Origin of the sequence: Brevibacillus ginsengisoli, from assembly GCF_050113715.1 — a bacterium.
GTDB lineage: Bacteria > Bacillota > Bacilli > Brevibacillales > Brevibacillaceae > Brevibacillus_H > Brevibacillus_H ginsengisoli.
The window spans coordinates 634,388-692,058 of sequence record NZ_JBNJQR010000002.1; the positions used below are offsets into that span (position 1 = coordinate 634,388).

Here is a 57,671-nt window from a genome sequence, read left to right on the forward strand (position 1 = left end):
TTTTCCATTTAACGCGGCGGAAATATACGTGACATTGCGTTCGGGCTGTTCTGCCACCAATGTATTCAGCATACTCATAAGTGGCGTTAAACCAACTCCTCCGCATAGTAATACCACTGGAGATGTTGACTTCAGATCCAAATAAAAATCTCCGGCAGGCGCTGTAATTTGAACGGTGTCGCCTTCTTTTACATGCTTGTGCAGCATGTTTGATACTACTCCCGCAGGATATCCCTCTTCCAACGCATCCTCTCGTTTCACGCTGATTCGATAATAATCCAAACCCGGACGATCTGATAAACTATATTGTCTTAGCTGTGTGTAAGGCTCTGATTCCATTTTAATGGTGATAAATTGGCCGGGTGTAAAACTAGCGATTTTTCCATCGGCAGGTTTTAAATAGAATGACGTGATAACCTCGCTTTCTTTCACTTTACGATCTACGATAAATGGTTTATAACCTGCCCAGCCCCCCGGTTGTGTTTCGGCTGTTTGGTACTTGAGATCTTCTAGCCGAATGAATACATCGGCGATGACAGCGTAAGCGTCTGCCCAAGCGTCGATAATCTCATCTGTGGCGGCGTCCCCTAGCACTTCTTTAATCGCTTGCAATAAATTTTGGCCAACAATGGGGTAATGCTCTGGTTTGACCTGAAGACTTCGATGTTTCTCGGCGATACGTTCCAAGACCGGCATGATTTTACTCATGTCTTCAATGTTAGCCGCTGCTCCATATACCGCGTCGGCTAGAGCTTTGGGTTGATGTCCGGTGATTTGATGTGTCATGTTGAAAATATTTTTTAATTCAGGATGAGATTCAAACATCCGACGATAAAATTGTTTCGTAATCGCCTCACCATGCTCCGCAACTACAGGTAATGTGGCTTTGATGACCGCTAATTTCTTTGGATCCAGTTTTTTTACTGTTTGCAGGACGTCTTGGTAAGCGTTAGTTGATTGGGTTGTCTGTGCGTTAGTCATGATGGACACCTCGTTATTTCGTATTCGTCAGGATTCAAGTATTTCCAATTGGTTATTTTTCTATGTTTTGGTTGAGTTAAAGCAAAGAACCTTGCTCTCATACAGCGGAGCAAGGTTTTCCTGTTAACCCAAGACTCATTCATAACAAAACACAAGCCTAAGACGTAAGTACAACAGCCTGATTACTTTCCCAGCTTAAAAACACGTCTTCCCCCGGTTGAAAAACGCTGCTTGAAGCGGCTGATTGCACAACGACTACCTCTGAACCTCTTGAGAGTTTTACTATCATTTTGTACGCCGCTCCGACGAACACCAGCTCAGAAACCCTGCCTTGCAATCCGGCTTTTCCTTCTGCCATCGTCTTACCTACGGAGATCAGTTCCGGTCGAATGGAGAGTACGATTTCCTTGTTATTCCCCTCTTCCTTGATCTCTTGCGGAATATGAAACAGAATCCCTTCAATCTCCACTTGGCTGCCAGACTCCCTGCTTGACTTAATGGTACCCTTGAGCAGGTTGGTTTCACCGATAAAATCCGCTACGAATCTAGTTTGTGGTCGATTGTAAATCTCGGTAGGCGGGGCAATTTGTTCGATGAAGCCGTTGTTCATGACCGCTACCCGATCTGACATCGTGAGTGCTTCCTCTTGATCATGCGTGACATAAATAAAGGTAATGCCAAGTCTTTGCTGCAGATGCTTTAGCTCAAGCTGCATTTGCTTGCGCAGCTTCAAATCAAGCGCGCCCAAAGGTTCGTCGAGCAACAGAACCTTCGGATTATTCACAATCGCTCTTGCGACGGCGATCCGTTGCTGTTGTCCGCCTGATAGCTCGCGAGGTTTACGGCTTGCGTAAGCTTCCATTTGCACGATACGAAGCGCATCTTGGACCCGCTCGTTGATTTCAGATTTAGATACGCCTTTCATCTTGAGTCCATACCCGATATTCTCCTTTAATGTCATATGAGGAAAAAGAGCATAGTTTTGAAACACGGTATTAATATCCCGTTTGTTCGGTGGCAGGTTGGCTACATTTTTCCCATCCAACAGGATCTCCCCTGATGTCGGATGCTCGAAACCGGCAATCATGCGTAAAGTCGTGGTTTTGCCGCAGCCGCTCGGTCCTAACAAGGTGAGAAATTCGCCTTGATAGATGTCCACATCCAGTCCCTTCACAATCTGCTGTTCACCAAATTGCTTTTTCACTCCCACTAAACGAACCGCTACCTCTTTCATAGTGTTCTTCCTCCTATTCCTCTCGACGTGTCAGTTTGGTTGAGATGACGATGAGAATGATCGAACTGACGAACACCAGTGTTGAGATGGCGTTCACTTCCGGAGTTATTCCGTTGCGAGTCATTCCCCAAATCTGAATCGGCAAAGTGCTGTAGACTCCGTTTAAGAAAAAGGTCACAGGAATCTCATCCAATGACAACGTAAAAGCGAGAAGCGCCGATCCGATCAGTGCTGTCCGAATATTGGGCAGAATCACATGCCAGAATGTCTGAATCCTGGATGCTCCCAGATCAAGAGATGCTTCTTCAATGGAACGGTCCAACCGTTTTAACCTGGCTAGAACCTGTGTCATGACAATTGCCACAAGGAAGGTCGAGTGTCCAATCACGACAGCGAGCATCGACTGCTTGATCCCCACTTCCTGAAAAAAGCTAAGCATGGCCACACCCGTAAGAATTCCTGGCAGGATTAACGGCAAGAGTACGATCCTCTCAAAAATCTTTTTACCGATAAATTGAAATCGATCCAACGCGAACGCTCCAGGTACCCCCAATAGGATAGCGACACAGGTACTAATAGAGGCGACAGTCAAGGAATGCTCTAATGATTCGATCAACGCCTTGTTCTGTGCCATGACGTGATACCATTTGAATGAGAATCCAGTAATCGGAAAGCTGTTCACGCTATCAGCATTGAAGGAGTAAAGAACCACTACAAACAAGGGCAAATAAATAAACCCGAGCACCAGGACGGAGAAGAGCCACAGCAGCTTCGTGATCCAATCCCAACCGCGAATTGCCATCCTTCTCACCTACCTTTTCCCAGTGAAGTATCCAAAGCGGCAAATCTTTTTTCAGAGCGACCCGTTATTTCCAGAATCGCGAGAACCAAAAGGAGAATTATGATGCCGATCGCTGAACCATACGGCCAGTTATTGGAGGTGCCAAACTGCTGCTGCACCACATTAGCGATCATGGTACTGCTTCCGGGGCCACCCAGCAAAGACGGAGCTAAAAAGTCTCCCATGGAGAGCACAAACGCAAATGTTGATCCTGCGATTACCCCGGGAAGTGATAAAGGAAAGACAATGTGTCGGAAGGTTCGCATGCGATTGGCGCCCAAATCTCTGGAAGCCTCCATCAGGTTGCGAGGAATTTGTTCAAGGGATGTATAAATCGGCATCAGGACAAATGGCGCGTAGATGTGAACCATTCCAATGATGACCGAGATTTTACTGTATAGAAAAATTTCCAGAGGTTTGTCCGTCAGACCAAGAAAGATTAACGCGGAATTCAGTAAACCGTTCGTGCCCAGTACGATTTTCCATGCGTATGCCCTTACAATATAACTGACCCAAAGCGGGATGATCACCAGCATATAGATCGTTTGCTTCAGGTTTTTTACTTTGAAATTGATGTAATAAGCCAGTGGATAGCTGATCAACACCGTCATAATCGTGACAATCAAAGCCAATTGCAGCGTGTCAATCAAGACTGAATAAGGCGCATTCCCCCCGGTGGTAGCCGTGAAAAATTTCAAGTAGTTATTCAGATTAAACTCCTTGACCACCTCGATAAAAGGACCTGGCTTCCAAAAGCTGTAGGTAAACAGATTGAGATAAGGCATGAACAAAAAAGCAAAAAGCCAGGTTGCCGGCGGTAGCAGCAACGGAAACAAAAATTTGCGTTTGGCTAAAAAATTCATTGCTGTCTACTCTCTCCTCTCGTCATCCACAGTTTGAATTTCAAGAACATGTATTCATCCAAGATATGGAGAGGGATGAGCGTCCAGATTCTCATCCCCAACCTTCACTTGCGAATCTGATTTAAAAATAGGGCAATGACCTCTTCGTTGCCGGTTAACGCTTAGTTGGTTTTAACTTCCGTCCAAATCTCGTTGTAACGAGACCGATCTTTGACATATTGCCAGAAGTTGAGCCGCGTGAACATCTTATCCATGTCCTTGATGTAGGTGATCTCCTGGAGAGCTGGGCTCATGAATTCTGCGGATTTAGGGTTGGCTACACTGTAATTGGTCACTTCAGCGACAAGCGCCTGTTGTTTGGGCTGACTGATGTAATCGAGGTACAAATCCGCCAGTTCACGATGCTGTGTTCCTTTGACAATCATCAAACGGTCAATCCAGCCGGTTGCCCCTTCTTCCGGGATTGTCCATTTTAGGTGCCGGCCTTTGTCGTTCACCTCTTTAACGGTTAATGGCCAACCTACAGCAACTACGACTTCTTTATTGGCAAACAAGTCGTTTAATTCTCCACCAGTCGCCCAGTATTTGCGGATTTGCGGTTTGAGTTCAATCAGCTTTTGTTTAGCGTTCTGCAGTTGTTCCTCGGTCATGTTGTATATCCCTGACTGATCGGTTTTGTCCAAGCCCTCCATTTGCCCAATGAGATAAATGTTGGAGATGTCATCCCAGATTGATACCTTCCCTTTGTACTGCGGTTCCCAAAATACCTTCCATGATTTCGGTTCTTCCTTGATCACATCGGAATCATAAATCAGGTAGTCGGGTCCCCAGGTAAACGGCAATCCATACAGTTTGCCATCCTTCTGCACATCGGAGAGACTGCGCAGTTTTTCGTTTAGATCGTTAAATACGGAAATCTTGGTCGGATCAATCGGCTCGATCATGTCGGATTGAATCAGCATCCAGGCAACATCGGAGGATGGTGAGATGATGTCGTACGTATTCCCTCCGCCTGCCTTCAGCTTCGCAACCAACTCGTCACTGGATCCAAAATAGGTGGGATTTACTTTTATCCCGTACTTCTCTTCAAAGCCCTTGGTAAACTTGGGATCAGCGTACCCTTCCCAGGTGAGGAGATTTAAGGTTTGTCCGCTGAATTTTGCCTTCAGATCGGCATCAGATGGTTGTGTTGACTGCGTATTGGAAGGTGTAGACGATGAGGTTGGCGCAACTTGTTGGCCTCCTCCGCCGCAAGCGGTTGCAAGAATTGCCGTCACTGCCAGACTGGACAGGATGCTAAGCCATTTTCTTGCTTGTTTCATGAAATCTTCCCCCTTTGTTTTAGTCGTTGTCATACCAGCCCCATAGCGCTTCGTACTTCTCCTTCACCGGCCTCCACTCATTCTCCAGCGAAATACATCTTCCATACGTGATTGGTTTGTGTGTTCAAGCGAATAGTCCCCCTTAAAACTGAATTAGGCTTGTTCCTCAGGTAATCAAGCCTCTGCCAACCGCTTGTGGATCGAGCTTAATTCTTACCCGTGAGAAACCTTGCTATCATGTATATTCAGCCGTATCTTTTCTCATTTCACATATTTCACGAAAATTCAGACTATGTTTTGGTTTTGAAGCGACAAAAGTGAGAATAGACTGAATACCAACAATCCTAATTTGGTGAACAAAAACATGAATGAGATTATCAGTCTGAACAACGGAGGTGGAGGATGAGCGTATTGCAAGGGATTCAGGATACTGTCCAACAAGTTGCCGAGGCGATCTCAGCCGCGTTGCAAATCGAATGCGAGATTGTCGATGATACGATGACAATTATTGCTGGCACTGGCGCTTACAAGGAACGGATCAATACGAAAGAAGAGAATGGACAAGTCGATGCCGGTTATTTATACGGTCGCGTCATCAGCAATAATCAAGCCTATTTCATCGAGGACGCAAGAAGCGATCCATCCTATGATCCATCCGTGCTAGTCGGTCAGACAGAAGAACTGGCGGAATTGTGCGCACCGATTAATTATGAGGGAAAAGTGATTGGAGTCATTGGGCTTATCGCTTTTGACGAGGTTCAGCATCAATTCTTGCTCAAAAACAAGCTCCCCTTGTTCACCTTTTTACAGCGGATGAGCGATTTAATGACCGAGAAATTAACGGCAGCGGATGCCTTTCATAATTGGAAGCGCTCGATGCGACAGCTAGAAGTACTGATTGAATCCATTCATGAGGGAATCATTGCCATCGATGAGCAGGGGGTCATCACGACTTGCAATCAGGCAGCCCAAGAGCTGATTCAACAAGATAAATCGGAGTTAATCGGGAAAAAAATGAAGGACGTCTGGCCCAACTCCCCTATGCTGAATGTTCTTCATTCTCACCAAGGGTATCTCGAACAAGAAGAGATTTACACAGTCGGCGGACATCAGATGCACTTGATGATTACAGCGCGCCCTATTCTCATTGACAAGAAGACAGCTGGAGTCGTCGCGACATTTCGTCGAATGGCTGATATGCGCCGACTCGCTTATTCGATAACAGGTGAAACCAAGGACTTGTTGTTTACAGAGTTAAAAGGAAACAGCCGCTCCTTGTCGCTTGTTCTTAAACAAGCCCAGCAAGTTGCCAGAGGTACTTCTAATATTCTTATCACGGGAGAAAGCGGAACAGGCAAAGGCATGATGGCCGCCGCCATTCATTCCGCCAGTAATCGACGGGATGGGCCGTTTATCATCGTCAATTGTGGGGCGATTCCTGAAACATTGTTGGAGAGTGAGCTTTTCGGGTATGCGGGAGGGGCTTTTACCGGGGCCAAAAAAGAAGGCAAAGCAGGCAAATTTGAATTAGCGGACGGCGGAACGATCTTCCTCGATGAGATTGGAGACCTTCCGTTGCACCTCCAAGTGAAGCTGTTGCATGTTCTGCAATCCAAGCAGGTAGAACGAGTCGGATCGAATCAGCTGATCTCCGTGAATGTTCGCGTCATCTCTGCTACGAATAAAAGTTTGGAAGAGATGGTTGAAATGAAGGAATTTCGCGCTGATTTATACTTCCGTCTGAACGTTATTCCACTCCATATGCCTCCATTGCGCGAACGAGCTGAGGACATCCTCCTGTTGATGGATTACTTCTTGGCGAAATACAAGGAGAATACCAACCCGCAAATCAGTTGCTTCACGCATGAAGTCAAACAGCTTTTCCTTCACTATGAGTGGCCAGGCAATGTACGGGAGCTTGAGAACGCGATCGAGTACGCGGTTAATATGGAGACTTCCTCCATCATCGGACTTGATGCGATTCCTTTGCGAATCAAACAATACCTTCACTCCTCTTCAGTTAGCACCTCAAACGAGAAAGGATCGATCCTTGAGCTCTCTTTAAAAGATCAACTTAAACAGCAAGAAGTGCAGATCATTCTGCGCATGCTGGAACGATATGGGACCACACTTGAAGCTAAGCGCACCATTGCGGAGAAACTGGAAATTGGTCTTGCTACCCTTTATCGCAAGCTGGAATCCTACAGTATTTCTTAGTGAGAAATAATTTTAAGGAGGAGGTTTTAATGACATTGCCTATGGTAGAGTTAAACAACATTTTTAAAACATTCAACCAACATACAGTCGTTCAAAATCTTTCATTGCAGATTCAGCCAGGAGAATTTATCACGCTGCTTGGGCCCAGTGGCTGCGGGAAAACCACCACTTTGCGAATGATTGCTGGGTTCGAGCAACCTACCTCGGGAGAAATCGTCCTGAATGGGACGCGTGTGGATGGTCAACCAGCCTATGAGCGTAATGTCAACACGGTGTTCCAAAGCTACGCGTTATTCCCCCATTTAACGGCCTATGAGAATATTGCCTTTGGCTTGCGGCTGAAAAAAGTAGCCAAAGCGGAGGTCGATCGCCGCGTTCGGGAAGCGCTTCGACTCGTCCAGCTGGAATCCTATGCTTCACGGAAGCCGGATCAGCTAAGCGGTGGTCAGAAGCAACGCATTGCCATTGCGCGAGCACTTGTAAATAACCCGAAAGTTCTTTTGCTTGACGAACCACTAGGCGCACTCGACCAAAAATTGCGCAAACAGATGCAGGTAGAATTGAAGCACTTGCAGCGTCAACTGGGAATTACGTTTATTTTTGTCACGCATGATCAGGAAGAGGCATTGACGATGTCTGATCGGATCGCCGTGATGAATCAGGGCTTTTTGGAACAGGTAGGAACTCCAGACGAAATCTATGATCAGCCGCACACTACGTTCGTGGCCGAATTTATTGGCGAAATGAACTTTTTACCAGGTACGATTGAGTCTGTCGAAGCCACTTCTTATCACATCAACTGCAATAGCACTTCCTTGCGTTCAGCCAAACAAAGAGCCTTTACCATCGGAGACTCTGTTACGGTAGCTATTCGTCCGGAGCGAACCACTCTCTCCACGGAACCGCTCGCTGATGCGGATAACCATCTCGCCGTCCGTCTGATCGAGCGCATTTACTGTGGGCTGATGACCAAAACCATCCTGCAGACCCAATCAGGTCACTCCATTACCACACACGAGAAAACAGACCGAATTGTTCAAGCGAATCCCTCCGATCAATTGTTCATCAACTGGAACGCCTCACATTCGGTGGTGTTGCAGCCATGAAACCGCCTGATACACTTCCTTCCACCAAGCGGATTCGTCGAGATTTTGGGGTCTATTGGACAGTATCGCCTGTGGTCATCTGGATGGTCGTGCTTTTCCTGATTCCTCTCGCATTCGTGTTTCTGGTCAGCTTTTTTACCCGGAGCACCTTTGGCGGGATCATTTATACGTTTACCGTGGAGAATTATACCCGCTTCGTCGACCCGCTTTATTTACGAATCTTCTGGATATCCTGCTTAATCGCTCTGGTCACGACACTCCTCTGTCTGATTGTTGGCTATCCATTCGCTTACATCATCGCCAAATCACCGGAGCGCATGCGCAATATCCTGTTAATGCTGGTCATTGTTCCATTTTGGACGAACTCGCTGATTCGGACGTACGCCTGGATTGTCCTCTTGCGAACGGAAGGTGTCATCAACACGTTCTTGCTAAACTTGGGACTGATACGGCAGCCTCTTGAGCTTATGTATAACGAATTTGCTGTATTGATCGGGCTTGTTTACACCATGCTACCGTTTATGATTCTCCCGCTCTATGCCTCTATCGAAAAACTGGAACGTACCCACCTGGAAGCGGCAGCGGATCTAGGCGCCAAGCCTTGGCAAACCTTTCTCAAAGTATCACTGCCCCTTACTACACCCGGGATCGTAGCAGGCTCTCTACTTGTATTCATCCCATCGCTTGGCTTATTCTTCATTCCTGATCTAATGGGGGGAAGCAAGACGGTTCTCATTGGCAATCTCATCAAGAATCAATTCCTGACGGCCCGGGATTGGCCCTTTGGCTCCGCTACTTCGATCATCTTGATGGGTGTGACTATGCTGTTTATTCTATTGTATCTTCGTTTCTCAGGGGATAGAGCCGGAAAGGAGCTGGTCTAGTTGAATCTCTCCTTCGGCAAAAAGACAGCGGCACTCTATGCTTCGCTTATCTATTTGTTTCTCTATGTTCCCATCGCTATTCTCATGATCTACTCGTTCAATCAGTCGAAGCTGAATGCGGTTTGGACGGGGTTTACACTGGATTGGTATGTAAAGCTCATGCATAACCAAGAGGTACTCGAAGCGATGTACACAAGCCTAATGGTCGCTCTGATCAGCACGATCGCCTCGACGATGATTGGAACCTTGGCTGCTGTGGGGATGTACCGCTATCATTTTCGGGGGAAGACAGCATTGGACGCTTTGCTGTACCTTCCGATCGTTATCCCCGAGATTGTCATGGGAATCTCGCTGCTCATCCTGTTTACACAATTGCATGTTTCACTTGGTCTGTTTACGTTAATCGCAGCCCATATCACGTTCTCCGTCCCCTTTGTTGTGGTGGTCGTCAAGGCACGACTGGAGGGATTTGATCGAAGCATGGAGGAAGCCGCAATGGATTTAGGCGCTACCCCTTGGCAAACCTTTCTCAAAGTGACGCTTCCTATCATTGCTCCTGGAGTCGTGGCCAGCGCGCTCTTGGCCTTTACGCTTTCCATTGATGATGTGATTATCAGCTTTTTCGTTGCGGGGCCTGGAAGCGCGACACTACCGTTAAAGATATTTTCCATGGTCAAATTTGGGGTAACTCCTGAAATTAATGCCCTCTCGACTCTGATGCTGCTCGTTACCCTGTTCATAGTCGTCATCGCCGAACGTATGCGGTTGAAAAGCAAGTAACGAACTAAAGGAGGTTTTCATATGAATCCCAAGTGGCGCAAGGTAGCTTCTCTCTTAAGTATCACCGCACTCTCCAGTTCTCTTCTGTTGGCTGGCTGCAGCTCGCAGCCGTCTTCTACACCCGGAACAGATGCGCAGACAGGCTCTGGACTCGACAAGGAATTGAATGTCTTCAACTGGTCCGAGTACCTTCCAGATTCCGTCATCCAGAAGTTTGAGCAAAAATACGGCGTCAAAGTGAATTACAGCACCTTCTCGTCGAATGAAGAAATGCTCGCCAAGGTCTCGGCCGGCGGCGGCATCTATGATCTGACTGTTGCCAGTGATTACATCGTTCAGCCGATGGTACAGCAAGGCTTGATCGAGCCGCTTGATTTGAACAACGTGCCGAACTTCAAGAACTTGTCTTCTGATTTCATCAACAAGGAATTTGACCCTGGAAATAAATACTGCATCCCGTACATGGGAAATACACAATCGCTTGGCATTAATCCGGATAAGGTAAAAGTAGAAATCAACAGCTATGAGGATTTATGGAAGCCTGAATTGAAGGGACAGATCGTGCTTTTGGATGACCAGCGTTTCGTTCTCGGAATGGTGTTGAAGACACTAGGTTACTCCGGCAATGACACGGATCCTGCCCATCTGGAAGAAGCCAAACAAAAAATGCTAAAACTGATGCCCAATGTCAAAGCGTTCGACAGTGATAGTCCCAAAACCCTCTTGATTAACGGTGAAGTCTCGATCGCTCTCTCTTGGGGTCCTGAAATCGCTTTGGCTCAACGGGAAAAACCACAGATCAAAACCATTCTACCCAAAGAAGGATTATTGATCGCTTTCGACAACTTTGTCATTCCCAAGGGCGCCAAGCATAAAAAGACTGCCGAAGCCTTCATCAACTTCCTGCTTGAACCAGAAATCAGCGCGGAAATCTCCAAAACCTTCCCGTACATTAACCCGAACTCTGAAGCGCGCAAACTGATCGACAAAGCGACTTTGGACAATATCGCCATTTATCCGCCACCAGAAGAAATGAAGCGCACGGAAGGGATCAAGGACATTGGCGATTCCGTGAAGCTTTACGACCGCATCTGGTCCGAGGTAAAAAGCTCCCAGTAAATCATAAAACCACTTGAATCATTCCTTTCTCCATTCTCTTGACGTTTCACTTACTTCAAGAAGAATGAAAGGAGGCTCAAGTGGTTTTTTTCATCTCAAGTTTCACATAAATTACAGCTAACTATCATTTACCAATTCATGATCATAGAGTATTCTTGTTCATAGCTCATCCTCAAAAGATTTGAACACCGAAGATTACAAGGATTTCGAAAGGTTTAACAAGTTTTACGCAATGCTTTTGTTGTAAAGGAGAGAAAGTCGTGAAAATCGTAAAAATTGCCTTACTAGCCCTGTTTTTCTGTTTGAGTAGCGTATCGGGATATTCGATGCCAATTGCACACGCTTCAACTAACAGTGCAACTATCCTGCTTGACGGATACCCCCTTACCTTCCCCACACCGCCCGTCATCATTAACGGTTATACGATGGTTCCCTTTCGAGCCATCTCTGAAGCGATGGGAGTAAGTGTTCAGTGGGTTCCAGAAACTGAAACGATACTCGCTCACAAAACAACCGCGAATGGTGAAATAAATGTCCAACTTCAGCTTGGCAATCCGTCAATCACAGTCAACGGTCAGATATCCAGTCTGCCTGTCGCACCAGTGGAAAAGAACGGACACACCTTAATTCCCTTAAGCTTCTTCAGTAAGCAGTTTGGCGCTAGCGTCAGCTGGAATGCCCAGACCAGAACCGTATCCATTACCTCACCGAGGGAGCATCTCTATACAACGGCATTTTACGCCATCTCATCTTTTGGACAGAAGCAACTGATCCACTCTTTTGATTCTGTCGCTTTCGGCTGGAGTCGGATTGATGGCAATGGAAATGTGACGCTTGCGGGAAAAGACTTCTACTGGCCGCAAGCCGCCGGTGATATTACGCCTGAATCGATCATCGACGATTCCAAAGCTTCTGGCACTTCACCCTATTTGATGGTTTTTGCCGGAGATGCCAAAGGTGAATTAACGAAACTGTTGGACAATCAACAACTGCGTGACAAAGCCGTTGATCAAATCCTCTCTATCGCGCGCGATAAGCACTTTGAAGGAATCGTTCTTGATTTTGAAGGGCTCGGGTTACAGGGTGATCCTAGCAATAGCAAAGCGAAATACAATCAGTTCGTAAGTCAACTCGCCAAAAAAGCTCATGAACAAAACACAAAGCTCACGTTGGTGCTGCACCCTCTAAATGGGGCTTACCAAGGATATGATTATGCCATTCTCAAGACACTTGCCGATGATCTGATTATCATGGCCTATGGATACGAATCGGAAAAATCTCCCGAACCGCTCAATAAAGTAAACGAAGCAATTCAACTAGCGCTCAAGCAAGTGCCGAAAGATCAACTGATTCTGGGTATTTCAATGGGCAGTGAAAATGAACAGAGTATCAACGCCAAAATCGGCTTGGCCAAACGGTATGGATTGAAGGGAATCGCGTTATGGAGACTCGGATTAATTAATCAGGCTACTATGGCGCAAATGAACCAGACAATCGAGCTAAAATAAACGGCTTTTCACAGAGAGCACCTAATAACCGGCCGTGAAGTATGGCCGGTTTCACTTATGAATGGGATGGTGCTGCATTAAATTGTCTTCATGAGTGTCACTAACTACCATGGGAATGATCTGTTAGGTTCGATAGACTCGAAGTCTTTTGATTGGTTAGATAGTACGCTGTTTTTTGGCAAATCTGATCACAGTATGCCTTTTGCTCCGGGGATGGTCTGCCCCCCACTCGTTTGGTAATGGTTGAACAATCGTGCGAACCGAATGTTTCCATGAACCATTTTTGGAAATCCGCCGTTTTTTTATCTGCCTGATCCATTGTCCCAAGTACCAGTGTCCCTCCAGCCAACGCCGAGCAGACCTGCCCACATACTCCCCCCTTCCAAGTAGCAGTCATCTCTACAAGCGTAGGCATATCGGGAATAATTTGGGCATCCATCATAGCCTTGAGAACAGACTGAGCCCCATTCAAACCTGACTGATGATGCTTTTGGGCTCTTTCTTCAGCCCATTCGGGTAGGGACTTGTCAACTACATCCTGCAATGATCTCATGCTTCCAACACCTCATCTGTACAATTTGTTTTATTAGGTTTCTTTCATCCCATTACACCAAGCAAAACAATTTAACTAAATTAGACATAAATAAATATAACTAATTATAACTAAGTATAATTAAACAACAAACGCTATAGAGCTAATTTTCATCAAAACTTAACAACATTTTGTAAGTTCCAGGAACTTATACATGCTAAATCATGGTTTTCCCTGCTCAAATTCGTTAGACTGATCCTGCTTTGCGACAAGTTGTATGATCATTCAAATTCATACGAAAAGGACACCGAAATAGGTGTCCCTTTGTTTTCATGTACTTCGTTTAGACTCTTACTTTCATTTCCTTCGACAATTGAATGATGCCCTCTTCAATACAAGCTAGCACGTAATCCAATTGTTCATAAGAAATGATCGCTGGAGGCTCCAGTCGAATGACAGTAGCGTTATTTAATGTTCCTCCAACCAGAATCTTTTTGCCAAATAATTGCTTCGCCAAGGTATACCCTAAATGATTGCTGGCGAACTCCATCCCGATTAACAATCCTCTCCCGCGAACTTCGGTCAAAATCTGTGGAAAACGACTTTGGATTTCTCGCAGGTTGGAAAGAATGTAGTCACCTTTTTCCTTTGCCATTTGGGGAATATTCTCTTCCAAGATCGTATGAATTCCAGCGATTGCGCCAGCGCAGCATAGCGGATTTCCACCAAAGGTCGAGGAGCCTAGCAAGAACGGGTTCTCCTCCATCTTGCTCCACCACTTACGCTTCGCAACCATGGCGGCAATCGGCATCACTCCACCTCCAAAAGCCTTGCCCAACGTCATAATATCAGGAACTACATTCCAGTGATCGACGCCAAACAATGTGCCTGTTCTGCCCATTCCCGTCTGCACTTCATCTACAATCAACAAACACTCATATTGATCGCAAATTTGACGAAGGCGAGGCAGATAGTCATCGGGGGGAATATTGACGCCACCCTCCCCTTGAATTGGTTCGACAATAACCCCTGCGACCGTCTCTCCAGTGCTGATGAGCATTCGAATAGCTTCCTCCACGGCATCCGCATTTCCATAAGGGACATGCTGAAAGCCTGGGACAAGCGGCAGATACGGTTCACGGAATAACGCTTTTCCAGACGCGGAGAGAGAACCAAGGGTTTTGCCATGAAAGCCTTTTTCCATTGTAATGAAATATTTCTTTCCAGTAGCGAGACGAGCCAGTTTGAGCGCCATTTCATTCGCTTCTGTCCCACAGTTGACGAGATAGGAATGCTGCAGATCCCCTGGTGTAATATAGGCGACCAGTTTGGACAAATAGCCACGTAGCGGGTCTATCATCTCCTGGCTGTGCAGCGCATACCGTTTGATCTGCGACTCCACCGCTTTCACAACCTTAGGGTGGCGATGCCCCAGCAGGTAGACCCCATATCCGCCCAAACAATCGATATATTCATCTCCCATGGTATCCCTAAAAACCGCTCCCTCATCTTCCCACTCCACAACCGAGTAATCCGTGGAAACCGATTTCCGATGGCTAAGAATCGCTTTGGTCACATAATTGCTGAAGTTATCAACGGAATCATTGACAATTTGCTTTTTCTGTTCGACACTGAGCGTCTCGCACTCGATGAACCCGAGGATCTCTTTTGCTAATTGCAAGGATTCCTCTCTTGTTTTGCGTTTCATAAGACTCACCCTTCCTTCTCGTTTTTGACAATAAAATGAATAAGCAAGGATGATGCCAACGAGAAAAATAGGCGTAAACCTGTTACACGCTTCCAAAAGTTCTCAGAAATAAGAATCTCAAGCTACCCCAGACCTCATCTATTCTGTTGTCAGGAGCTTGCGTGTAGTAGATCTTAACAGCCTTTACGAGAACCCTTCTATAACAAAAAAAAATGAGAAGAATTTCTTGCAAATGAGAATAAAAAACACACTAATTATATACTTTTGGGCAAACCAGCAGCCTCTCATTTGCGTTTTAAGCCATTTTGACTATCGAGGTTGTAAAAGATATAGTTGTGGAAATAGGTAGACATCATTTTTTTAAGGGGGAACAATATGGAAGTTTTCGCAAAATATTTATCAGGTATCGATAACCCCGACCACCGCGACCGAACAAAGGAAATTTTAGCGTGGGTTGCTACTGAATTCCCAAATTTGGAACCACAAATCAAGTGGAATACGCCAATGTTTTCCGATCACGGCACATTTATCATCGGCTTTTCCATAGCGAAACATCATTTGAGCGTTTCACCCGAAGAAGCAGGCATTGCGCACTTTGCCGATGAAATTGCACAAGCTGGCTACACCGCTACCAAAGGCTTGTTTCGAATTCCGTGGAATGAGCCGGTACATTACGGATTGCTTGAGAAAATGATTGAATTTAATATTTTGGAGAAGGTAGACTGTACAACTTTTTGGCGGAAATAAAAAAAGGCTAACCTTTAGTAAGCCTGTGTAGGCTTCTTAATGCTTAGCCAAGAACATCATTCTCATACTGATCTGGAAAATGGACCAATTACAAAGCCTAGTTTAGCTTGTGATATAGACTCCTACTGGTGAGAGTGCCACAATCTTCATACTCACACTGCCTAAATTGTGTTCCCGGTGCCCGAGCATGATCGTATCGTAATGATTCTGATTGGCCTCTTCTATAATCGTGACAGCAGGTGACCCTATTCTGACAATCCCTTCAGCATGAAGACCTTCCGCTTCGAATTGTGCACATACTTGTTTGATTTCATTCTCAGCTTTAGTAAAGAGCCGAGCCTGCCATTCGGCATAAGAGGGAACTTGTTCAAGAATAGATTTATCTGAATCAGGAATAACTGTGATAATGCCAATTTGCAGCTGAGAGATTTGCTTTCCCAGTTCAAGCAATTGGTGGACAGCCGCCTCTGCGCTTTCTGAGCCATCATATGCTAGCAGTACCTTTTTCATGATTCAATTCCCCCTCGTACGCCTTCAATTCCTTTTTTTAGTATACCAAATCCTTCATTCAGATTTATTTGCAATTGTGTCAATTCTCTCAATCATTGAAGTATGCCGAGATCACCCAACAAACCACACGCGGGTAATCCGTCCGTCTTCTACCTCATACATGGCGAGCGCTTCAAAAGGCTCACGATTCACCCGTCCAGATAAATACTCCAAATCAACAACAAACTTCCCAAATACCGTCCGATTGAGAACTTCCGCATGCATGTCCGGATTATCCGTAAAGAGCTTGGTATAGACCTCGCGCAATTCTGCAAGACCATGCATGATTCGATTACCGGAAGGATGCTCAAGGATTTCAACCTGTGGGCTGTATGTATGTAAAAAGGCTTCAATATCTTTCCGGTTATAGGCATCCAATTGCAGCTGCACGACTGCTTCTGGCGATTGATTTACTGTTGTCATAACTTCCCTCTCCTTATTCAGAACACTTTTATTTGAAATTCGTATGGACACCTTAATCCCAATATGCAACCACTTGATTGATTTTTTCCAAAGCCTGGGGAGCAATTTTGAGTGTTGATGTGGTTTCCCCAGAACCACCATAAATAAATGGAAAGCGGTAAAGCCTTCTATCCACAATACAAGGAAGCGAAAGCACTAAAGAAACACTACCTACCGTGTATCCAGTTACTTGTTCGACTTCTTCTGGAGTTGCCATCTTCAATTGACCACATCCCAAGATTTGGGCTACTTCTTCCAAATGAATACGCCCACGGCTGCCAGAAAGGATAATGGCATAATAACCTTTTTCTGACTTGAGGACTAATGTTGGGGCCGTCTGACCAATGTCGATGCCAAAATAATCTGCCCCTTCCTGTGCAGTTCGAATTTGTTTTTCGTGATGTATGAATTCAAATTGAACATGCTTCTCTTGTAACATCGTGATTAAATGCTCCATTCGCCTACACCTCTATTCTGAACTCTCTTTTTGAATAGATAAAATTACGGCAGAAATCCAGCTTGACTGATCAAGACTTGATTCTCGGGAAAAACCTCTAGAAACTGCTGACGAACTCGCTCAAGTGCTTCTGGCTTGTACCACATTTCCAAGTCAGTTTCCTCGTATCGCTGGTAGATCCCCAATCTCGCGGTGCGTTTCCCTCCTGATCCATCCCCTAGTACAAAGTTGTCCAGACAAACCCGTGGCGTACATTTAGCAAGTTTCGCCGCAAACTGATCACTTGCGGGCAAAATCGGAGAGACAGCTGCCTGAACATCCAGACCCGCTTGATAGAGAGCTTGCAAGGCTTGCATGCGAGCAGCAAGTGGAGGGGCCTGTGGCGTGAAGCGTTGGCGAATCTCTTCCCGATCCGTCTCGATGGTGATACTGATTCGAAGACAGTCCTTCATTCGCTTAAACAAATCCAAATCTCGGAGAACCAAAGGGGAACGTGTTTGTACCAGTAGAAAGTCAGGCCGTTCTTCGGCCATGACCTCTACTAAACTTCTGGTGATCTGTTCGCGATATTCCGTTGGTTGATAGGGGTCGGTGGCAGAGCTCATGAATATGGTGACGGGTCCCTTTTTCTTCGCTGATTGTAATTCCTTACGCAGTTTATTAGCCGCATGTTCTTTGATATCCAGCCAGGTTCCCCAGGGTTCATGGCGGAATTTGGCGACGGGACTTTCGCGAACATAACAGTACGAACAGGCAAACTGGCAGCCGACATACGGGTTCAGCGAATGGGAGTAGCCCGTTAGAAATCCGCTTGTTGGTGTAAGAAGTTTACTTGGGATCTTGCGTTTTACTTGCATCACGAGCTCCTTTCTACCTAATCAAAGCCCTAACAACCAATCAGACTTCGTGCTTCTTCGGCGTTGTCACATTATGAAGAAAGTGGGCTGCAAATGCAACCCACTTCAATCTGTTTACCGTGTTGTATGCTCCAAAATCGTATGGATGATCCGGTCCCATTCGGCTACGTGAATTTCATGACCGACTCCTTCAAGGGTAAGTAATACCGCATGAGGAATCTCATCTGCCAGTGCCAAACCGTGTCCATACGGTAGTACCGGGTCTTCAGTTCCGTGGATAATCAAAACCGGAGCTTGGATGTGCTTGAGTTTCTCATCAAAGGCAGCATCACCTTTTAGCAAGGCATGGTTAAACATACTGACGAGATTATTGGCACGTTTGACTTCCTGCGTGGCCAGCCTGTATGCTCTTGGCTCATCAAAAGGATGCTTGGAACCAGAGAGCAATCCCCAGCCTTCCGCCATATAGTGAATGACTGCCTTTTCGTCTGTCCAATCCAAAGTGGCTCCATTGGCATGGTATGCAAGGATCTTTTCATCGATCGGCGGCAATTCACGCGTGCCTGAACCGTACAAGCTCGACATCATGAGGGTCATTGATAGCACGCGTTGCGGGTGTTTGACTGCGATGATTTGGGCTATCATACCGCCTAGAGACATTCCAACTATGTGGGCACGATCAAGGTTGTAGGCATCTAGTACCCCAACCGCGTCATCGGCCATATCTTCAACCGTATAAGTCACGGTTCCCGGATCATAGACATGGGAACGTCCTACATCTCGGTTATCAAATCGAATCACGAATCTTCCGCTGTCCGCCAGTTGTTGGCAGAATTCATCATCCCACCAAACCATAGAAGCCATCGCTCCCATAATCAATAAGACAGCTGGTTGAGTCGGATCTCCAAAGCTCTCCGTGCAAATATCAATTCCATTGATCGATAGGATCTTTTCGTTCATATTGATCTCCTCATTTCATTCACAGTGTTTATTGTAAGAAGACAAACTCAAATAAACCCACCATTTCAAACAAAAAAATGGATGAGCAGGATGAGGTCGTACCTTACATTAACGCAAGCGAATGTATTTGATAATCATGAGATGATCTCCTATCTGTATGGATATGGATTTTACTCCATTTATAATCATACCATATTTTGACTGAACCGTAGCAATTAAACCTGAAAAATCTGGATCAAGTTCCCGCATGTATCATCCAATACAGCTTGTGTAACCGGTCCTGCCTGAGTAGGCTTCATCGTAAATTCAACACCTAGTTTCGTCAATCTCTCATACTCCTGATGAATATCCTCAACAGCAAAAGCCGTGAAAGGTATTCCTTGCTCAAACAAAGCCTTTTGGAAAGTCTTGGCGGCAGGGTTGTTGTTCGGCTCAAGAACTAATTCGGTTCCTTCAGGGCTATCGGGCGAAACGACTGTTAACCATTTGGCTTCTCCCAACGGTATCTCTTTCTTTTTCACAAATCCCAAAACCTCTGTGTAGAATTGAAGTGCTTTGTCTTGATTGTCCACAAAGATACTCGTGAGTTTAATCTTCATCATGTACCTCCCAAATCTATCTATCCCATGTATAACAAGAAGCCTGGCCGAAGCCAAGCTTATTTTTATCGTTTTTGAACTTGAATGTAGGGAACCTTCTTTAACTCGTAGGTATCCGAAAGAATATGCTCTCCAATAATATTCAACTTGATGAGACTCGTCAGTTTCGCAGGATCTACCCTCGAGACCAGACGCCAGATCGAGGGGTCTGGCAAGGCGTTATACACTTTATTGTCATCGTACTCGCGTTTTTCCTGGTAGGTAACCTTCAATTGGTAATCTCCCACATCCAATTTGATTGGCGCTTGAAAATGTCCCAGGAATTCTGCTCGAAGCTCTTCAATTTCATCGTCAATCTGCTTTTTTAACTGTTTTAATTCATAGAAACGAGCAAACTTTTCAACCATGGTAGATCCCTCTCTTTCACAAGAATGTGTATGAAAGATTGGGATTACCTAGAACTTCTAATGTTGATGTGTCCCTTTTAAACCATTGTTCTTTTGGGACTTCGCTTTCACATCTGCTGGTTTTCCTTTGGAGCTTTCTTGTTGGGCATTGATGTTTTTATTTTTCGTCATGATGGATTCTCCTTTTGCTGGAATGGTTCAGAAGTAGTATATCCTGCTTCAAAAATTTCACTCTTTCTGTCAAATCTCTACAAGAATGTCGGACTATCTGCCTAAAATGTTGAAAATTGATAGATTCTTGTCTAGTAATCAGGTAAAATTTACTTGTTGAACTATTCTATCAAGAGGAGATTAGACAGATGAAACGACATATGATTCTCTTCATGACATCCGTAGTACTCGGATTAGGATTTCCTTTAACTACATACGCTTCGTCTCAATCGGTACTTTATACAGTTGCCCAAGGAGATTCGTTGTTCCAGATCTCCAAAAAATACCAAACATCCGTACAATCCATTATGGAAGCCAACCACCTTGCCAATGACAAGCTGCACATTGGTCAACAGTTACAGGTACCTACCACTCATCCTTCGTTAGCAAACGGGTCTACCACTGCACCCGCACCCAATTCAAGCACCGTGAATAAGCCCGTTCAAAATCAATCAGTTAAGCAGCCTATCGGTAATGCCACTGTAGCAGCACAACCATCACCAACAGCTCCTCAGCCTGTCCCAGACGCAAAAGAAACTCATCAAACTACAGCCCTTGAAGCAAATACACAGGCTAAAGTAACCGTACCTGTACTCAATGTACGAGAACAGGCTTCAACGGACAGCGCTATTTTGAGCAAACTCAGCTTAGGTGCGATCGTGAATGTTATAGATTCCGATTCAGATTGGACCAAAATCAACTACAATGGACAGGATGCGTACGTCGCAACTCCTTACATTACTTCTTATGTTCCAGTTGAACTTTCACCAAACGCGGATAATCAGTCATTGCTTGAGATTGTTCAACCTTTATTAAATACACCCTATGTGTTAGGTGGTACGACCCCAGACGGTTTTGACTGCAGCGGATTTACTTCTTATGTGTACAAACAGCTTGGCGTCACTCTCCCCCGCACGTCCGAGGATCAGTTTACGGTTGGACAAGATGTTCCACGAGATCAGTTGCAGCCAGGCGACTTGCTCTTCTATGATTCCCTTAAAAAAGGAAAAATCTCACACGTAGCGATGTACATCGGTGACGGTATGATCATCCATGCAAACGGGGAAATCGTCAAATACGAGAAGGTTGCCAATATGGATAAGATCTATCCTTACTACGGTGCGAAAAGAATGATACAATTTTAGAAAACAGAACATGCTGACCAACAAAAAAGGAAGGGAATATCCCCTTCCTTCCGTTATTTTATTTGATTGTCAGTGAAGGAGAGGAACTCATGAGCCAAAAAGAAGTCGAGCAACAGATCATTCAGCAATACCAACGTGATGAGGGCATGATGATTCTCGTATTTGCTCAATGGTGTGTCAATTACGATTTGGACCCTCTTGAATTGTATAATAGAGCCTACCCTGCTCAACCAGTTAATCAGCAGCTTAAACAAATGCTGGAGGTTACCGTCCCAAAAGAAGAAGCTGGAGACATACCCGATGAAACGTTGCTAAGCGTGCTGTCTCTCTTTGGAAACGAGGACCTGGCATTCGTGGTTACACAGGAGATTGAGAAGCGAAATGCTTAGCTTTCCACCTAGACTCACATCGAATACAAAAATTTTTGCGTGAACGAAATTGCCGATACCATTTTTCTTTCTTGCATCCACGGCATGTACGATAGAGCGGACAACTTTCCCCCTCAAATGTAGGGGGATCATTTATTTCTAAAGGAACTTGATCATAGCAGTGAAGGAACAGCTTGGCCGTATTAACGGAATCATCGAGCGCGCTGTGCAATCTTCCCTCTGGATCAAGGCCCGCAATCTCCATTGCTTTGGCTAACCCCATCTGTTTAACCGGACCAAGCAGCAAAGAGATGGGCGTTTGAATGTTATTGGTGTTTTTCAACCAATCAAATGAAAAAGCAAACCGAACACAATGCTCAATAAAAATCCGCTTGTCATCCGGTCCCCACGCACAGAAATAATAATCGTCTCCCATCCAGCTTTTTAATTGCTCCAACGCCTCTGGAAACGAAATAGCGTTAAACTGATCTTCTTCCTTCATTCCGATGAAGCGCATCGTCCGGCTATCAAATTTTCCCCGAATCTGAGGAAACACATAACATTGGAAACTGTCCGTTATCTGTCTTATTTTTGGGTCAATACGAACGGCCCCGATCTCCACAATCTCAGGAATTTGACCTTTTTTATAGCTATAGGTAGTCTCTAAGTCATAGATGATGATATCCATCTTTCTCATTCCTTCCCCTACCAGCATAGCAAAGCTCCAGGCAAACATCTACTGTTACCCTGCTAAAACTGGTCTGACAAACGCCATTTTACAGGTTTATCTTAGATTTCCCCCCGCAATGGTAATCATGTATCCACTATTAATTACATAACAAATATTATGTTAACTGTATTGGGATAAAATAACCTGTCCGGCAGTCAATCCAGTTTGCCAGACAGGAATCTCCCTTTTAATTAATAAACATTTGGGACCAGTAGTAACCGTAACTCCCACCTTGCGCCATTCCTACTCCGATCTGGCTATATGTGGGGTTTAAAATATTTTGCCGATGCCCGGGACTGTTCATCCAACCATTCATTACCGCTTGGGCGGTAGGTTGTCCAGCGGCAATGTTCTCCCCTGCGGCCTGAAAGGAAACCCCGAATGATTGCAGCATCGTAAACGGAGTTCCATATGTTGGTGACGTATGGTCAAAGTAATTTTTGTCCCGCATATCAATTGATTTGTAGCGCGCTACCCGAGACACTTCCCAGTTAATCGTTAAAGCAGACAGACCACGATTTTGTCTCTCAACGTTGACAAGTCGCACCACTTCTCGTTCAACTTGGCTCATCCCTGTCCGCATGGGTACGGTTACCTTTTGTTGCGGGTATATCAGATCAGGATTGGGAATCTGAGGGTTTGCTTGAATGATTTCCTCCAGACCGATCTGATACTTCATGGCAATTATCCATAAACTGTCCCCTGGCTGTACGATATATGTATCCGTTGTTTGCTGACTCGACGCAGGCGAATGTGCAAAACTAAAAGCAATCGCGATCGCCGCAAAGAACGCAATCAAATGTCGACTCATACTACTCGCTCCCTTGGATGGATTTTGTTTCAATCCTCCATAGGATAAACGAGAAAGCGGCAGGCTATGTGAGTAAGATAACATCCATTAAACTGCCCTCAAGCAAAAGTGTTTTTCTTGTGGCGAGATCCAGACTTGTTGATGCTTTCCTTTTGTTTGACGAGAAGTTGTTCAAACTCACTGCTTGGCAAAGGTTTACTAATGTAATAGCCTTGCAGCTGATCACATCGTTGCTTTTTTAGATACTCAAAGGCTTCCTGACTTTCGACTCCTTCAGCAATCACCTTCAGGTTCATGTTGTGAGCCAAATTAATGACGGTTTTGACAATGGCGGCATCGTCCGCATCTGACATGATCTCTCTGACAAAAGATTGATCAATCTTCAGTGCATTAATGGGAAAACGTTTTAAATAGCTTAGAGAAGAATATCCTGTCCCAAAATCGTCAATGGAGATCGAAATACCAATCTGTTTTAATTTCATCAAGGTTCCAATACACTCTTCTGTGTTTTCCATCATACTATTTTCGGTGATTTCCAATTCCACCAAGGCTGGGTTAATCCCAGTTATCCCAATGATGCGTTTAACCGTTTCAACAAAATTGGTCCGCTGGATTTGTAATGCCGAAACGTTCACGCTGACACACAGCGAAGGATAACCTGCATCAATCCAATCTTTGTTCTGCTGGCAGGCCTTATGTAAGACCCATTCACCCAAGGAAACGATTAATCCGGTCTCTTCTGCTATGGGGATGAATTGTGCCGGAGAAATAAACCCAAAGGTAGGATGTACCCACCGAACCAACGCTTCCATCCCAACCATTAGACCACTGCGAATATCAACTTTAGGCTGATACACAAGGAAAAGTTCCTCGTTCTTAATCGCTTTTCGAAGATCAACCTCTAATTGAAGATGTTCGTTATATTTCTCGTTCATCTCAGGCGTATACAGACTGAAGGTGTTTCTCCCCCGATTCTTGGCGTAATACATGGCTGTATCCGCATTCTTCATCAGGGTTTCACCGTCCTGACCACTCTCCGGATAGATGCTGATGCCAATACTCCCCGTAATAAAGAACTCATGTTCATCCACACAACTAGCTGTATGAAAAACACTGAGAAGTAGCTTGGCGATGTTCATTGCTTCGCTCTTCTCCGACAGATTCCTCAACAGAAAAATAAATTCGTCCCCACCTACACGGTACAGCGAGCACCCTTTAAACTGAAGAATCGCATCCTCCAAGCACTTCGATACGTGTCTCAGCAGATTATCACCAACCGAATGGCCAAGTGAATCATTAATCTGTTTGAATCGATCCAAATCAAGAAACATGATCGCCAGCTTCTCTTGGTTCCTCTCAGCATGTTTAATCGCTTGTGACAAGTCCTCAATAAATTTGTAGCGGTTCATCAGGTCCGTCAACGGATCATGATACGCCATGTGACGAATAATGTTTTCGGCATTGATCAATTCAGTCACATCGCTTGATGAACCAATGATTTCTTGCACCTTGCCATTCATGATGATTGGCGATAAGGTGGTCTGATAATAGCCGTTATTGTACTTAACTGTATAGGTAACACATTCTCCGGAAAAGGCTCGGTCGTGTACCTTCTCCAATTCTTCCGCCAACTCAGCTCCGTAAACCTCCAACGCGGTCTTTTCGTAAGGATCAGAGGTTTTTAGCTCCAGCTGACGCACCAGCTTCCCTTCGAATAACGTATAGACTTTCTTACCATCTTTGGTTTTTTTCATTTTATAGACAAGGCTGTGAAGCGCGTCGACGGTCCTATGAAAATCGTTCTTTAAGGAGTCTCGATATTTCTCCTCAGCTATTTTTCCCTGGGTTATATCCGTACGAAGAGAGATAAACTGATAAGGCTTTCCATCCTCATCCAATATCGGTACAACTGTCGTTTTTACCCAATAATACGAACCATCCTTCGCTTTGTTGCGAATCTCGTCACACCATACCTCACCACGCATAATGGTTTCCCAGAGATTCTGGAAGAATTCCTGATCATGGTAATCGGAATTCAAAATTTTGTGGTTTCTTCCCACCAATTCATCCCTTGAATACTTGGAGACTTCACAGAATTTATCATTCGCATACAGAATTTTTCCAGTTACATCCGTAATGGCCACAATGGTTGACAGATCCATAGCCCACTTCAGGTCTGACAACTCTTGCAATGATTCATACATATCTTTTTCAAGTGTCTCTATATAAGGCTCCGCACTTGGCCAATCTTTGCAAATTTCTCTCAGCTTCCCCAATGAAGCAATGAGTTTGATGTCACTGTAGTTCGCGTTAATCATCTTCACCACTCCAGCCCTGTCTGTTTATCTTCGGAATATAAGTCTTGATTTTCTATATCTGGCTAAATAGGACTTGTACAGACGCGGGCGTACAAACCGATTTATCTATCCAATCGTCAAAAATAGGTCGAGATTCCCCTAACTCTCTTCCTATACCCGATTATATTATAAGCAAAACTTTCCTATTTTGTCTGATCCAGTTTAGAAAAGGAACATTTTGATTTATTTCCTTGTCGTATTTTGGAAGTAACCTACAATATTTGCTATCATATCACTCATCCGTAACATGTGATAGATGTTACACCAAAAGTTCAAAAAAAATACCTCTCTTGCTATCGAGAGGTTTACACCCGCTTCACCGTAGGCGGCAACAATACAATTCTTCCTTCTTCCAATTCGATCCGTAGTCGGTTGCTATCTTCAAGACCAATGGATTGCAAGAATTCTTGGGGGATTTGCAATCGTCCGGCATGATCGAGTACAGCCAATTCCTCGTGAGATTCCTCCTGTGATTCCGCTTGGGAATCTTCCTGCTCCTGACACTGGCTTCGAATAAACTCGCTTGAGGTTTTGCCGTCACGAATGGATACGACACGATTTACTTTTTTGGCAAGCTGCATGTCATGGGTGACGATTACCACAGTAAGTCCCAAAGAGCGATTCAACTCTCGAAACAAATCGAGAATCAATGCGGATGTTTTGGTATCGACGCTGCCTGTTGGTTCATCTGCCAGCAAAACTTGCGGGTGGTTCGCTAACGCAATCGCAATGGCGACGCGTTGCTGCTCCCCGCCAGACAGCTGATCGAGTTGGTTGTGTAAACGGTGCCCCAAACCTACCATTTGGAGCAGTTCCTTCGCCCATGAACGATTTTTCTTTCCCGATAGAAGCATGGGGAGTTCAACATTTTGCAGGGCTGTTAGATACGGAATAAGGTTGCGCGCGTTATTTTGCCAAACGAATCCAACCTTGTTCAGTTTGTATTCAACTAACTGGGCATCGGTTAAGCGAAAGAGATCTTGCCCATCTACGTATAACTTCCCTGCAGATGGACGATCCAAGCCACCCAGCATATTCAAGAGCGTGGATTTGCCGCTTCCGCTATTTCCGATGATCCCCATCAGTTCGCCTTTTTCTACCGTCAGATCCAGCCCTTGGAGCGCGACTACCTCCAGGTCGGCTATCTTAAAGATCTTGACCAGGTTCTCACACTGAATTATTGTCTTGTTCATTCTAGTCCTCCCCTAGCTTGACGGCTTGATGAATGCTGAATCTCGACAGGATGGACATCAGGATCGCGAGCCCAACGACGAGACTAAACCCGACAAAACCATAGACAATCCCTTCATCGGTGGCCAGTGTGATAATCTCAAACGGTGGCACTTGGGCGCTCTTGTTGAAGTACAGGGAAAACAGTGGCAGGAATAACAGATTGCATACTTTTCCGATCATGATTCCCAGGATACAGGCCATTCCAAAGGTCAACAACTGCTCCCAAGCCAGCATCATGACAAGCTGACAAAACGACATGCCTAACGCTCTTAACACCCCGTATTGCAGCTTGCGGGCAAACAACGTCAGAACCCAATACAGAATAAAGCCGATTAGCGTAATTCCCATCGAAATGAGAAAGCCAAGGGTCATTGCGCCGTTTAGCCCGAGCAGAAACGCGCTGTTCTTGACCTGGATCATCTCTTGTCTGGTATCTGTCAATCCCAGCAGAGGAATATGTTGTTCTTTCAGGTTCTGATAGATAGCCTGGCTGGACACATTCGGCTTCATTTTCAACCATACTTCATACGGTTCGAGATTGATCTTTTGCTGAAAGTATTCAAGATTTCCTACGATCAGAAGCGGCTTGTCTGATGATGAAGCTGTTCCGTTTGTTAGCGGGTTCCATGCCGGCCAATAGTTGATGATGGCGTAGATAATACAATCGGCTTTGCGGCCATCCTTCCAGGTAACAGATAGGGTATGTCCTACATCGACGTGCATTTTATCCGCGACCGATTGGGATATCAGGATCGCACTTGGTTCTTTGGCTAACAGATTTAAATATTCGAACCAATGATGTGGCAACAAATTCGGTTTAAACCAAGCCGTTTGCCCAAACTCTTTGGGTTGTATTCCCATCAATTCCGTTTGAATATAATCCTTGCCGTTCGTGCTGACTTCGGCTAAATCCTTGCGAAACACTTTGGCGGCATGCTCGACACCGGGCAAATCCGCATACGGTTCAAATGGGGGCTCCTGATAAGTAACGACGGTTGGCTTGGTCTTCTCCTCGGGTCCTTCCTGGTTTTTGGAGCCGCGTATAACAAGTTGGACTGGCTTGTCGTTTGTCCACTCTACTTGAAGTGTCATATCGGCTCCACTCTCATACCTGCGTTCATCCTCCAAATTCTGATTGTAGGTTCTCGCGGCCCCTGCCGAGAATAAACCAACCGCGATTGTCATGACAATAAACACCATGAGGAATTGGTACTGCACCGAGGATCGCCCAACCTGGATTAACGTCGAATACATCGTAGGCGGCCAAACCGCTCGACCTATCCAGTAGATTAATCGGATCAGATACGGGTAGAACCGCAAGAGAAACAATCCGAGTCCCACAACAAATATGGCTGGGACAAAAAACAATAAGGGATCCATCTCTAATTGCTTGCCCGCTTTACCGACTACTGACACTGCTGTTAGTTTCTGACGATAGGAATACCACCCGTAAACTGAAATCCCAAGCAACAGCACGTCGAAGAAGTAGGTATGCCAAAACACGTTTCTAACTTGGCGAGCTGACGCTTGTTTGAATGTCACAATGTTCTGTCTGGTTGCCTGAATAACAGGCAGCATCACAATGACAATACATGCCAAAACCGCGAGTATCGCATACGTGTACATCTGTGAAGACAAGTAGATTGGCAACGCTTTACGACTAACAAACTGCAAAAACCCATTCGATACGCCCAACATTTTGCTGAGCACTAATCCAAGCGGGGGTCCCACTAGTAACGCAAGTAAACCAAGCAAGCTAGTTTCAAGCAGGTAGATTCTGATCATTTGCGTTCGGGAAGCGCCACGACTACTCAAAACGGCAATCTCAGAGCGCTGTCGATCAATAATAAGACCCGATACCATGATAAGGTACAGCGCAAGCATGACCAATACGGGTACAAACAGAGTCCAAAGGATTTTGTGATACTGCGCCTTCTTTTCCTGATATTGCTCCATTAACGATGAGATTGGAAACGTATAGCTATATTCTGAATCTTTTACACCCTGTTGTTGCACTTTATCCTTTAACGTGGCCTGAATCGCTTTTAACTGATCCACCTGCTGAATTCTGACCGCATGGTAATCGTACGCCGTATAAAATCTGGCCTCTGAAAAGAAGGAACCATCCGATTGAAGAAACTGCTCACGAAACAATCGTTCATCGACGATAAAACAGGACGAATAACTTTCTGGTGTGGCGAACCAGTAAGGATCGGCTCCAGCCTTTGCTTTAAAAATTCCGACTGGCCTGATTAAAAGCTCTTTGCCGCCGTTATTTGCGCTTTGCAGATGAAAGGTTTGACCTAAGACAATTTGTCTTTCCGCCAGTGTTTTCTCCGGGATGATTGTCTCTATAATTCCCTTCTCGATATGAGGATTGGGAAGTCGACCATCCACGATCTCAATGTGCTGTTCCATTTGACTAAAAGAAATCAGTTTGGGTTCGTTGCCCAAGACTCGCTCTCCCACATGACCATTGCGATCATAGGTAATCGCGAACGGAAGTGTATGAAGAATCGTTACTCTGGATAAAACAGGAAGTCCAATTTGAGAGTCTGCTTCATCCACTAAATCACTCTCCAGCGATTGGAAAATAACCAGATTCTCTGGTTTTTGCTTATTAAAATGTAGATCGATATTCAGCCCGCCCACAAGGTTGCCGACATGCTGTTGGTAATCCTCCAAATCCTTGAACAGCATCCGCTGTAGAACTCCTGACGTAAACGCAGGAATACTCGATACGAGGGCAACCGCAATCACGATCCCTGTTAATAGGCTTGCAACCAGCCAACGATTGCGCAGCATTCGGCGTATAATCATGACGAATAATGAAGCCATTCTTACCTCCATCTACTCGAGAATGACGAGATCTCCCTCATGTAACCCCTTAAGAATCTCAACTTCCGTAGGATTCTCGATTCCGACCTCCACATCTACCTCTTTTTTGCTTTTTCCTTGCATGACCTGTACAAATTTACGCCCTGAAAAGTCTTTTAACGCATTTCTTGGAATCACCAAGGTATTGGCGTGTTTCTGGATAATGACTTCAATTTCTACGGAAGTCCCAAGTGCGACTGCGGATGTAAGTCCGTCTGTTCGGATGATGATGCTACGCCGATAATACTCCTGCGCTTCTGAAGTAAGGTTAGGTGGGAGATTTCGAGGGGTTTGCACAACTTTTCCTGTCTGTTGGCTCTGGTTCGTGATCGAGAGCGTGACGGGCATACCTATTTCGACATCTTTGATGGCTTGCGGATCACGCGCCGTGTAGAGAATTTGCAATTGTCCCGTATCTGCGATTGTCATGAGGGATTGATAAGGCTCAAGCTTGTCACCAATCGCTGAATTACTGACAAACACGACTTCACCGTCAATCGGCGAGGTCAACTGAGATTCGATTTTCTTGCGTTGCAGTGTAGCCAAATCAAGTTCTTTCGAGCGAATTTCCAACCTGGCCTTTTCCAGCGCGTATTGTTTCTCTTTATTGTCCTGCAACTCTTGTACCTTAAGACGGGCTTTCTCGACTTCCATGTAGGCTAGCTTGGTTTCGCTCACCTTGGCTTCCAGTTCTGCTTTGGCCAGTTCCACTTTGGCAGCCTGCAGTTGAAAAGTCCGGTTTTGATCCGATTCAAGTTCGTGAACAGCCAGTTGGGCTTTTTTCAGTTCGAGCTGTGCCACTTGAATCTTATGATCTATATCTCCCATATCTAGCTCAGCCATGACCTGACCCTTCTTTACCTTGTCGCCTATTTTGACATGGAATTCCTTTAATCGCTCCTGAGGGTCTTTAAAAGACAACTCGTGCTTGGAGGCTGTGGTGAAACTGGCATTGCCTTTGACGCTGTATGTAATATCTCCTTTTGCCACTTTGGCTAATTCATACGTGATAGCGGTTGGTTCTACAAGCGGCGGCGCCAATACTTCTTCTTCCGCTGGAAAAATTGAACAACCGCTCAAGAACAAACTAAGTGTGAGCATGAATGACCGTGCCGTCTTCCAACGCATATACATCATCTGCTACCTCCATTACTGCTGGATCATGAGTCGTCATCACAATACTGATTGATTCACTTCGAACATACTCACTAAACATGCGGCTAATCGACATCGTCATCTTGCTATCCAGTTCTGCTGTCGGTTCGTCGGCGAGGATAAGCCTTGGCCGGTGAGCAATCGCGCGGGCTATGGCACATCTCTGCTGTTCACCGCCTGACATCTCGAACGGTCGATGGCTTGCTCGTTTATCTAAACCAACGGATTCTAATGCCTCCATCGCTCGGGACTTCCACTCTGACCGAGGAACACCGGCAATCCGCAGGCCAAATTCCACATTCTCCAAGGCTGACATCAGCGGCAACAAACCAAAGGATTGGAAGACGAAGCCCATTCGCTTCCGTCGTATGAGCGTCCGTTCCCGCTCTGTCATTCCACTAATTCGTTGCTCTTCAAAGATCACGTCCCCTTCTGTTGGATAATCCAAAGCCCCCAGCAAGTTAAGCAGAGTTGTTTTTCCCGACCCAGACCTGCCTTTTAGCACGACTAACCGATTCTTCGGTATGGTTAAGGAAACATCTTGTAAAGCGTAAACAGCACTTGTGCCTTTGCCAAAAATTCGCTTAACATTCTTTGCTTCCAAAATATTTTCCATAGGGTTCACCTCTTGTTCATTCCGTTCACTCGATCATTTTCTCATCGCGAAAGCCAGGAGCAGTAGTCTTAATTCTATTATATTTGTTTAATTCTTTATTTTCAGAAATCACATAACACGAATTATATAGGGTTTAAAGAGATTGTCCAATAAAATTTTATAAAGCAAAAAAAATGGCTCTCCATTCGTCAAGAAAACGAATTGGACAGCCTTTATCTTGAATTAGATAGACACCGTTTCTTTTAACAGAACTTCTTTGACCTCTTCATCGTTTTTAATCTTCACATCGAGATCAGGACAGTTGCTTGCCGGATGTTCAACCGTCCAGCCTGCTACCTTGGTACCGACAAAAGCAGCTTCACCAATACTTGCTCCTCTTGCCAAAGAGGCTACTGCGCCAGAGAAGAACGAGTCACCTGCACCGCTAGAATCAATTAGTTGAACTGGGAATACTGTTTGATGACCCTTGTCACCAGTAAGCGAGTCATAATACACCGCTCCATGTGCTCCAAGGGTAACAATCATACGCTGTAACCGTGTCTCATGAACAAGTTCCTGAAGGAGTTGCAATTTTGTTTCAAGTGGCTGATTGCTAAAATCACGACCCAACAGCATATCCACCTCATAGTTATTGCAAATAAAGCAGGCAAGTCCGTTTAAAACGTCACGGTGACGCATAATCACGTCGAGATTACCAGGAATTCCATAGAGAGGAACCTGATATTTGGCGGCTAAATCATGAATTCGTTTGACGATCGGATAATTCATATCAAGCTCTAGCACAAGATTACGAGAATTCTTCACAATCTCTTCGCCATGACGAATGAGGTAATCTTCAAACGCAGACAGTTCTGGCATCTGCGAGATCGATCCAGCCAAATTGCCATGTTCATTTAAGAGTGCTAGCCACCAACCCATCCCTTTTTCTTTTACGTAGGCAATATGGTTGGTCTTGATATGAAGACTCTCTAATTTATCCACTACTTCTTTGCCCATTGCGGATTCATCAATCATCGTGACAAAAGAAGTCGGAACGGATAATCTTGCCAAGTTCTCTACGACGTTGCGTACAACTCCACCGTGAACAAATTGGATAGACCCCAGATTGCGAGTTTGTGCTTGGTAATTTTGATTGGCAAACCCCTTACAATCGACAAACACGACTCCGATGGCAGAAACTAATGGACTATTCAAAGCGTTCACTCCGTTACTCTTCGTTATCATTTTCCTGTCCCTAATAGTATAGAGAGCAGGTTATCTGATGTCTATACGATGTACGGGTTTTTTTTGTGGAAATTACTATTTTATCGCTTTTTGTTCTAAATTGTAAGTTAAGATTTGTAAAGTTTTGCGAAAAGCTTCCAACTCTTCCTTACTCACACTGGATAAGATTTCCTGATAATACTGTTCATGCATCTCTTTTATGAGTTTCCCTATCTCTTTGACTTTCTCGGTTTTATCAATCCAGACCACTCGCCGATCCTCTTGATCCCGCGTTCGCTGCACGTATCCGTTCTTCTCCAGGCGATCGATGATACCAGAGACGGTACTGTAGGATAAGTCCACCGCCTTGCTGATTTGACCGATCGTTTGGGTTTGATCAAGGACTTCACGAATGACTAAGGCTTGAGGACGTGTAATGCCCATTGTGCTTAGTTTTTGTGAGGTCAAGGTATGGAGAAGCTTGGTTAATTTATGTACATCTTCCTGAATGGTTTCTACTACATTCATTTATACGGTCCCTTTCTTCCATGACGCTTATTCAAATTTCTATCTTCATGATATCGATTTTTCGTGAAAATACAAAGAAAACTTGGCGATTCCAAGCTTCTGGCGCAAAGAAAAAACCAACACATGATTCCGTGTTGGTCATTCATTACGTTATTACAATGGATGATTATTGAGTTTGCGTCTCTCTTCTTCGTTTCCATTCCGGCAGCGAAATGGCGAACAGGATAAGGATTACACCTAGCCATTGCATCATGTTGACAGACTCTCCCAAGACAACACTGGACATGAGGACAGCGGTCGGCAGCTCTGCTGAGCCGAGGATCGTCGCCAGGCCCACTCCAATATGCGGAACCCCTAAATTAAGTAGAAGCGTGGAAATCAAAACACCGAAGATCGCTAGTAATATTCCCCAGATCCACAGTCCATCTGTCAATGCTCCACTCCATAAGAAGGTAGGATGATAGGTGACGACTACAATCAAAAGTGAACCAATACTCATGATCGCGCTTCTGCTCCATGTATCAACAGAGGTTGCGACTTTTCCACTGAACAGGATAAACAGCGCATAGGTTAAAGCTGATAGCAATCCAAGAACGATCCCAAGAGGATTAAGAGACTCCATTCCTTTCCCGATGACTCCTGCCGCAAGGAATGTCCCCACCAATAACAATCCAAGCACGATCCATTTGTCCTTGGAAGGCCAACGCCGTTGCAATCCAGCCTCCAATAGAACCCCCATCCAGGTAAATTGAAAAAGAAGCACAATCGCAATAGACGCGTCCATAAACTGTAGGCACGCGTAATACAAAATACCTGTTAGGCCTAATGTACAACCAACACCGATGAGCTTCATCCACTGTTGCATGGAGATGGTTGATTTGCGCATAAAAATCCAAGGAATGAGCATCATGAGCATCCCAAAAAAGTTTTGGGCCCCAACGACGTCACCAGGCTGGAATCCCGCTTGATACGCGAGTTTCACCAAAGTCGATAAGACCCCGTAGCTACAAGCTCCTAAAAAAACATACATAATGTACCGAAACACAGTAATCTCCTATCTTGTTGAACAGCTCAACTTGTTTATTTCATTATTTGTTATTCCCAATATCTGCGTGAGATACAGTGCTCCACCTCATACTTCGAGCCTTTAATCGGGATGATCTCTACTTCTTTCCCAGTGCTAGGAGCATGGATCATTTTACCGTCTCCAAAATAGATTCCGACGTGATGAACTCGTCCCTTGCCTTCTTCAAAAGCAAAAAAGACCAGATCTCCCGGCAGCAAGTCAGCAGGCTCGACAAGTTTGCCAGCCTTGGCTTGATTAGAGGCGTCGCGTGGAATCGTGATCCCATTGGCCAAGTGCATAGAAAAGGCAAATCCAGAACAATCATAGCCAAACGCTGACGTTCCTCCCCACAGATAAGGGAGTCCCAGAAAACGCTGGGCTTCGCGTATAATCGTATCTCCATTACCCTTGGGCACTTCATTCTCAATGAATTTGACATCATCTGCTTTGATCTTGCGAATTCCAAGTGGTGTAATCACTTCCGCGTAATCTGAAGACATACGAATCACGGGAAGCTGTGTATTGTAACTAATTTCGATATCTTCTGTCAGGTCAGCATGGTAGAGAACCGTAATCGGAACGCTTACCACCATGTAATTCGAATGTTTCGTTCCAGCCTCGTACGAACTTAACTGACAGCTTGGTATCCAGCCTGGGTAACCACGATCATTTTTGATGGTTGGCTGATCAGGGACCAATACATACGACCAATCCCCTTCTTCTCGTAAAACTTCCACTACCGAGCCAAATAATACTTGCGTCTGATCCTTATCCTTATCGTGAAGCGCTAACCGATCCTCCACGCTCATGGTTAGCCATTGACGAATATCAACAGGTGATGTAATAGCTGGCAGATCGAGAGCTTCAGGAGATTCGGGTGTCGTCCATAAGGTTGCAACCGCTACATGGACTTGTTTGAGGATTATCTGTTCACTCATGAATCTTCCCCCTATTCTGCAAGAATTCGAGTAATGCCTAATCCAGGTTGGTCTGATAATGTCATCACGCGGCCCTGATACTGAACGCCACCTTCAATCAAATCCCTAACCAGCATTAATGGCGCGTCAAAATCAAAGCGAGTAATATTTTTCTTGCTTGCCGCAAAATGAGCCGCAGCGGTAATGCCCAGTCGTGACTCAATCATGCTGCCGACCATACATTCTACACCACATTCTTCCGCCATGGAATTGATAATCTGCGCTTTGTAAATGCCGCCAGCCTTCATCAGCTTGATGTTGATCAAATCAGCGGCGCGATTCTTCAGGACTTCGAATGCCTGCAACGGACTAAACACACTTTCATCCGCCATGATCGGAGTACCCACTGATTCTGTGACCGACTTCAGACCAACGATGTCGTGAGCCTTCACCGGTTGTTCCACCAATTCGATATCGAGCCCCATATCCTCCATTTTACGAATGGAACGGATCGCTTCCTTGGCTTCCCAGCCTTGGTTGGCATCCAGTCGAATCTTAATCTGATCGCCCACTCGCCTGCGAATTTCCTGGATTCGAACGATGTCCTGGCGAATGTCGTCTTTTCCCACTTTGATTTTCAATACCGTAAAGCCGTCCTGTATATATTGCGCGGCGTCTTCTCCCATTTCCTCCGGGGAATTCACACTCACCGTGTAATCGGTTTCCAACTCGTTACGATATCCTCCTAGGAACTTATAGAGCGGCAATCCCGCATTCTGGGCAATACAGTCGTATAAAGCCATATCAACCGCAGCTTTGGCACTCGGGTTCCCCACCAATACTTTGTGAAGAAGTTGGAATATTTGCTCATAACAGACTAGATTTTTGCCAATCAAGGCTGGTTTTATGGTATGTACGATAGCGGATTCAATGCTCTCTAAACTGTCTCCGGTGATGACGACTGTAGGAGGCGCTTCTCCGTATCCAATGATTCCGTTATCACAGGTGACCCGTACGACGATCAAATACGCTACGTCAACAGTACGCAAGGCTGTTTTGAAAGGCTTCTTTAATGGAATTGCATGACGAGAAACTTCTATATCTTGTATTCGCATGTCTGCCTCCAGTGAAAAATATTTCAGTACTATTCAATTATTTTACTCTACCTCATTTGCGAATAGGATTCTAGGTTTTTTCACCAAAAGATGTATGTAGCCATTTTTTTGGGACATACTTCGAAAGGCAGTAGTTTTGCCCAGATGAACTTCCATTGGAGGAGAATAGCATGAATCAAATACACCAACATCAAACACGCTTGCGTGAATTAGCCCATGCTCATCGCCAACAAGCTGAGTTCCATCAGCGACAAGCTCATTTTCATCACCATCAAGCAATGGCCCATGAACATTATGCGAGCACCCCTCATGTAAACCCACCCGTTTACACTCCAACTACCGCTTACACCGCTTCTAACTGGCATGGAACTGCTGGCGGAACCACTCATGGAAACCAAGGCTCTATATACGCCAACCAAAATGTACAAAGCGCTTGGAATAATCCACGTTATACTGCTGCTAATGATATGGTGTCTCCTACAGCTTTGGTTTTTCACGGTCAGGTTTCGCCAGAAGCGATTCAATCTCTGCAAGAGTTCCAACATCCGTACAATCAGCAAGCCCGTAGCTCACACGTCATCACACATCCAATGTCTGCTCACGCGGTGCACGCGACAGACAACGCACATTCGATTCATCGTACTGGAAGTGCCTACTTTACAACCTAAATCCACCCAAGATCACCCACTCAATAGGAAGCAGGCTCCTGATGAGTGGGTTTTATTATGGATTTCGTTATTTCTGTTCGTTATGACTTCCATCACAATACGGCAGCTTGGCAGATCGGCCACAACCGCAAATCGACACCACTCTCGGTTCCGTCACTTTGACAAGGATTGGTCGCCTCCCCGTCTCCTTGCCCATATGCGAGGCATCACAATAGGGCGGTCCCTCAGTCAAGCCGCAAGCACAGTATTCTTTCAATCCTGGTTCTTCACTTACCACATAGGGTTTATTCTTGTCGTACATGGCCATTTCTTCAACTCTCCTACCTATTTCTGTCTACGGTGAACTCAGTGATGTTCCATGCAAGTATTATACACGAATTAGTTCATTCGTAGGCCACATCACTTACCAGTTGTATCCATCCTCCTAGTTATCATTTGCGAAACCTAGTAAAAAATACTAGTTCTGCTATAATAACTATGAAATGCGTAGCTCAGCTGAGAGAGAAGGTAGGTTTTTTCCGTGCGTAAAGTACATATTTCCTACGCTAAGCCAGGAGACAGAATTGCCAAGACGATTTTTACCGAAAGCGGAAACATCCTTCTAGGCACAGGGATTGAACTTAGTGAACGCTTTATTGAGCGCTTGAAAAATATGGGGATCGATACGATTTATGTAGACGATAAACATACGGATGATATTTTTCCAGAAGACATCATTCGTGATGAGACCCGCAAAAGGGCTGTTGAAAGCGTCTACAAGACCATGACGACACTGATGGATTCCCCGACAGTGAAAGGACGTTCTTCCATACCTGACTTAGGGAAGACTTTTCGCTCTGTTTTCGGTGATATTCTGACTGATATAAGCTCGCGCAAAGAAGTTTTGGTGAATCTCGCCAACCTGCATACATTAGACGGCTATTTGTTTCATCACTCTGTTAATGTCGCGGTTCTCGCCGGGATTATGGGGATCAGCAAAGGTTACAACCGGGATCAGTTAATCGATTTAGGGATTGGAGCCCTGCTTTTTGATATCGGCATGACCAATCTCCCCAAAGAGCTGTGGAATAAAAAGGGACCTCTCACCGACGAAGAACGAAAACGGATTAATAATCACACAGAGGATGGCTATCAAATTCTCCGTTATGAGCACGATATCTCCCTATTATCAGCCCACTGTGCCCTTCAACACCATGAACGGTTTGCTGGAATTGGGTACCCGCGAGAACTTCGCAACGAAGAAATTCATGAGTATGCGCAAATTGTTTCCATCGCGGATGTGTATGACGCTTTAATCTCACCTCGATCCTATCGACAAGGCTATAATCCGAATGAAGCAACGGAATTTCTCATGGCAGCGGGAAATACTCACTTCAATCTGGATTTGGTGAAAATCTTCCTTCGCCACATCTCGGTTTTTCCGGTATCCACCACTGTGCAGTTAAATACAGGTCATGTCGGAATCGTCTCCCAGGTTGATCCAATCGCTGTTCATCGTCCCGTCATTCGAATCCTGCAAGAACCGGATGGAACTCCAACGGCGGCTCCTTATGAATTAGATCTGAAAAAAGAACTTCACTTGATTATTACCAAGACCTTGTAGGGCATTTCCGATTTGACATTTTATTGAAAGTGATGTAAAACAAGAAATAACAAAACGAATTGATTAAATTCATTGACGAGAACGAGTACGCTAATCCCCTTGTCCCCCAGAGAGTTGGCCTTGTGCTGAAAGCCAACGTTCAAGATTTAGCCGAATATCCTCTCCGAGAAGGAAAGCTGAAGCTTGTGAAGTAAGCTAACCCGGGATCCCGCCGTTACAAGGGACGCGTATGATGGTACGTAGATGAGTTGCTGAGAGATCAGATGGAATGATCATCTCGGAACAAGGGTGGTATCGCGAGAGTAAATCTCGTCCCTTAGGGGGCGAGATTTTTTTGTTTTTCTTAGGGTCACTCTCTACAAGTTTGGAGTTGAGAAAGGATGAAAATGATGAGAAAAGTGGATGTGAAAGAAAAAGCAAGGACGCGGGAACTTCGTATCTTACATCACTGGAAACAAAATGATACGTTTCAAAAATCGATTCAGAATCGGGAAGGCAAGCCGAACTTTGTCTTTTACGAAGGACCTCCTACTGCCAATGGGCAGCCTCACATCGGCCATGTACTTGGACGTGTGATTAAAGATTTCATCGGCCGTTATAAAACAATGTCCGGCTGCAGAGTCGTCCGCAAAGCCGGTTGGGACACACACGGTCTTCCTGTTGAGCTTGGCGTTGAAAAACAGTTGGGCATATCAGGTAAACAGGAGATCGAAAATTACGGAGTAGCTAAATTCGTCCAGCAGTGCAAAAACAGCGTGTTTGAATACGAGAAGCAATGGCGTGAACTTACAGAGGGAATTGCGTATTGGACCGACATGGATCACCCCTACGTCACATTGACCAATGACTATATCGAAAGCGTCTGGCACATCCTGTCCGAAATCCATAAAAAAGGATTGTTGTATAAAGGCCATCGCGTCAGCCCCTACTGTCCTGACTGCCAAACAACCTTAAGTTCTCATGAAGTAGCCCAAGGATACGAAGACGTGAAAGATTTGAGCGCTACCGTAAAATTCAGAAGCAAAAACTCTCAGGACATCTTTCTCGCATGGACTACCACCCCTTGGACACTCCCTGCCAATGTGGCATTAGCGATCAACAAAGAGATCGACTACGTGCGAGTAAAACAAAATGATGAAGTCTATGTGGTGGCAAAAAATCTTGTAGAAAAAGCGTTCAAGGAAAATTACGAAATCCTGTCTACTCACAAAGGCTCGGAGTTTGTTGGAACAGCATATGAGCCGCCGTTTGGTTATTTTCATGTAAACAAGGGACATATCGTTGTAGATGCCGAATATGTGAGCGACACAAGCGGTACCGGGATCGTTCATATGGCACCGGCTCACGGGGAAGACGATTATCGCACATGCCGTCAGCACGAATTGGATTTCATTCATGTTGTGAACCAGGCTGGGCGGTACACGGATCAAGTTGTCGATTACGCTGGACGCTTCGTCAAAGATTGTGACGTCGATATCGTTAAGGATTTGTCTCATCGCCATTTATTGTTCTCCAAAGAACGCTATGAACACAGCTATCCTTTTTGCTGGCGTTGCAAGTCTCCCTTACTCTACTATGCTATGGAAAGCTGGTTCATCAAAACGACGGCAATCAAGGATCAGTTGATCGAAAACAACCGCCAAATCGAATGGTACCCTTCTCATTTACAGGAAGGTCGTTTCGGCAAATTCCTGGAAGAACTCGTCGATTGGAATATCAGCCGGAATCGATACTGGGGAACTCCGCTTAACATCTGGATTTGTCAGGATTGTGGCGCCGAGCATGCGCCGGGAAGCTCGAAAGATTTATATGAGAGAACGGTCGAGCCGATTGCTGAAAACCTGGAACTGCATAAACCCTATGTCGATCATGTGAAGCTGCGATGTTCGTGCAAAGGAACGATGGTAAGAACCCCCGAGGTCATCGATGTATGGTTTGACAGCGGTTCGATGCCATTCGCCCAGTACCATCACCCGTATGGCGACGAGAAACAGTTCCAGGAGCAGTATCCGGCTGACATGATTTCCGAAGGCATCGACCAAACAAGAGGCTGGTTCTTCAGCTTGCTTGCAGTATCGACTCTGTATAACGGAAAAGCACCTTACAAAGCGGTTATTTCAACCGGACACGTTCTCGATGAAAACGGTCAAAAGATGTCCAAAAGTAAAGGAAATGGCATTGACCCTTGGGAAGTTATCGAAGAATTCGGGGCAGACGCGTTCCGCTGGGCCTTGCTTTCAGACAGTGCGCCTTGGAACAGCAAGCGTTTTTCGAAGCGGATTGTCGCCGAGGCGAAGTTTAAGGTCATTGATACCATTCAGAACACGCATGCGTTTTATACCTTGTATGCCACGATTGATCAATATCAGCATGAGAAAGGTACAGCGAAAACATCCGTGAACGAACTAGACCGCTGGATCATCTCTAGGTTGAATTCGACCCTGCACTACGTGATCAAAGGTCTTGAAACATACGACTTCATGAATCCGGCGAAGCATATTGAGACGTTTGTTGACGAACTGAGTAATTGGTACATCCGCCGCTCGCGTGATCGATTCTGGAGCAGTGGAATGACGGATGACAAGGTGTCTGCATATCGCACACTCCACGAGGTTCTCTTGACATTGGCTCGAATGATAGCGCCGTATGCTCCGCTCATTGCGGAAGACATCTATCTTAATCTCAATGGTGGAAATAGCGTTCACCTTACAGATTATCCGACTGTTAACACAGAAGTTATTGATGAGGGACTTGAGCATGACATGGAAACCGCTCGTCAAATCGTCGAGCTGGCGCGTAATATCCGCAACGAAGCAGGAATCAAGACTCGTCAGCCTCTGTCCGAGCTGATTGTCTCCCTGGACCGCCCTTTCAACTTGAATAGATTCGCTGACATCATCAAGGATGAGATCAACGTAAAATGTATTCGTATAGAGCAAAGCGAGAGCAGCTTTGTGAACTACCAATTAAAATTGAACTTCAAAGTTGCCGGAAAAAAATACGGAAAACTTGTCGGTCCGATTCAGAATGCGTTAAAAGAACTGTCATCTTCTGAAGCAAAACAAGCGGTGGACTCTGGATCCCTTGAAATTCCCCGATTAGGCGAAGACGTTCGAATTACACTGGATGAATTGCTTGTGGAGAGGGTTGGCAAGGAAGGCTTTGCTTCCGCATCCGGCTATCAAATGAACGTAGCTCTGAATACGGCAATAACAGAGGAACTGGAACAGGAAGGAATTGTACGGGAAATCGTACGTGTCATTCAGGATACCCGCAAGAAAATGGATTTGCCGATTGACAAACGGATCATTCTGACACTTGATGTTGATTCTCAGCTGAAAGCAGCACTAGAGCGCTATGCTCACGTTTTGCAGGACAGTGTGTTGCTTGCAGAACTTAAGTTTGCTAGTGAACCTGACATGGAATTGGTTTCATTTGGTGAACAGCAATTCCGACTGCGTATTAAGTAGAAAGAAGCCAGTCTACACGAGCTATTCGTCTTGTGTAGCTGGCTCTTTCTTTATTTGGAGAATAGAGGTCTAATGTTTATGTATCAGAAGTAAGCCTTGATCGAGTGGTAGCTCCAAGACATCGAACCCTTCCTCCTGCTTTACGTGCGCGAGAAAATCTCCAAACTCAGAAGCATGGGACAATAGGTTATCCGCGATGACGATCCCTCCTCGCTCAAGTACCCGCTTCAAATCGGCCCACCAGCCTAGATACTCGGTTCGTTCCGAATCCAGAAAGATCAAGGGATAGGATTCGCTAACTGCCTCCTGAAGGTATTCCCCTGCATCTCTTTGATGTAGGTTAATCCAATCGGCTAGTCCGCTTTTTTCGAAGTTCTCGGCGGCCATGTCAGCTTTGGACTGACTTAATTCGACCGTCTCGACCTTTGTTCCAATTGATCGGGCTGCTTCTGCCAACCAAATTGTCGAGTAACCGTTCGATGTACCAATTTCAAGCACTTTCTTTGGGCGTCTCCATTTGATAAGAAAAGCAAGGTATTCCCCTGTCTTGGGCACCACGTTTCTCATCCGATCTTCTCTATTGGACGTCTGACTATCAAATTCTATTCCGAACGTCTCCAGTTCACGCAACACTTGAGCTACTCTTGGATCCACCACAAGGCCCCCTTACGAAATAACTCCCCCATAACAGCGCAAACAAGGGAGTACATGATTCATACTAACGGTATTTTTTTCAGTATACGGAAATGTTCTGCAAATTGTAAAGTTTAGGAAATCACAGATCAAAACAAACGTCATGACACCTTAATCATATCCTCCTCTTGATTCCGGAAGTTTTTTAAATTGTTCCTTTTTTTCCACGATACGCCTGATTAACTGAACGATACGAGTTAAGTCCTGCGCATCCTTTGTTAATCCACAATTTTCTTCTGACCAGGTATACGTTTGAAATCGTCCGTTAAATTGTACACTTAGCTCATAGCTGTTAAAAGGAATTTGACGGCAGTAAGTATTGGAATTCAACTCTTTTTTTAAAAAAATATCTGCCTTTTTTATTTCGTTATATATTTCAATTAATTCATCGTTTTTAAATGTAAAATTGTGTATGGTGATAACCCCATCTTTAATTAAATCTTTCGTTAGGGAATCAGAGAATGTATTGATCTCATTCTTTGCTTCAACACCAAATTTTACTTTGAAATGAAAGTCTTTTGGTACAACAACGGATGGATCATTTGCTTGTTCCATTGGTAACCAAATTTCTGATCTTTCCCCTGTACAGCCTGTTAACATGTATTCTAATCCTACCGTTGAAGATCTTTTTTCGAGCTCCTTGCACACGAAAGTTTTCCTTCCTCTATTGCTTGGGCCGAACTTATCCTTGGAATCATCTAGGATGTACTCAAGACTTTTGCCAGTATACGTCACTTCATGTGTAATAGGGTCACCTTCCGTAGTATAATCCGTTTTTTTCAATTGAACAGGCATACCGGATTCTACCTTTTGAACAAAAGACTTATAGCTATCCACACTCTGAATGTCGCTATTCGGTTGCATAACTGTACCCTTCTCCTCAGTGTTACCACAACCCAAAAGAAAACAACACAAAATGAAAATTAAGCAGGCTTTTCCCATTTCCATTTCCCCCCAGATCAACCTCATTATTTGGACGATGAACGATATAAAAAGTTCCAACCGAAAAACACAAAAAAGAGCACCCACTAAGAGCGCTCTTGGCATTCCTTCCTTATTCAATCGTATTTTCGTGAAATTTGCTTAGAGGATCCGTTTCTCTTATTTCATTTGGCTCCCCAAAACTTACCGGTTTGGTTACTTCAACAACCGGAAAAGTACTTTCTGAGTTCGTTAGATCTTGAATCGGACTCATTTCATCCGGATTTCCCATATCGCGCATGGCAGTTGGGAATAGATTTTCGTTATTTTTTTCATCCATTTTGACTGCACCTCTGTTTAGCTGTTGTCTACATTCCTAGAAGTAGGTTGACCTTGGCAAGTCAATTTATTCACACCTGCCCACGCTCTTGTAATATCGCGTATTCTCGATCGCTAAACACACGGGATCGCGTAAGGAAACGGACGCCTTCCGGGCCTTCTACCGAAAACATGCCACCTCTGCCTGGGACCACATCAATGATGAGCTGTGTATGTTTCCAATACTCATACTGTGCTTTGCTCATATAGAATGGACACTGACCGATTGAACCTAGCAAGACATCATGCTCACCGACCAGAAATTCCCCTTCTGGATAGCACATGGGCGAGCTTCCATCACAGCAACCACCCGATTGATGGAACAAAAGAGGGCCATATTTTTCTTTCAGACGATCAATAAGCTGGAGTGCTTTCTGGGTGGCTAAAACCTTCTGAACCTCTGACATGAAGCCCCTCCCTCTTCTTTTTTACTTAAAAGAAACCAAGCGCATCCTCGCTGTAGCTGACTAAGAGGTTTTTGGTTTGTTGGTAGTGGGAAAGCATCATTTTGTGTGTTTCACGTCCAATGCCAGATACCTTGTATCCTCCGAACGCCGCATGCGCCGGATAGGCGTGATAACAGTTCGTCCAGACACGGCCAGCCTGAATTTCCCGACCGAATCGGTAGGCGGTATTCGTATCGCGAGTCCAAACACCCGCACCCAGTCCGTAAAGGGTATCATTGGCGAGTTCAAGTGCTTCCGCTTGATCTTTGAAGGTAGTGACGGAGACAACCGGACCAAAAATCTCTTCCTGGAAGACTCGCATGTTGTTCGTTCCCTTAAAGACCGTCGGCTTGATGTAATATCCACCAGCGAGATCGCCTTCAAGCTCGTTGCGTTCTCCTCCGATCAGACACTGCGCACCTTCCTGACGACCGATATCAAAATAGGAGAGGATTTTTTCAACCTGTTCTTGTGAAGCTTGGGCGCCAATCATGGTACTCATATCAAGCGGATTGCCTTGATTGATCTGGGCGACTCTAGCAATCGCGCGTTCCATGAATTGGTCATAAATCGATTCCTGAATTAAGGCGCGAGATGGGCACGTGCAGACTTCTCCTTGATTCAAAGCGAACATGACGAAGCCTTCCACCGCTTTATTAAAGAACGCATCATCTTGCTTACATACATCTTCCAAGAAGATATTCGGAGACTTGCCGCCTAGCTCCAAGGTAACCGGAATAATATTTTGCGAGGCGTATTGCATGATGAGTCGTCCAGTGGTTGTTTCGCCGGTGAACGCAATCTTGGCAATTCGGTTACTGGAGGCAAGTGGCTTTCCTGCTTCCAAACCGAAACCGTTTACAATATTCAGAACCCCAGCTGGCAAAAGGTCAGCGATCAGCTCTGTAAGTACCAGGATGGATACGGGAGTTTGTTCCGCTGGCTTCAATACTACGCAGTTGCCAGCAGCCAATGCGGGAGCTAGCTTCCATGTGGCCATGAGGATCGGGAAGTTCCACGGAATGATTTGGCCAACTACTCCAAGTGGTTCTTGGAAGTGATACGCAACGGTGTGCTCATCAATCTGACTAAGCGTACCTTCTTGCGCGCGGATACATCCGGCAAAATAACGGAAATGATCAATTGCAAGCGCAATATCCGCCGCCATGGTTTCACGTACCGGCTTTCCGTTCTCCCATGTTTCGGTAACCGCCAGTAATTCCTTATTCTCTTCCATCCGATCTGCAATTCGATTTAATATCAAGGAACGCTCCCCAACTGATGTGCGTCCCCAGTGATCCTTGGCAGCATGTGCTGCGTCCAAAGCGAGTTCGATATCATCAGCAGTCGACCGGGCCACTTCACAAAATACCTGCCCTGTCACTGGGGTCACGTTGTCGAAGTATTCACCTTTAACTGGCTGCGTCCACTTTCCACCAATAAAGTTGTCATAACGTTTCTTAAAGGTAATAAGTGATCCCGCTTGTCCCGGTTGAGCATAAATCATATAGATATGACCTCCCTTTGAACCTTAATGGTACAGCTAGTAGATCATATTATGAATAAATTAAAAAAAGACCTAACAGCACGAAATGACAACCTAGAATATTCTAACTAAGTCACTTATACTCGAACTCATTAACCATAGAAAACAAAGATATGTCAAAAAGGGCATTTACCATCTGAATATTGTAAATATCTATCATAAACGGTTAAAGAACTGGATAGACAGGTTCAGTAAGCCCCTTTAAAAATTAGATAACTGGCAACAAGTGCCGCTTTCAATAAATTGACAGGCTACCATATCGCCTTGGACTACTGTTCCTCTTCAATCCACGCCCTTCTGTCCTCTTTAAAATAAACAAAACTGACCATTTATGTATGGTCAGTTTTGTTTTATATTCACCTTATTCAAACTACTATGAAAAGGATGAGTGACAAAATGGAACAACGATTAAACCTAAAACACAAAATCGGTCAAGGTATACCTACTGGGCAGTTTATGGCTGGCGTGCAAACTCGAGTGATGGAGCTCAGTAATATCCCGGATACTAAAGAGTTATTAATCAAAAATTATGAAAATTTTACATGGACACATGAAAATGACCGGCGCTTCTTCGATGCCTTAAGTAAACGCTCCGGCCTACACTGTATGATTCTGTGTACGGATTGGTGCCCAGACGTCATTTGGAATGTACCCGTTCTGTTTCGAGTAATGGAGCAAAGCGGCATTCCGACGGAAGTCTTGCTAATGGAGGAGCATTTGGACACGATGGATCTCTTTCTAACAGACGGAGGCCGAGCGCAGCCGATTGCGGTTTTCTTAACAACATCCGGGGATGTTCTAGGCAGATGGGGCGCGCGTCCTGCCTATATCCAAGCCGTGATGGACCGGTTCAAGAGCAATCATCCGGATAAACAACATCCCGACTACGAGAAGAACATCAAACAAGTATATCGGGAGATCGGTGAACGCTATCATGCCGGCAAAGAATATCAGAACGTCATGGTTCAAGAACTAAGAGAACTGTTTACTGCTTTTGAATTATAGAGTTGCTCTCAGAAAGTAGGAATGGATATGTCCCGCTCGCTTTTTCTTGTTTTATTATTGCTCAGTCTCATTTGGGCTGGTTCATATTCGTTCATCAAAGTGCTGGTTCAGGATTTTGGCCCATGGACCATCGTATTTTTGCGATCCGCTCTTGGGTTGGTCGTCATCACGACGGTAATGATTGTGATGAAGAAGCCGTTTCAGTTCAAGAATATGCCCTGGATTTCAGTGGGCATTATGGCGTTAATTAATACATGCATACCATGGGCAATCATTGGTTTCTGCGAAATGCGATTAGATAGCAGCATGGCATCCATATTAAATGCAACAACCCCGCTCTGGTCGCTTATATTAGGAGTTACTTTTTGGGGGGCGGTTACCCATCGATTGCAATGGATTGGAATGGTCACTGCTATCATTGGCTTAGTTGTTCTGCTTAGCCGTAACCTCACTTCGATGGATTCTTTCGATAGCTTGGGATTTATTGGAATGATTGCGGCATCATTCTTCTATGGACTAGGATCTCAATTGTCAAAACGTCTCCTAAATACCCTTTCCACCTACCAAGTCACTTTCGGCACATTGTTCTTCTCCATGTTAGGCAGCGGCAGCATCGCTTTCTCGATGGAGACCATCCCATACTCACAGCTTATCGTGCCGTTAAATATGTCTGTACTTGTTGGCTTAGGCATCTTCGGCTCCGGGTTTGCCTACATGCTCTTCTATTGGATCGTTCAAAAAGGAGGCCCCACAATCGCAACGATGGTCACCTATCTTTTGCCAGTATTCTCATTTGTTTGGGGTTACACATTGTTAGGCGAAAAATTACACTGGAGCATGATTGTCGGACTTGTCCTCATTCTTACTGGCGTATTCCTCGCTGGCAGAAAAAAAGGCATAAAACCAGTCGAAAAAGCTACCGCTGCTTGATAATATTAATCCTCGAACCATGCCTTTTGTAATAAACGAATTCCGTTCTCCATATCTGCCAAGCTTAATCCTGCAAATCCTAGGTATACTTTAGGATATTCCGTTGAATGCCGTTCACGATGCATCCACATTTTTTGAAAATCATAAACTTTCACTCCCGCTCTAGCCGCCGAAGTCACCAATTCTTCCGGCGTTTTGAGCTTTTTTACGGCTAACTGAATGTGAAGCCCGGCGTTTTGTCCCGTGATCTCGACATGATAGCCAAGATGTGCCTGAATCAGTTCGATTAAATGTTGATGCTGTTTTCGGTACAAGTTGCGTACTCTGCGTATATGCCGATACCAATGACCTTGCTCGATAAAAGACTGCATCGCCCACTGCTCCAAACGCGAAGGTGCAAAAACCACCTCGTGCGGCATCGTTGACAATTGTGCGAGCAGCTTAGGCGGAAGCACCATATAATTCATGCGCAAAGCGGGCGTCAGGGATTTCGAGAACGTACCGATATAGATCACTCTTCCATGCGTATCCAACCCTTGCAGTGAAGGGACCGGTTTTCCAAGATATCGAAATTCTCCGTCATAGTCGTCTTCGACAATGTACGCATTTCTCGCGATTGCCCACTCAAGTAGGCGTTCACGTTCGGGATATGGCATAATACTCCCTGTCGGGAATTGGTGCGATGGGGTTACGTAAACCAACTGCGCCTCGCTCGCTTCTAAATCCGTCAATGAAATCCCTTTATCATCTAACGGGATCGGAAGTATCTTACATCCATTAAGCAAGAATTGATCCCGAACCCGATTATATCCCGGTTCCTCGATAGCAACCAGGTGAACATCCCTTAGCAATTTAGCTATGATTCCAATACTATAGGCAATTCCTGACCCGATGACGATTTGTTCCGCCTGGCAGTTCACTCCTCTTGATGTTCGGAGATAGTCGGCCACTGCGAGACGCAACTCATATTCTCCTTGGTCATCTCCGTATTTTCCAATCATACCCAAATGATTCTCGAGCGCTTCCTTTAGCGTTTTACTCCATATTCGTGCGGGAAATATATGCTGAGAGAGTGCTGTGGGATCGAAATCAATTAATTCAGTATGCAGAACGGGGGGCGATTTGGGCATACTTGAGGCGATTTTACCTTGGGAATCATTGTTTTTTGCATGAAGAACCGCAGTTAATTGCTTATGTGAATTCTCTACGTACAGTCCGGAACGGGGTATGCTAACCACATATCCTTCTGCAGTTAGCATTTGATAGGCCGTTTCTATTGGTGTTTTGCTAATATTGAGCTGTAATTGCAATGAACGGACAGATGGCAGCCGCATGCCGTTAGCGATACTTCCGCTTCTAATTTGATCACGGATCTGCATATAAAGTTGTTGGTATAAAGGCCGAGCATCTTGATTCGGAAGAATAATATCGAACATGGCCGCCCAATCTCCTCTTTCTTTATAGTAAATTCAGATCATTCAGTTTTATCATTATCTAATCACGCGTCTGACATGAGAAAGGGCACATAAGGAGTGCCCCATTAATTCTTTCGCTAGATCGACGAAGTTGTCCTCTTCTCCTTCATAATTTCGACAGTGTCATCCAAAGCAGAGTAAACTTCTTCAACTTCTGCTAAACCGAGAGGCAGTGCCCCGTCCCGATGCATGAATATGGTGCTAAGTAAATATTCGTATTTAAGAAGAAAGTTCATGGTAGCTGCGCTATCTGTAACGGCAAGTCTAAGACCCTATTACGAAATTATTGCCTAGTTGACTCTAGAAAAACTTGCCGTTATTTGTGATACGGTTCAGCTTAACGGGACTATAGGCGAAAAATCCGACTTGATGTACCGCGCATTGAACGGTGAACATGTTGATATCAATCCCGAATTGATTAAAGTGCCGCTTTCAATAATTTGAATGCTATCATATCGCCTTGGACTACTGTTCCTCTTCAATCCACGCTCTTCTGTCCTCTTTAAAATAAACAAAACTGACCTTTTATATATGGTCAATTTTGATTTATATTCACCTTATTCAAACTATTATGAAAAGGATGAGTGACAAAATGGAACAACGATTAAACCTAAAACACAAAATAGGTCAAGGTATATCTACTGGACAGTTTATGGCTGGCATGCCAACTTTTGCAAGTACTGGATTTATACTCGGTGTGTAGCAACAATTAACGAGGGGAGATAACTTACATGAATCAAAGCTATAGCATTTGTTTTATGGTAGACCAAAGCCCTGAGGAAGTCTTCACCGCCATTAATAACGTCCGCGGATGGTGGTCAGAGGAAATTGAGGGCACTACCGACGAACTCGGTGAATTTAAGCACCACTACCAAGATATTCACCGCTGCACCATCCAAATCACTGAGCTTGTTCCAGGTAAAAAGGTTGTTTGGCACATTAAAGAGAACTACTTTAACTTCGTAAACGACAAGAGCGAGTGGAAGGATACCGACATTGTCTTTGAAATCGCCAAGAAGGACGGCAAAACAGAAGTTCGATTTACGCACGTAGGCCTCGTTCCCGCGTATGAGTGCTATGCCGTCTGTACGGACTCCTGGGGCATCTACATAAGCGGCAGCCTTCGCGACTTGATCACCAAGGGTAAAGGCCAGCCCAACCAAAGCGAGCAAATTGCAAACAAACACGGTATAGAAAACGCATAGTTTCCCTATCAGCACAAAATCACCCCACATTGGGGTGATTGTTTTCTTTTACACAATAGATACGGTTCGCGTTCCCAAAGGCACGCGCAATAGCGCTGTAGATACCACCTCCGGCTCCTTAGATCACCGCAACTTTGTTGTTCAACTTCATGCTTGGTTTCATCCCTAGTTTTCTCCCATCAACGTACTCTTGTGACTCCTGCGAGTTTCACGAAATGAATACACAATATAACAAATAAAGCCCCGAACACATTAGATAGAATCAATATGTTCGAGGCTTTATTGTTTTTGGTTTTTCTTAAATTAGGTCTTGATAAACTATGATCCAGATTCTATTTGGTAATTACTTCTTGGGAATAAAGGGACTTCGGGCATGTCGAATCACTTCGCACATGACGTCTTTGTTGGGATAATCGGATTCCTGATACTGTTGAATCACCCGTCCTGTATCATAGGGAACACGCTCAATCGTTACGCGATACCGATCCCCCTCCGCTTCCACAATGACATAAGATGAACAGGCTAGTCCATCAAAGGGAAGGCCGACACTGCCGGTATTCACCAAACACTTGCCGTTTACATAGCGTATGTAAGGCAAATGAATATGGGCATATACGTAAATGGTCGAAGGAGTTGTCATCATTTTCGCTTCTAACTGGTCATTGGTTTGATCAGGCAACACAATCTCAAACAAACTTTCTGGCGTCGCGTGACACGTGTACAAATCAAGCGTATCGGTTAAAGAAAGCTGAAGTTCTGTCGGAAGCCCTTGTAAATAACGAAGATCCTCATCCTCTAAATGGGACACGATCCACTCCCGTTCCTGATTCATGAGTTCAAGAACATGGTCGCCCACTTCTCCTGATCTCACGCCTCTAACCGTCCATTCGTCCGCATTTCCTTTAATCACCTGAGCGTTCAACGCACGAACTAACTCGATGGAGCGTTTGGGTTCTGGCCCACGGTAAGCGATATCTCCAAGGACGATGATTTGATCCACCTCTTTGGTAGCAATGTCGGCAAGCACGGCATCAAGGGCAACGGCATTCCCATGAATATCTGATAATAACGCGATTCTTGTCATATTCACACACCTTCCATACGACATGAAGTGTAATTAGAGCGTTCCTTTATTGGTGATCTCCTCTCTATTATATTATAATGGGAGAGTATTCACGAATGTTATGGCGTGTCATGTCGTAATTTCGTATCTAAAGGAGGACCCGAATGTCTGAGCAATTACCACCAAAAACCTGTACGATTGACCGATTGGTTACTGTTGCTGAAGATGTAGAGCGTGTTTTAAACGGTCAAAAAACCGCTACTCGCCGCAATGGCCGTTATGCTGATCCAGGGGAAACTTGGGAGCTTGAAGGCAAACTGTTTGAAGTACATAAAGTGTATCAACAATCCTTAGGCGAACTGACCGACGAGGATGCCAAAGCAGAAGGATTCGCTGATCTGGAAAGCTACAAAAACAGTATTCTTTCCATGCATCCAGGCATGCCGTGGTTACCACAAATGCGCGTATGGGTGCATGAATTCCGTCCTTTATCCTAATGAAAAGTACCGAAAAACAGTGTAGCTTCCCTAGGTAAGCTACACTGTTTTCCTGTTCGTTTCCTATTCTTGGAGGTTAATTGTCATGTATCATTTTATCCTTTACCTGCATATCGTGAGCGTCGTTGTGGCAATTGGGCCTGTCATCATTTACTTACCGTTAATTCGCCGCATGAACAAACTAGACGATAATCAAATGGTGGTTTTTGTCGAGACTTTTCGTTCGATTGTCTGGGGAATCAAACAAGCTGGACATGTACTCTTCATAACTGGTCTTATCCTGATCTGGCTTGGGGGTTGGTCCGTCAAAAGCTTTTGGCTCCTCTCCACACTCATAATCGTTTTGGGAGCCCTGTTCTTCCTTGCTCGTGCGTTTACCCCTCTTTTAAAAAAACTGGAAACATCCACGGAGCATCGAGAAGAGAACCTGCGCGAGTTGAGTCGTACGTCTTGGATTTATACGCTCATCATGCTCGTTATCCTCTTGTTCATGGTGTTTAAGCCTACTCTATGGTAGACTCATCATCCTCCATGTTCTCCATATCACTCAGTTTGGTCATCATCAATGTAAAGCTGATATAGAAAATATCGGCTATAATCGTATTAAATGTATGAACCCACATGGAGTTTAGCGCGTAAGCAGACGCGATCCCTAACCCAATAACAAACAAACTGATTTGAAACATCCTCACTCACCACCTAGATAGAGTAAATGACAATTCCCTGTTCCTTCACTCTACCTATTTTTACCAAAAAATTCACGAAAATTTCACATCTAAATCCTGTTTATTTTTCGATTTCATCTGACAATAAATCATCCTTAAGTCGGAGAGGGTGTCCTTCCTTCGCACGTTTCCATATAACCGACCCCTTATTGTATAATAAAGGCAGGCAGGAAAGGCCACCCTTTCACGAACGAAAAAAACGGAAGAGATGAGTGATTTACATGGATTCTAAAGGAATTAAGGTTGTGACGCACGCGAGTACTTTTTTTGCCCCGATAATCGTACCCCTTCTGGTTTGGCTCTTGATCAAGGATCAGGAAGTGAAGAACCTGGCAATGGAAGCACTTATTTTTCATATTCTCATGGGTATTAGCATCTGGGTTTTCACCCTATTGAGCTTTATCTTAATCGGGATTCCCTTCCTCATTGTGGCGGGTATCGTTGCGATTTACTATCCCATCAAAGGCATTTTCTACGCGCTTCGGGACCGTCGTTTCCACTATCCGTTTATCGGCTCCTTTGTCCGATAGGATTCGTCAGGAAAAACATATAACCCCCTAGAGTGTCCATTCTCTAGGGGGTTGCTTTGTGTAGCGACAAGGTCGGTCGTCACATTTTTATTTATTTTTGCGGACGATATCAATCGTTCCTCCACCCAAGCAAACCTCTCCTTCATAAAATACAACGGCTTGTCCGGGAGTTACCGCCTTCTGTTCCTGATCAAAAATCACTTCGACTCGGTCCCCATCCAATGGTCGAACCGTAACGCCTTGATCCGGTTGACGGTACCGGAACTTCGCTGTGCAATGAAATTCTTCCATTGGTTTGTGATGGCTGATCCAGTTGACTCCTGTCGCAATCAGGCTAGTGGAGAACAGACGCGGGTGAGTAGATCCTTGCGCGACGATTAACGCATTGCGCTCTAACTCTTTATCGACAACGAACCAAGGCTCTCCTCCGCCGATTCCTCCGCCAATTCCAAGCCCTTGGCGTTGACCTAGTGTATAGTACATCAATCCTTCGTGTTCTCCTATCACCATTCCATCCACTGTCTCGATGTTTCCTGGACGAGCCGGTAAATAGGTGCGCAAGAATTCACGGAAGTTGCGTTCCCCAATGAAACAGATTCCTGTACTGTCCTTCTTCTTGGCTGTAGCAAGTCCCGCTTGTTCCGCAATTTCACGAACTCGTTGTTTCGGAAGATGGCCAATCGGGAACATCGTTTTGGATAGTTGTTCTTGACCGAGGGCGTTCAGGAAGTAGGTTTGGTCTTTATTCTGATCAACACCCCGCATCAGCTTGAATTCGCCATCTATGTTCTCCACACGGGCATAGTGTCCTGTCGCTACGTAATCTGCTCCCAAACTCATCACTTTCGACAGAAACTCCCCGAACTTGATTTCACGGTTACACATGACGTCCGGGTTGGGTGTGCGACCATTTTTATATTCATCAAGGAAGTACTGGAACACTTTTTCCATGTATTCCTTCTCAAAGTTAACGGTATAGTATGGGATCCCGATTTGCTCACAGACTCGGCGTACATCCTGGAAGTCTTCCTCTGCTGTACAGAAACCGTTCTCGTCTGTATCATCCCAGTTTTTCATGAAGATGCCGATTACATCATAGCCTTGTTGTTTCAGCAAATAAGCCGTTACAGAGGAATCGACACCGCCAGACATGCCGACGACTACACGTGTATCTTCAGGTTTTTTCATCATTACGATCCTCATTTCTATCTATCTAGGTTGACATGATTAGTCAATGTGTAGGTTTTGTTATCCTTATAGCTTACCATGTTTCGTTTAAATTTCAATGTTCGTCAAACGTCATCTCCATAGGTAAGAGAAAAACCACCGCGTGGGTGGTTTACTCAAGCACAAATGGCTTATCGGTCTTATACCAGGTCAGTCCAATTACTCCTTCTCCCGTGTGAACACCGATCAACGGGCCAAGATAGGAGATGTGGATATGATATTGCGGAAAGCGTTCCTGAAGCTCACTCTTCCATTCATTCGCTTCTTCGTCATTAGCGATGTGAATAATGGATAGCTGAACCGAATCATTAGGACCTACTTCCTGTTCAAAGAGCTCGACAATCCGCTTTTTGGCTTTTTTCGACTTGCGAACTTTTTCAATTTGAACAATTTGTTTATCAACGAACCCTACGATTGGCTTAATTTGCAGCATACTGCCAAGAAAATATTGTGTTCCGCTGACACGTCCGCCTCGATGCAGCAATTCCAAATTCTCTACAACGACATTGCAGCGGATATGAGGGGGAATCGTGCGAAGGTACTGAGCGATCTCATCGCGTGACTTCCCTTCCTGCTCCAGCTTGATTCCTTCCGCAAACATACACGCCATAGGAAAAGATCCCATCCACGAATCAATGACCTCCACGTCAAAACCAGTCATCTCCGCGGCCATCTTGGAGGTTTGGAAGGTTCCACTGATTCCGCTTGAGACATGGATGGCGATCCCGCAGTCGTATTCTTCCTTGAGCTTTTCGTAAAGAGCAACGAAATCTCCGATGGCTGGCTGCGACGTTTTTGGAAAAACATCACTTGCATGAAGCTTTTCAAAAAACTCAGGTACAGTTATTTCTACTTCTTCTTTATAGCACTGATCATTGAAAATGACATACAAGGGAACCACATGGATGTTGTTGCGCTCCAGAAATTCCTTGTCCATATAGATTGTACTGTCTGTAATCCAAGCTATTTTCTTCTGTTTCACGTGAACACCCCTATGATTCCGTTGCCATCATGCTGGATTAATCGCTAAGTGCCTTAAGTTGACCTTAGATTATTCCGCGTACATTGACTGACGAAGCGCTTTGATGTCGTCATTTTCTAGGTATTCGTCGAAGTTCATGCTGCGGTCGATCAAACCTTTTGGCGTAATCTCAATGATGCGGTTCGCGATTGTTTGCACGAATTGGTGGTCATGGGAGACAAACATCATGGTTCCGTCAAAATCAATCAGACCATTATTCAATGCCGTAATGGATTCCAAATCCAAGTGGTTGGTTGGTTCGTCAAACAGGAGAAAATTGGCGCCGGTTTGCATCATGCGCGCAAGCATACAACGAACTTTTTCTCCCCCGGAAAGTACGTTTGCTTTTTTCAATGACTCTTCGCCAGAGAAAAGCATACGTCCGAGAAAACCACGAATATACGTCTCATCCTGATCTTTGGAGAATTGACGCAGCCAATCGACAAGTGTCAAATCTACATTGAAGTAATCGGAGTTTTCTTTTGGGAAATAAGCTTGGGAAGTCGTAACACCAAAACTGAATTCCCCTTCGTCCGGTGCAATTTCACCCATTAGAATTTGGAACAAGGTTGTTTTCGCCAGTCCGTTTGGTCCAACCAAGGCGATTTTGTCTCCTTTGTTCACGGTCAGGTGAAGACGATCCAATACTTTTTCTCCGTCAATGGTTTTGGACAGGTTTTCAATGAGCAAAATATTTTTCCCAGCTTCACGCTCAGGCTTGAAGTTGATAAACGGATATTTTCGGGAAGATGGTTTAATATCGTCCAACGTGATTTTATCCAGCATCTTCTTACGAGAAGTCGCTTGCTTCGCTTTACTTGCGTTGGAGCTAAAGCGCGCGATAAATTTCTCCAATTCTTTGATCTTCTCTTCCTTCTTCTTGTTCTGGTCTCTCATCAACTGCAAAGCAAGCTGACTGGATTCATACCAGAAGTCATAGTTACCCACATAGATCTGGATTTTACCAAAGTCGATGTCCGCGATATGCGTACAAACTTTATTCAGGAAGTGACGGTCATGGGATACCACAATAACGGTTTTCTCATAATTCAACAAGAAATTCTCCAACCACTGAATCGATTCCAGATCCAAGTGGTTCGTCGGCTCATCAAGCAGCAGGTTGTCAGGGTTGCCAAACAACGCTTGAGCAAGCAACACGCGAATTTTTTGGTTGCCGTCCAACTCTTTCATTGTCTTGTCATGCAAGTCTCTCGGAATACCAAGACCAATCAGAAGTTCACCCGCATCCGGCTCCGCTTGCCAGCCATTGAGCTCTTCGAATTCGCCTTCCAAATTAGCCGCTTTAATGCCGTCTTCTTCGGAGAAGTCTTCTTTCATGTACAAGGCATTCTTTTCTTCCATGATCTCATAGAGACGAGCATGACCCATAATAACGGTCTTCAACACTTCGAATTCATCAAACTCAAAGTGGTTCTGTTTCAACACAGCCAGTCGTTCGCCTGAGCTGATAATAACATCACCGCTGTTGGCATCGAGTTCGCCGGACAAGATTTTTAGGAAAGTAGATTTCCCCGCTCCATTGGCACCAATCAGACCGTAGCAGTTTCCGGGTGTGAACTTGATATTCACATCTTCAAATAAAACGCGTTTTCCGTAGCGCAACGTAATACCATTTGTACTAATCATTCGGGCGTTAATCCTTTCTTTATACAAACAGATTTATAGAAACTAAAAGATATAACCAATTTTGATAAAACAATCAGATGTTTCGATCCCCCGACGTTTCAGTACCCCGATGAGAGAGGGACGAGAGGGAACGTTATTCACAAACACCATCAAACGT

56 protein-coding genes, 1 pseudogene and 1 other annotated feature (1 of these 58 cut by a window edge) are annotated in these 57,671 nt (G+C 44.9%); of the genes and pseudogenes, 19 read left to right on the forward strand and 38 right to left on the reverse strand.

Going from position 1 to position 57,671, the window contains the following annotated elements; translation table 11 throughout:
- The 5 genes from hmpA to ACQCN2_RS06615 form a co-directional block, all read right to left on the reverse strand.
- A protein-coding gene (hmpA, locus tag ACQCN2_RS06595; RefSeq protein WP_426928095.1) for an NO-inducible flavohemoprotein crosses the window boundary here: on the reverse strand, nt 1-981 show its 5' portion. The gene continues 300 nt to the left of window position 1, outside the view; the window shows 981 of its 1,281 coding nt (coding positions 1-981); the start codon lies at nt 979-981; its stop codon lies beyond the left edge, outside the window.
- Nucleotides 982-1,138: 157 nt separating this feature from the next.
- Entirely contained in the window at nt 1,139-2,215 is a 1,077-nt protein-coding gene (locus ACQCN2_RS06600) for an ABC transporter ATP-binding protein (protein ID WP_426928096.1), read from the reverse strand.
- A gap of 13 nt (nt 2,216-2,228) precedes the next feature.
- On the reverse strand, nt 2,229-3,017 hold the full coding sequence (locus ACQCN2_RS06605) for an ABC transporter permease (protein WP_426928097.1): 789 nt from the start codon (nt 3,015-3,017) through the stop codon (nt 2,229-2,231).
- 5 nt (nt 3,018-3,022) lie between these two features.
- Nucleotides 3,023-3,919, reverse strand: coding sequence for an ABC transporter permease (locus ACQCN2_RS06610; RefSeq protein WP_426928098.1), 897 nt, complete (start codon nt 3,917-3,919; stop codon nt 3,023-3,025).
- A gap of 161 nt (nt 3,920-4,080) precedes the next feature.
- A complete protein-coding gene (locus tag ACQCN2_RS06615; protein ID WP_426928099.1) occupies nt 4,081-5,241 on the reverse strand; it encodes an ABC transporter substrate-binding protein in 1,161 nt (386 codons plus the stop codon).
- A 402-nt stretch (nt 5,242-5,643) separates the two neighbouring features.
- On the opposite strand from ACQCN2_RS06615, the gene ACQCN2_RS06620 reads away from it, so the two are divergent.
- The 6 genes from ACQCN2_RS06620 (at nt 5,644) to ACQCN2_RS06645 (ending at nt 12,855) form a co-directional block, all read left to right on the forward strand.
- On the forward strand, nt 5,644-7,458 hold the full coding sequence (locus ACQCN2_RS06620; protein WP_426928100.1) for a sigma-54-dependent Fis family transcriptional regulator: 1,815 nt from the start codon (nt 5,644-5,646) through the stop codon (nt 7,456-7,458).
- Nucleotides 7,459-7,487: 29 nt separating this feature from the next.
- Complete coding sequence (locus ACQCN2_RS06625) at nt 7,488-8,564, forward strand: ABC transporter ATP-binding protein (protein ID WP_426928101.1); 1,077 nt, start codon at nt 7,488-7,490, stop codon at nt 8,562-8,564.
- 83 nt (nt 8,565-8,647) lie between these two features.
- Complete coding sequence (locus ACQCN2_RS06630) at nt 8,648-9,448, forward strand: ABC transporter permease (protein ID WP_426928189.1); 801 nt, start codon at nt 8,648-8,650, stop codon at nt 9,446-9,448.
- Nucleotides 9,449-10,228, forward strand: a complete 780-nt coding sequence (locus tag ACQCN2_RS06635) for an ABC transporter permease (protein ID WP_426928102.1) — start codon at nt 9,449-9,451, stop codon at nt 10,226-10,228.
- Between the two features lie 21 nt (nt 10,229-10,249).
- Entirely contained in the window at nt 10,250-11,347 is a 1,098-nt protein-coding gene (locus ACQCN2_RS06640) for an ABC transporter substrate-binding protein (RefSeq protein WP_426928103.1), read from the forward strand.
- A gap of 260 nt (nt 11,348-11,607) precedes the next feature.
- Entirely contained in the window at nt 11,608-12,855 is a 1,248-nt protein-coding gene (locus ACQCN2_RS06645; protein WP_426928104.1) for a stalk domain-containing protein, read from the forward strand.
- 100 nt (nt 12,856-12,955) lie between these two features.
- On the opposite strand, the gene ACQCN2_RS06650 is transcribed toward ACQCN2_RS06645, so the two are convergent.
- Entirely contained in the window at nt 12,956-13,408 is a 453-nt protein-coding gene (locus tag ACQCN2_RS06650; RefSeq protein WP_426928105.1) for a C-GCAxxG-C-C family (seleno)protein, read from the reverse strand.
- Between the two features lie 322 nt (nt 13,409-13,730).
- Entirely contained in the window at nt 13,731-15,095 is a 1,365-nt protein-coding gene (locus ACQCN2_RS06655) for a putrescine aminotransferase (RefSeq protein WP_426928106.1), read from the reverse strand.
- A 375-nt stretch (nt 15,096-15,470) separates the two neighbouring features.
- On the opposite strand from ACQCN2_RS06655, the gene ACQCN2_RS06660 reads away from it, so the two are divergent.
- Nucleotides 15,471-15,842 carry an iron chaperone gene (locus ACQCN2_RS06660; RefSeq protein WP_426928107.1) on the forward strand — a complete coding sequence of 124 codons (372 nt, stop codon included), beginning with the start codon at nt 15,471-15,473 and terminating at the stop codon, nt 15,840-15,842.
- Between the two features lie 102 nt (nt 15,843-15,944).
- Here ACQCN2_RS06660 and ACQCN2_RS06665 read toward each other — a convergent pair whose 3' ends face one another.
- The 7 genes from ACQCN2_RS06665 to ACQCN2_RS06695 form a co-directional block, all read right to left on the reverse strand.
- Nucleotides 15,945-16,352 carry a universal stress protein gene (locus tag ACQCN2_RS06665; RefSeq protein WP_426928108.1) on the reverse strand — a complete coding sequence of 136 codons (408 nt, stop codon included), beginning with the start codon at nt 16,350-16,352 and terminating at the stop codon, nt 15,945-15,947.
- Nucleotides 16,353-16,463: 111 nt separating this feature from the next.
- Nucleotides 16,464-16,814 (reverse strand): nuclear transport factor 2 family protein, encoded by a 351-nt coding sequence (locus ACQCN2_RS06670; RefSeq protein ID WP_426928109.1) that lies wholly within the window; start codon nt 16,812-16,814, stop codon nt 16,464-16,466.
- Nucleotides 16,815-16,866: 52 nt separating this feature from the next.
- Nucleotides 16,867-17,310 (reverse strand): aminoacyl-tRNA deacylase, encoded by a 444-nt coding sequence (locus ACQCN2_RS06675; protein ID WP_426928110.1) that lies wholly within the window; start codon nt 17,308-17,310, stop codon nt 16,867-16,869.
- A 44-nt stretch (nt 17,311-17,354) separates the two neighbouring features.
- Entirely contained in the window at nt 17,355-18,167 is an 813-nt protein-coding gene (locus tag ACQCN2_RS06680; protein ID WP_426928111.1) for an SPL family radical SAM protein, read from the reverse strand.
- A gap of 114 nt (nt 18,168-18,281) precedes the next feature.
- On the reverse strand, nt 18,282-19,127 hold the full coding sequence (gene mle / locus ACQCN2_RS06685) for an alpha/beta fold macrolide esterase (RefSeq protein WP_426928112.1): 846 nt from the start codon (nt 19,125-19,127) through the stop codon (nt 18,282-18,284).
- A 215-nt stretch (nt 19,128-19,342) separates the two neighbouring features.
- The gene (locus tag ACQCN2_RS06690; RefSeq protein ID WP_426928113.1) at nt 19,343-19,726 is read right to left on the reverse strand and encodes a VOC family protein; all 384 of its coding nucleotides are present in this window, start codon (nt 19,724-19,726) and stop codon (nt 19,343-19,345) included.
- 65 nt (nt 19,727-19,791) lie between these two features.
- The gene (locus ACQCN2_RS06695; protein WP_426928114.1) at nt 19,792-20,133 is read right to left on the reverse strand and encodes a hypothetical protein; all 342 of its coding nucleotides are present in this window, start codon (nt 20,131-20,133) and stop codon (nt 19,792-19,794) included.
- A 359-nt stretch (nt 20,134-20,492) separates the two neighbouring features.
- On the opposite strand from ACQCN2_RS06695, the gene ACQCN2_RS06700 reads away from it, so the two are divergent.
- Together ACQCN2_RS06700 and ACQCN2_RS06705 are read left to right on the forward strand one after the other, a co-directional pair.
- Nucleotides 20,493-21,488 carry a C40 family peptidase gene (locus tag ACQCN2_RS06700; protein WP_426928115.1) on the forward strand — a complete coding sequence of 332 codons (996 nt, stop codon included), beginning with the start codon at nt 20,493-20,495 and terminating at the stop codon, nt 21,486-21,488.
- Between the two features lie 89 nt (nt 21,489-21,577).
- Nucleotides 21,578-21,877, forward strand: coding sequence for a hypothetical protein (locus ACQCN2_RS06705; RefSeq protein ID WP_426928116.1), 300 nt, complete (start codon nt 21,578-21,580; stop codon nt 21,875-21,877).
- Here ACQCN2_RS06705 and ACQCN2_RS06710 read toward each other — a convergent pair.
- The 12 genes from ACQCN2_RS06710 to ACQCN2_RS06765 form a co-directional block, all read right to left on the reverse strand.
- A complete protein-coding gene (locus ACQCN2_RS06710) occupies nt 21,846-22,592 on the reverse strand; it encodes a 3'-5' exonuclease (RefSeq protein WP_426928117.1) in 747 nt (248 codons plus the stop codon). The genes ACQCN2_RS06705 and ACQCN2_RS06710 overlap by 32 nt on opposite strands.
- 181 nt (nt 22,593-22,773) lie before the next feature.
- A complete protein-coding gene (gene safA, locus ACQCN2_RS06715) occupies nt 22,774-23,397 on the reverse strand; it encodes a SafA/ExsA family spore coat assembly protein (RefSeq protein WP_426928118.1) in 624 nt (207 codons plus the stop codon).
- A gap of 98 nt (nt 23,398-23,495) precedes the next feature.
- Nucleotides 23,496-25,715 (reverse strand): sensor domain-containing protein, encoded by a 2,220-nt coding sequence (locus ACQCN2_RS06720; protein WP_426928119.1) that lies wholly within the window; start codon nt 25,713-25,715, stop codon nt 23,496-23,498.
- Nucleotides 25,716-26,059: 344 nt separating this feature from the next.
- Nucleotides 26,060-26,935: an ATP-binding cassette domain-containing protein gene (locus tag ACQCN2_RS06725; protein WP_426928190.1), complete on the reverse strand. Its 876-nt coding sequence runs from the start codon at nt 26,933-26,935 to the stop codon at nt 26,060-26,062.
- 13 nt (nt 26,936-26,948) lie between these two features.
- Entirely contained in the window at nt 26,949-29,825 is a 2,877-nt protein-coding gene (locus ACQCN2_RS06730; protein ID WP_426928120.1) for an ABC transporter permease, read from the reverse strand.
- Nucleotides 29,826-29,837: 12 nt separating this feature from the next.
- Entirely contained in the window at nt 29,838-31,001 is a 1,164-nt protein-coding gene (locus ACQCN2_RS06735; protein ID WP_426928121.1) for an efflux RND transporter periplasmic adaptor subunit, read from the reverse strand.
- Complete coding sequence (locus ACQCN2_RS06740) at nt 30,952-31,635, reverse strand: ABC transporter ATP-binding protein (protein WP_426928122.1); 684 nt, start codon at nt 31,633-31,635, stop codon at nt 30,952-30,954. Before ACQCN2_RS06740 ends, ACQCN2_RS06735 begins: the two co-directional genes overlap by 50 nt.
- A 222-nt stretch (nt 31,636-31,857) precedes the next feature.
- Nucleotides 31,858-32,829 carry a PfkB family carbohydrate kinase gene (locus ACQCN2_RS06745; protein ID WP_426928123.1) on the reverse strand — a complete coding sequence of 324 codons (972 nt, stop codon included), beginning with the start codon at nt 32,827-32,829 and terminating at the stop codon, nt 31,858-31,860.
- A gap of 105 nt (nt 32,830-32,934) precedes the next feature.
- A complete protein-coding gene (locus ACQCN2_RS06750; protein WP_426928124.1) occupies nt 32,935-33,366 on the reverse strand; it encodes a MarR family winged helix-turn-helix transcriptional regulator in 432 nt (143 codons plus the stop codon).
- 166 nt (nt 33,367-33,532) lie between these two features.
- Nucleotides 33,533-34,411 carry an EamA family transporter gene (locus ACQCN2_RS06755; protein ID WP_426928125.1) on the reverse strand — a complete coding sequence of 293 codons (879 nt, stop codon included), beginning with the start codon at nt 34,409-34,411 and terminating at the stop codon, nt 33,533-33,535.
- Nucleotides 34,412-34,461: 50 nt separating this feature from the next.
- Entirely contained in the window at nt 34,462-35,370 is a 909-nt protein-coding gene (locus ACQCN2_RS06760; RefSeq protein ID WP_426928126.1) for a C40 family peptidase, read from the reverse strand.
- Nucleotides 35,371-35,381: 11 nt separating this feature from the next.
- Entirely contained in the window at nt 35,382-36,464 is a 1,083-nt protein-coding gene (locus tag ACQCN2_RS06765; protein WP_426928127.1) for a mandelate racemase/muconate lactonizing enzyme family protein, read from the reverse strand.
- 170 nt (nt 36,465-36,634) lie between these two features.
- Here ACQCN2_RS06765 and ACQCN2_RS06770 point away from each other — a divergent pair, with 170 nt between their 5' ends.
- Nucleotides 36,635-37,132: a hypothetical protein gene (locus tag ACQCN2_RS06770; protein ID WP_426928128.1), complete on the forward strand. Its 498-nt coding sequence runs from the start codon at nt 36,635-36,637 to the stop codon at nt 37,130-37,132.
- A 67-nt stretch (nt 37,133-37,199) separates the two neighbouring features.
- On the opposite strand, the gene ACQCN2_RS06775 is transcribed toward ACQCN2_RS06770, so the two are convergent.
- Complete coding sequence (locus ACQCN2_RS06775; protein WP_426928129.1) at nt 37,200-37,439, reverse strand: CDGSH iron-sulfur domain-containing protein; 240 nt, start codon at nt 37,437-37,439, stop codon at nt 37,200-37,202.
- Between the two features lie 213 nt (nt 37,440-37,652).
- Between ACQCN2_RS06775 and ACQCN2_RS06780 the strand changes: the two genes are divergently transcribed.
- Nucleotides 37,653-38,735 carry an HD-GYP domain-containing protein gene (locus tag ACQCN2_RS06780; protein WP_426928130.1) on the forward strand — a complete coding sequence of 361 codons (1,083 nt, stop codon included), beginning with the start codon at nt 37,653-37,655 and terminating at the stop codon, nt 38,733-38,735.
- Nucleotides 38,736-38,798: 63 nt separating this feature from the next.
- Nucleotides 38,799-39,055, forward strand: a binding site (T-box leader).
- A gap of 69 nt (nt 39,056-39,124) precedes the next feature.
- On the forward strand, nt 39,125-42,205 hold the full coding sequence (gene ileS, locus ACQCN2_RS06785; RefSeq protein WP_426928191.1) for an isoleucine--tRNA ligase: 3,081 nt from the start codon (nt 39,125-39,127) through the stop codon (nt 42,203-42,205).
- A gap of 69 nt (nt 42,206-42,274) precedes the next feature.
- Here the strand turns inward: ileS and ACQCN2_RS06790 are convergent, their stop codons facing one another.
- The 5 genes from ACQCN2_RS06790 to adh form a co-directional block, all read right to left on the reverse strand.
- Nucleotides 42,275-42,859 (reverse strand): O-methyltransferase, encoded by a 585-nt coding sequence (locus tag ACQCN2_RS06790; RefSeq protein WP_426928131.1) that lies wholly within the window; start codon nt 42,857-42,859, stop codon nt 42,275-42,277.
- Between the two features lie 150 nt (nt 42,860-43,009).
- A complete protein-coding gene (locus ACQCN2_RS06795) occupies nt 43,010-43,840 on the reverse strand; it encodes a DUF4362 domain-containing protein (protein ID WP_426928132.1) in 831 nt (276 codons plus the stop codon).
- 112 nt (nt 43,841-43,952) lie between these two features.
- The gene (locus tag ACQCN2_RS06800) at nt 43,953-44,159 is read right to left on the reverse strand and encodes a hypothetical protein (RefSeq protein WP_426928133.1); all 207 of its coding nucleotides are present in this window, start codon (nt 44,157-44,159) and stop codon (nt 43,953-43,955) included.
- A 70-nt stretch (nt 44,160-44,229) separates the two neighbouring features.
- Nucleotides 44,230-44,604, reverse strand: coding sequence for a DUF779 domain-containing protein (locus ACQCN2_RS06805; RefSeq protein WP_426928134.1), 375 nt, complete (start codon nt 44,602-44,604; stop codon nt 44,230-44,232).
- A gap of 25 nt (nt 44,605-44,629) precedes the next feature.
- Nucleotides 44,630-46,150, reverse strand: coding sequence for an aldehyde dehydrogenase (gene adh, locus ACQCN2_RS06810; protein ID WP_426928135.1), 1,521 nt, complete (start codon nt 46,148-46,150; stop codon nt 44,630-44,632).
- A gap of 109 nt (nt 46,151-46,259) precedes the next feature.
- Between adh and ACQCN2_RS06815 the strand changes: the two are divergent.
- The 3 genes and pseudogenes from ACQCN2_RS06815 to ACQCN2_RS06825 form a co-directional block, all read left to right on the forward strand.
- A pseudogene (locus ACQCN2_RS06815) lies at nt 46,260-46,379 on the forward strand (IS1595 family transposase); the annotation flags it as partial.
- A gap of 206 nt (nt 46,380-46,585) precedes the next feature.
- On the forward strand, nt 46,586-47,194 hold the full coding sequence (locus ACQCN2_RS06820) for a thioredoxin family protein (protein WP_426928136.1): 609 nt from the start codon (nt 46,586-46,588) through the stop codon (nt 47,192-47,194).
- Between the two features lie 27 nt (nt 47,195-47,221).
- Nucleotides 47,222-48,124, forward strand: a complete 903-nt coding sequence (locus ACQCN2_RS06825; RefSeq protein WP_426928137.1) for a DMT family transporter — start codon at nt 47,222-47,224, stop codon at nt 48,122-48,124.
- A 5-nt stretch (nt 48,125-48,129) separates the two neighbouring features.
- Here the strand turns inward: ACQCN2_RS06825 and pdxR are convergent, their stop codons facing one another.
- On the reverse strand, nt 48,130-49,560 hold the full coding sequence (pdxR, locus tag ACQCN2_RS06830; protein WP_426928138.1) for a MocR-like pyridoxine biosynthesis transcription factor PdxR: 1,431 nt from the start codon (nt 49,558-49,560) through the stop codon (nt 48,130-48,132).
- 770 nt (nt 49,561-50,330) lie between these two features.
- Here pdxR and ACQCN2_RS06835 point away from each other — a divergent pair.
- Nucleotides 50,331-50,804 (forward strand): SRPBCC family protein, encoded by a 474-nt coding sequence (locus ACQCN2_RS06835; protein WP_426928139.1) that lies wholly within the window; start codon nt 50,331-50,333, stop codon nt 50,802-50,804.
- A gap of 343 nt (nt 50,805-51,147) precedes the next feature.
- Here ACQCN2_RS06835 and ACQCN2_RS06840 read toward each other — a convergent pair whose 3' ends face one another.
- On the reverse strand, nt 51,148-51,888 hold the full coding sequence (locus tag ACQCN2_RS06840; RefSeq protein WP_426928140.1) for a metallophosphoesterase family protein: 741 nt from the start codon (nt 51,886-51,888) through the stop codon (nt 51,148-51,150).
- 143 nt (nt 51,889-52,031) lie between these two features.
- On the opposite strand from ACQCN2_RS06840, the gene ACQCN2_RS06845 reads away from it, so the two are divergent.
- Both ACQCN2_RS06845 and ACQCN2_RS06850 read left to right on the forward strand, forming a co-directional pair.
- Nucleotides 52,032-52,364: an ASCH domain-containing protein gene (locus ACQCN2_RS06845; protein WP_426928141.1), complete on the forward strand. Its 333-nt coding sequence runs from the start codon at nt 52,032-52,034 to the stop codon at nt 52,362-52,364.
- An 85-nt stretch (nt 52,365-52,449) separates the two neighbouring features.
- Entirely contained in the window at nt 52,450-52,881 is a 432-nt protein-coding gene (locus tag ACQCN2_RS06850) for a DUF2269 family protein (RefSeq protein ID WP_426928142.1), read from the forward strand.
- Here the strand turns inward: ACQCN2_RS06850 and ACQCN2_RS06855 are convergent.
- The gene (locus ACQCN2_RS06855) at nt 52,868-53,050 is read right to left on the reverse strand and encodes a hypothetical protein (protein ID WP_426928143.1); all 183 of its coding nucleotides are present in this window, start codon (nt 53,048-53,050) and stop codon (nt 52,868-52,870) included. The genes ACQCN2_RS06850 and ACQCN2_RS06855 overlap by 14 nt on opposite strands.
- Nucleotides 53,051-53,310: 260 nt before the next feature.
- On the opposite strand from ACQCN2_RS06855, the gene ACQCN2_RS06860 reads away from it, so the two are divergent.
- Nucleotides 53,311-53,619 (forward strand): magnetosome magnetite crystal formation protein family, encoded by a 309-nt coding sequence (locus ACQCN2_RS06860; RefSeq protein ID WP_426928144.1) that lies wholly within the window; start codon nt 53,311-53,313, stop codon nt 53,617-53,619.
- 87 nt (nt 53,620-53,706) lie between these two features.
- Here ACQCN2_RS06860 and mnmA read toward each other — a convergent pair whose 3' ends face one another.
- From mnmA to ACQCN2_RS06875, 3 genes are all read right to left on the reverse strand, one after another.
- Nucleotides 53,707-54,807, reverse strand: a complete 1,101-nt coding sequence (gene mnmA, locus ACQCN2_RS06865) for a tRNA 2-thiouridine(34) synthase MnmA (protein WP_426928192.1) — start codon at nt 54,805-54,807, stop codon at nt 53,707-53,709.
- 151 nt (nt 54,808-54,958) lie between these two features.
- On the reverse strand, nt 54,959-55,828 hold the full coding sequence (locus tag ACQCN2_RS06870; protein WP_426928145.1) for a DegV family protein: 870 nt from the start codon (nt 55,826-55,828) through the stop codon (nt 54,959-54,961).
- Nucleotides 55,829-55,897: 69 nt separating this feature from the next.
- Nucleotides 55,898-57,514, reverse strand: coding sequence for an ABC-F family ATP-binding cassette domain-containing protein (locus ACQCN2_RS06875; protein WP_426928146.1), 1,617 nt, complete (start codon nt 57,512-57,514; stop codon nt 55,898-55,900).
- Nucleotides 57,515-57,671 lie beyond the last annotated feature (157 nt).

Bases quoted from the DNA above. Each gene is read 5' to 3' on its own strand.
- ACQCN2_RS06620 (WP_426928100.1), top strand. From the start codon at position 5,644: ATGAGCGTATTGCAAGGGATTCAGGATACTGTCCAACAAGTTGCCGAG.
- ACQCN2_RS06825 (WP_426928137.1), top strand. From the start codon at position 47,222: ATGTCCCGCTCGCTTTTTCTTGTTTTATTATTGCTCAGTCTCATTTGG.
- ACQCN2_RS06630 (WP_426928189.1), top strand. From the start codon at position 8,648: ATGGTCGTGCTTTTCCTGATTCCTCTCGCATTCGTGTTTCTGGTCAGC.
- mle (WP_426928112.1), bottom strand. From the start codon at position 19,127: ATGAACGAAAAGATCCTATCGATCAATGGAATTGATATTTGCACGGAG.
- ACQCN2_RS06795 (WP_426928132.1), bottom strand. From the start codon at position 43,840: ATGGGAAAAGCCTGCTTAATTTTCATTTTGTGTTGTTTTCTTTTGGGT.
- pdxR (WP_426928138.1), bottom strand. From the start codon at position 49,560: ATGTTCGATATTATTCTTCCGAATCAAGATGCTCGGCCTTTATACCAA.
- ACQCN2_RS06855 (WP_426928143.1), bottom strand. From the start codon at position 53,050: ATGTTTCAAATCAGTTTGTTTGTTATTGGGTTAGGGATCGCGTCTGCT.
- ACQCN2_RS06605 (WP_426928097.1), bottom strand. From the start codon at position 3,017: ATGGCAATTCGCGGTTGGGATTGGATCACGAAGCTGCTGTGGCTCTTC.
- ileS (WP_426928191.1), top strand. From the start codon at position 39,125: ATGAGAAAAGTGGATGTGAAAGAAAAAGCAAGGACGCGGGAACTTCGT.
- ACQCN2_RS06600 (WP_426928096.1), bottom strand. From the start codon at position 2,215: ATGAAAGAGGTAGCGGTTCGTTTAGTGGGAGTGAAAAAGCAATTTGGT.
- ACQCN2_RS06775 (WP_426928129.1), bottom strand. From the start codon at position 37,439: ATGGCCATGTACGACAAGAATAAACCCTATGTGGTAAGTGAAGAACCA.
- ACQCN2_RS06730 (WP_426928120.1), bottom strand. From the start codon at position 29,825: ATGGCTTCATTATTCGTCATGATTATACGCCGAATGCTGCGCAATCGT.
- ACQCN2_RS06860 (WP_426928144.1), top strand. From the start codon at position 53,311: ATGGATTCTAAAGGAATTAAGGTTGTGACGCACGCGAGTACTTTTTTT.
- ACQCN2_RS06625 (WP_426928101.1), top strand. From the start codon at position 7,488: ATGACATTGCCTATGGTAGAGTTAAACAACATTTTTAAAACATTCAAC.
- ACQCN2_RS06800 (WP_426928133.1), bottom strand. From the start codon at position 44,159: ATGGATGAAAAAAATAACGAAAATCTATTCCCAACTGCCATGCGCGAT.
- ACQCN2_RS06665 (WP_426928108.1), bottom strand. From the start codon at position 16,352: ATGAAAAAGGTACTGCTAGCATATGATGGCTCAGAAAGCGCAGAGGCG.
- ACQCN2_RS06805 (WP_426928134.1), bottom strand. From the start codon at position 44,604: ATGTCAGAGGTTCAGAAGGTTTTAGCCACCCAGAAAGCACTCCAGCTT.
- ACQCN2_RS06695 (WP_426928114.1), bottom strand. From the start codon at position 20,133: ATGGTTGAAAAGTTTGCTCGTTTCTATGAATTAAAACAGTTAAAAAAG.
- ACQCN2_RS06840 (WP_426928140.1), bottom strand. From the start codon at position 51,888: ATGACAAGAATCGCGTTATTATCAGATATTCATGGGAATGCCGTTGCC.
- ACQCN2_RS06640 (WP_426928103.1), top strand. From the start codon at position 10,250: ATGAATCCCAAGTGGCGCAAGGTAGCTTCTCTCTTAAGTATCACCGCA.
- ACQCN2_RS06750 (WP_426928124.1), bottom strand. From the start codon at position 33,366: ATGAATGTAGTAGAAACCATTCAGGAAGATGTACATAAATTAACCAAG.
- ACQCN2_RS06735 (WP_426928121.1), bottom strand. From the start codon at position 31,001: ATGATGTATATGCGTTGGAAGACGGCACGGTCATTCATGCTCACACTT.
- ACQCN2_RS06660 (WP_426928107.1), top strand. From the start codon at position 15,471: ATGGAAGTTTTCGCAAAATATTTATCAGGTATCGATAACCCCGACCAC.
- mnmA (WP_426928192.1), bottom strand. From the start codon at position 54,807: ATGAAAAAACCTGAAGATACACGTGTAGTCGTCGGCATGTCTGGCGGT.
- ACQCN2_RS06690 (WP_426928113.1), bottom strand. From the start codon at position 19,726: ATGAAGATTAAACTCACGAGTATCTTTGTGGACAATCAAGACAAAGCA.
- ACQCN2_RS06670 (WP_426928109.1), bottom strand. From the start codon at position 16,814: ATGACAACAGTAAATCAATCGCCAGAAGCAGTCGTGCAGCTGCAATTG.
- ACQCN2_RS06740 (WP_426928122.1), bottom strand. From the start codon at position 31,635: ATGGAAAATATTTTGGAAGCAAAGAATGTTAAGCGAATTTTTGGCAAA.
- ACQCN2_RS06875 (WP_426928146.1), bottom strand. From the start codon at position 57,514: ATGATTAGTACAAATGGTATTACGTTGCGCTACGGAAAACGCGTTTTA.
- ACQCN2_RS06765 (WP_426928127.1), bottom strand. From the start codon at position 36,464: ATGCGAATACAAGATATAGAAGTTTCTCGTCATGCAATTCCATTAAAG.
- ACQCN2_RS06845 (WP_426928141.1), top strand. From the start codon at position 52,032: ATGTCTGAGCAATTACCACCAAAAACCTGTACGATTGACCGATTGGTT.
- ACQCN2_RS06680 (WP_426928111.1), bottom strand. From the start codon at position 18,167: ATGCAAGTAAAACGCAAGATCCCAAGTAAACTTCTTACACCAACAAGC.
- ACQCN2_RS06650 (WP_426928105.1), bottom strand. From the start codon at position 13,408: ATGAGATCATTGCAGGATGTAGTTGACAAGTCCCTACCCGAATGGGCT.
- ACQCN2_RS06610 (WP_426928098.1), bottom strand. From the start codon at position 3,919: ATGAATTTTTTAGCCAAACGCAAATTTTTGTTTCCGTTGCTGCTACCG.
- ACQCN2_RS06760 (WP_426928126.1), bottom strand. From the start codon at position 35,370: ATGAGTGAACAGATAATCCTCAAACAAGTCCATGTAGCGGTTGCAACC.
- ACQCN2_RS06710 (WP_426928117.1), bottom strand. From the start codon at position 22,592: ATGTTTGCCTGGAGCTTTGCTATGCTGGTAGGGGAAGGAATGAGAAAG.
- adh (WP_426928135.1), bottom strand. From the start codon at position 46,150: ATGATTTATGCTCAACCGGGACAAGCGGGATCACTTATTACCTTTAAG.
- ACQCN2_RS06720 (WP_426928119.1), bottom strand. From the start codon at position 25,715: ATGATTAACGCGAACTACAGTGACATCAAACTCATTGCTTCATTGGGG.
- ACQCN2_RS06820 (WP_426928136.1), top strand. From the start codon at position 46,586: ATGGAACAACGATTAAACCTAAAACACAAAATCGGTCAAGGTATACCT.
- ACQCN2_RS06835 (WP_426928139.1), top strand. From the start codon at position 50,331: ATGAATCAAAGCTATAGCATTTGTTTTATGGTAGACCAAAGCCCTGAG.
- ACQCN2_RS06850 (WP_426928142.1), top strand. From the start codon at position 52,450: ATGTATCATTTTATCCTTTACCTGCATATCGTGAGCGTCGTTGTGGCA.
- ACQCN2_RS06615 (WP_426928099.1), bottom strand. From the start codon at position 5,241: ATGAAACAAGCAAGAAAATGGCTTAGCATCCTGTCCAGTCTGGCAGTG.
- ACQCN2_RS06655 (WP_426928106.1), bottom strand. From the start codon at position 15,095: ATGAAACGCAAAACAAGAGAGGAATCCTTGCAATTAGCAAAAGAGATC.
- ACQCN2_RS06705 (WP_426928116.1), top strand. From the start codon at position 21,578: ATGAGCCAAAAAGAAGTCGAGCAACAGATCATTCAGCAATACCAACGT.
- safA (WP_426928118.1), bottom strand. From the start codon at position 23,397: ATGAGTCGACATTTGATTGCGTTCTTTGCGGCGATCGCGATTGCTTTT.
- ACQCN2_RS06675 (WP_426928110.1), bottom strand. From the start codon at position 17,310: ATGGAGCATTTAATCACGATGTTACAAGAGAAGCATGTTCAATTTGAA.
- ACQCN2_RS06700 (WP_426928115.1), top strand. From the start codon at position 20,493: ATGAAACGACATATGATTCTCTTCATGACATCCGTAGTACTCGGATTA.
- ACQCN2_RS06770 (WP_426928128.1), top strand. From the start codon at position 36,635: ATGAATCAAATACACCAACATCAAACACGCTTGCGTGAATTAGCCCAT.